This window comes from Actinomycetospora aeridis, assembly GCF_037400275.1.
GTDB classification, from domain to species: Bacteria; Actinomycetota; Actinomycetes; order Mycobacteriales; family Pseudonocardiaceae; genus Actinomycetospora; species Actinomycetospora aeridis.
Genome location: NZ_JBBEGL010000005.1, coordinates 568,006 through 625,328 on the forward strand (window position 1 = coordinate 568,006; position 57,323 = coordinate 625,328).

A 57,323-nucleotide genomic window follows, 5' to 3' on the forward strand; every position below is an offset into this window, starting at 1 on the left:
CGGCGCGGTGCGCACGCTGCGCCGCGCCGGCCTGCGCGTGCCCGAGGACCTGTCCGTGATCGGCGTCGACGACCACCCCCTGGCCGCGCTCGCCGACCTGACCACCGTCGCGCAGCCCGTGCGCGAGCAGGGCCGCCGCGCGGGCGAGCTGGTGGCGGCGGGCCTGCGCGGCGAGCTGCGGGAGCGGGTGCCGCCCGCCGAGCTCCTGCCCACCCGGCTCGTCCTGCGCCGCACCACCTCACCCCCCGGAGCACCGCGATGACCGCACCGGACCTGCGCCTGCGCGTCCCCTCACCCGGCCTGCTCGCCCTGCCGTGGGAGCGCCCGCTCGGCGAGTGGGACCCGGCGACGGTGCCGCTGCGCGAGCTGCCCGTCGGCCCGAGCCGTCACCTCGTGCGGTTCGTCGAGGTCGACGGCACGCTGTGGGCGCTCAAGGAGCTGCCGCCGCGCGTCGCCGGCAAGGAGTTCGACAACCTGCGCCACCTCGAGTCCGCCGGCCTGCCCGCCGTCCGCCCGGCGGGGCTGGTCACCCAGCCCGACCACGCCTGCTCGATCCTGCTGACCCGCTACCTCACCGGCTCGTGGCAGTACCGCCGGCTGATCGCCCGGCTGCCCCCGAACCGGCCGGCCCAGCGGGCGCGGCTCTTCGACGCGATGGTCGGGCTGCTCGTCGAGCTGCACCGCCACGGCGTCTACTGGGGCGACTGCTCGCTGGCCAACACGCTGTTCTCCCGCGACGGGCAGCTCTTCCAGGCGTGGCTGGTCGACGCCGAGACCAGCGAGGTGCACCCGTCGCTGTCCGACGGCCAGCGCACCCAGGACCTCGAGATCCTCGTCGAGAACGTCGCCGCGGGGATGACCGACCTCGCCGCGAGCCTCGGGCGCCCGCCCGAGATCGAGCCGCAGCTCATCGCCGAGGCCATGGAGCTCCCCGAGCGCTACGAGGCGCTGTGGAGCGTGCTGCACGGGCAGGCCCAGTTCGCGTTCGGCGACCGGTACCGCGTCGAGGGCACCGTGCGCGAGCTCAACGACCTCGGCTACGTCGTCGACGAGGTGAGCCTGGCGCCCGCGGAGGACGGCGGGGGCGGGGTGGTCCGGCTGCGCGTGGCCGTCGGCGAGCGCAACCACCACGCCCGCCACCTGCGCGAGCTCACCGGCCTGGAGGTCGGCGAGGGCCAGGCCCGCATCCTGCTCGGCGACCTGCGCGCCCACCAGCGCGCGATCGCCCACGAGCACCCGGGGCGTCGGGTCACCGAGGAACAGGCCATCGCGAGCTGGCGCCACGACGTCCTCACCCCGGGCATGCGCCGCGCGCACGCCGCGGTGCGCCACGTCGGGACGGCCGTCCAGGCCTACTGCGACCTGCTGGAGGTGCGCTGGCTGCTCTCCGAGGCCGAGGGCGCCGACGTCGGCACCGCCCGCGCGCTGGAGGCGCTCGCCGAGCGCGCCCCGACCGACTCCGCGGCGCGCTCGGTCGTCGTCGACACGGCCTCCGACATCCCCGTCGTCGAGGCCGACCCGGCGGTGCCGGACGTGCCGCCCGAATGGTGACGGGCGTCAGCTCACGGCGAGCCAGACCGCGGCGTCGGGACCCAGCCGCCCGTCCTCGAGCGGCACGCTGACCTCCAGCACCTCGTCGTGCGGCGGCAGGTCGACGGGCTCGGCGCCGAGGTTGACCAGGCACGCGAAGCCGGGCTCGCGGCGCAGGTGCAGCACCTCCTCGCCCGGGGCGGACACCCAGGTCAGGTCGCCGTCGCCGAGCGCCGGGTGGGCGCGCCGGCGGCGCAGCACCGAGCGGTAGAGCTCCAGCACCGCCTCGGGGTCACCCTGCTGGCGGTCCGCGGCGTAGGACGGCCACCACGTCGGCTGCGGGAGCCACGGCGCCGCCGCGCCCTCCGGGCTGAAGCCCGCCGCCGCGCCGTCCGTCGCCGACCACGGCAGCGGCACGCGGCACCCGTCCCGCCCGCGCACGGTGTGCCCCGAGCGCTCCCACGTCGGGTCCTGCCGCGCGTCGTCGGGGATGTCCTCCACCTCGGGCAGCCCCAGCTCCTCGCCCTGGTAGACGTACATGCCACCGGGCAGGGCGGCCTCGAGCAGCAGGGCCGCCCGCGCCCGGCGGGTGCCGAGGACCAGGTCCGGGGCCTCGTCGGCCCGCGGCACCGTGGACGTCGGCACCTCCTCACGGGCCGGCGCCGGGCGGCCGTAGCGGCTCGGGTGGCGCACGACGTCGTGGTTCGACAGCACCCAGGTCGCGGGCGCGCCGGCCGCGCGGAGCTGCGCGGTGGTGACGTCGATCGCCTCGCGCAGGGCCGTCGGGTCCCAGGGCGCGACGAGGTAGTCGAAGTTGAACGCCGTGTGCAGACGCCCGGCCGCGACGTAGCGGGCGAGGCGTTCGGGGGCGGGCGTCCAGGCCTCGGCGACGAACATCCGCTCGCCCGGGTACTCGTCGGCGACCCGCCGCCAGGCCTCGTAGATCTCGAGCACGCCGTCGCGGTCGACGAACGGGTGCGTGCCCGCCTCGTACGTGCGGCCGATGAGGTCGCGCGCGTCGCCGAGGTCGGGGAGCTCCGGGTCCTTGACGAGCCCGTGCGCGACGTCGATGCGGAACCCGTCGACGCCGCGGTCGAACCAGAAACGCAGCACCGCCTCGAACTCGGCGGCGACCTCCGGGTTCGCCCAGTTCAGGTCGGGCTGGCCGGGGTCGAACAGGTGGAGGTACCACTGTGCTGGTTCTCCTGGCCTGTCCGGGACCCGCGTCCAGGCCGGCCCGCCGAAGTGCGACTGCCAGTTGGTGGGCGGCTCGGCGCCGTCGGGGCCGCGGCCGACCCGGAAGACGTAGCGGTCGCGCGCCCCGGGCTCGTCGGCGAGGGCCGCGACGAACCAGGCGTGCCGGTCGGACGTGTGGTTGGGCACGATGTCCGGGATCAGCCGCAGCCCGTGCTCGTGGGCGTCGACGATCAGCTTCTCGGCGTCGGTGACCGTGCCGTAGGCGGGCTCGATGGTCCGGTAGTCGGCGACGTCGTAGCCCGCGTCGGCCTGGGGGGACGCGTACCAGGGGTTGATCCACAGCGCGTCGACGCCGAGGTCGGCGAGGTAGGGGAGCTTCTCGCGGATCCCGGCGATGTCCCCGATGCCGTCACCGTCGGCGTCGGCGAAGCTGCGGATGTAGACCTGGTAGATGACGGCCTCGCGCCACCAGGCGACGGCGTCCTCGGGCGAATCGGTCACGCCCTCCACGATGCCCGATGGGCCCCGGCTCAGGCGCGGGCCGTGATGCGCCCCTCGAACTCGTCGGGCTCGGGGATCTCCTCGAGGTCCGGCGCCTCGTCGATGCCCTCCGGCGCGCGGCGCTCGCGCAGGCGCTCGGTGGCCCGGTGCAGCATGGCCAGGGCCGCCTGGGCGAGCCGGATCACGAAGGCGAGGAACAGGCGCGCCTGCTCGGCGAGGAACGCGAACGCCGCGCCGGTCCGGCTCTCGCCCTCGGCGGGGGCCGGCGTGCGCCGCGGGGCGTCCCCACCGGCGCTGCGCTCGTAGAGCGTGTCGGCGAGCTGGTCGACCTTCTCGACCGCGCGGTCGGTGACGGCCGCGAGCACGCGGCCGGCGAGGACGGGGAGCATGCGGCGGGCGGCCTCGCCGAGGATCTGGCCGCTCATCTGACTGGACCGGGGTGCGGTGCCGTTGATGGTCATCACGCCCGACGCTAGGCGTGGATCACCGTCGCGACACTCCCCCGTCGGCACCCACCCCGGCGGCACATGCGAGCCCCCGGGCGGACATCCGGTGGCATCCTGGAGGGGATGCGGCAGCCGGGGCGACGGGAGCGGCTCGACGCCGCGCGCGAGCGCGACGGCGACACCTGTCTGTGGTGCTCCCGCTCCCTGGTCGGCACCGTCGCGGCGACCACCGACCACGTCGTGCCCAAGGTCAAGGGCGGCCCGTCGTGGCTGGAGAACGAGGTGGCCGCCTGCCGCCGCTGCAACGGCGAGCGGGGGCACCGCGGAGCCGTCGAGTGGCTCGATGAGTGCGAACGCCGCGGGTGGGCGCCGGACGCCGAGCGGCTCGAGCGCGTGCTGGTGTCGCTGGTGACGGCCATCGCCGAGCGCGGCGGCCAGCGCCGGGCGCGCCCGCACCTCGACGCCCAGTTGCGCCGGCTGCGCAAGCGCCGCCCGGCCGCGGCCTAGCTGGTGCAGTCTGCTCGGCGCGTTCCGCCCTCGGCCGCTCCGGAGTACGCCGCATCGAGCTGGGTGATTTCCTGACGTCTGACGTCAGCGTGGCCGCCAGGCTGGAACACCCCCCGCACATGGCGCGGCCCGGGCATCGGCGGGCGGGGGCTTCCGCCGATGACCGGGCCGCGGGGGCGTCCCGACGCGCGGGGTGGTGTGCGCCGGGAGACGTTCTCTAGCGGGCGAAGGTGTCGGGGTCCGGCCCGAGCCGCTCCGCCTTCTCCATGCCGTCGATCTTCTGCATGTCCTCGTGGGTCAGCTCGAAGTCGAAGATGTCCTTGTTCTCCCGGATGCGGTCGGGCGTGACCGACTTCGGGAAGATGATGTTGCCGAGCTGGACGTGCCAGCGCAGCACCACCTGCGCGGCGCTCTTGCCGTGCGCCTGCGCGATCTCGACCAGCTCGGGGGCGTCGAGCAGGCCCTTGCCCTGGCCGATCGGGCTCCACGCCTCGGTGCGGATGCCGTGGCGCTCGTGGTACGAGCGCAGGCCGGCCTGCTGCATGTGCGGGTGCAGCTCGATCTGGTTGATCGCCGGCACCGTCTCGGTCTCCTCGAGGAGCTTGTCGAGGTGGTGCGGCTGGAAGTTGGAGACGCCGATGGTGCGCGTCTTGCCGTCCTGGTGCGCCTTCTCGAAGCCCTTCCACGTGTCGACGTAGAGGTCCTTGCCGGGCAGCGGCCAGTGGATGAGGTACAGGTCGACGGCGTCGAGGCCGAGCTTCTGCAGGCTCTCGTCGAGGGCGCGCTGCGCGTCGTCGTAGCCGTGGTTGGAGTTGTTGCACTTCGTGGTGATCCACAGCTCGTCGCGCCCGAGGCCCGACTTCGCGATCGCCTCGCCGACCTCGGCCTCGTTGCCGTACATCTGCGCGGTGTCGATGTGACGGTAGCCGGCCTCGAAGGCCGTCAGGACCGTCTCCGCCGTGTCCGACGGGTCGATCTGGAACACACCGAATCCCAGCTGCGGGATGACCGTGCCGTTGTTCAGCTCGATACCGGGGACATCACTCATGTCCGGCGGTTACCCCGGGTGGTCCGGAACTCAACCACCCGGGGACACCCCTCTGTCTGGGCTGTCAGGTCCGTCAGGCCTCCGCGAACGCACCCAGCGTGCGGTCGGGGCGCACCCCGGCGAACGACCGGTGCCACGTCCGGTAGTACGCGATCTCCTCGTCGCTGCGCAGCGCCCAGCCGTGCTCGACCGTCGGGGGCTCCGCGTCCTGCGCGCCCTCCTTGGCCTTCTCCTTCTCGACGAGCGCGGAGAGCACGTCCTTCGCGCCGGAGCCGTCGCCGAACTGCTCCTTGCCGCGCCAGATGATGTCGTAGGGCACCATCCCGTCGAAGGCCTCGCGCAGGAGCTGCTTCTCCACGCGGTCGTGGATCTTCAGCTTCCACTCGGCGGGCAGGGCGAGCAGCTCGCGCATCACGGTGGCGTCGAGGAACGGCACGCGGGCCTCGAGGCCGTAGTTCATCGTGGTGCGGTCGCAGCGCTGCAGGTTGAGCTCGTGCAGGCTCTCGATCGACCGGACGAGCTCGGCCTGCAGGGCGTCCGGGGTGGAGAACTCGTCGGCGTGGACGTACTCGTAGCCGGCGAACAGCTCGTCGGCGCCCTCGCCGGTGAGCACCACCTTGACGTGCTTGACCGCCTCGCGGGCGAGCAGCAGGTTCGGCACCGCCGAGCGCACCAGCGCCGGGTCGAAGTGCTCGATGACCGTGACGGCCTCGTCCAGCGCCTCCTCGAGGTCGTCCGCGGTCGGGACGATCTCGTGGTGGTCGGTGCCGAGGAAGTCGGCGACGGCGCGGGCCGCGAGCAGGTCGGCCGAGCCCTCGGTGCCGACCGCGAACGTCGGCAGGCGCTCGCCCTTCTCGTCGGCCACCTTGGCGGCGACGGCCGCGACGATCGCGGAGTCGAGGCCGCCGGAGAGGAACACGCCGACGGGCACGTCGCTCATCATGTGGCGACGGATCGAGTCCGACAGGACGTCGCGGATGTGGCCGAGGTCCTCCTCGGTCCACTGCTTGTCGGGGGCGTTGCGCGCGGGGCGCACCTCCACGGGCACGGCGTCGGCGAAGCGCACCATGGCGCCCTCGGCGACGTCGTCGCCGGCGATGCCCGGGGTCCACACGTGCCCGGGCGGGAAGGCCTCGACGTACGGCTGGTCCTCGGGGTCGAAGGCACGCAGCTCGCTCGCGAAGATCGTCACCCCGTCGAGGCGGGCCCAGTAGAGCGGCTTGATGCCGATCGGGTCGCGGGCGACGGCGCCGCGCCCGTCGGTGTGGGCCATCGCGAGGGCGAACATGCCGCGCACCTCGTGGAGCGCCGCGGAGCCGTCGCGGAGCACCAGGCGGAAGGCCGACTCCGTGTCGGAGTCCGTCGCGAAGCGGACCTCGGAGAGGACGTCGCGGATGTCCTCGTGGTTGTAGATCTCACCGTTGCCGACCACGTAGGCCGAGTCGGTGTCGTCGGCGATCGGCTGCTTGCCGCCGCTGACGTCCATGATCGACAGACGCTGGTGGCCGAGCCAGGCGTTCTCCAGCTGCACCCGGCCGGTGTCGTCCGGACCACGGTGGTGGATCCGGGCGAGCATCCGCTCACACTTCTCGGGGTCGATGACGCCGTAGGCGGCGACGATTCCACACACGTGTGTTCACGTTCCTCGTATCGGGGTCTGCTCCCAGACAACCACGATCAAGGCAAGCCACGCACCGTTACGGGGCCTGCGTCACGTCGCCGGAACGGTCAAGCACGTGGATCTCCACGCGGAGTGTTTGATCCGTCACCGCCAGGCGAACACCGGCTGTTCGAGCTCGTCCACCCGCGTCGTGCGTCCGCGCAGCGCGACCTCGCGGAACTGGAGCAGCACCGCGCCGGTCGGGGCGTGGATGAAGTGGCCGACGAGCGGCATCTGCACGACGGGTCGCGGCGACTCCTCGATCGTCAGGAACCGCGGGTCCACGTCGAGCTCGTCGAACGGGATGTGGAAGAGCTCCGAGACCTCGTCGGGCGAGGGCACGAGGTCGGCCACCGCGCCGGTCGCCGCCATCACCACGGGTGTGATCACGAAGCCCGAGCGCGTCGCGTAGTCGTCGAGCAGGCCGAGCACGGTGTCCTCGCCGAGGCGCAGGCCGAGCTCCTCGTCGAGCTCGCGACGGGCGGCCGTGACGGTGTCCTCGCCGGGGTCGACCGACCCGCCCGGCAGGGCGAACTGGCCGGGGTGGTCGCGCAGCCGCGACGTCCGCCGCGTGAGCAGCACCCCGGGGCCGCGCTCGGGGTCGTCCAGCACGACGACGGCGACGGCGGCCGCGCGCAGGTCGGGACGCTCGGCGACCCTGCGCTCGCTCCGGTCGTGCTCGCGGATGCGGGCGGCCACGTCGGCGGTGGTGGCGGCCGTCATCCCCAGAAGATGCCGGTCGGGTCGGCGTCGACGATGTCGAGCAGCGGCGCGGGGGAGCTCGCCTTGGTCTCGTCGGGGTAGCGGTGCCACCGTCCGCTCGAGTCCGGCCAGAGCAGGATCCAGCGCTCCTCGTCGGGCACGAGGCGCAGCTGGGCGATCGGCTCCGTGGTCCAGCCCGTGCCGAGCTCCGGGAACACCGGCGCGCGGCGCGCCGAGATCGTGATCCGCCCGGCCCGCTCCGTGTAGGAGATACGGACCTGGTCGCGCTGCCCTTCGGGCACGCGGCGCGCGCACCACTGGCGCACGAGCGCGCGGTGTTCGTCGGCGACCTCCACGGGACTCACTGTGACACGAGCCCCCCGACGCCCGGGAGTGGGCCGGACCACGGAAGTCCGATCGCGTCCGACCACGACCCGGTCCGGGCCCCGCCGACCGGTCCTGCCAGCATGCTCGTCGCTGGAGCGTCGAGAGGGGCCGTCGGTGATCGCTGGGACAGCGGGGCGCGCGCTCGCGGGGGTCGGGCTCGTCCTGTGCCTCGCGGGATGCGGCAGCGGCGCCTCCGACGCGCCGCCCGCCCCGGCGTCGGCCCCCGCCGCGCCCGCGACCCCGGACCCGGCCGTCAAGCCCTACTGCGACGCGATCACGCGGGTGCAGGCCGAGCAGTCGGCGCCCGGGTCGGGCGGGAACGGCGTCCTGCCGTCGTCGGACGAGGCGCGCCGCCAGGTCGCCGACCTCGTCGCCACGGCCCCGCCCGAGATCGCCGCCGAGTGGCGCACGGTGCAGGGCCTCACCGACCAGGCGCTGACCTCGCTCGCCGAGACCGGGGGCGACCCGACCCGGATCGACCGCGCCGAGCTCGAGCGCCTGCAGCGCGAGGCCACGCCCGCGGTGACCCGCATCCAGGAGGTCACCCAGCAGCGCTGCGGCATCACCTTCCGCCCGCCCGGCTGAGCGTTACCGTCCGGGGCGTGACCGACTCCGTGAGCCGCTTCCCCCTCGTCGAGCCCGAGGACCTCCCCGACGACCTGCGGGAGCGGGTCGGCGCGATCGCCGAACGCTCCGGGTTCGTGCCCAACATCTTCCGGGCGCTCGGGCATCGCCCCGCGGAGCTGCGGGCGTTCCTCGACTACCACGACGCCCTCATGGAGCGGGAGTCGCCGCTGTCGAAGGCCGAGCGCGAGCTGGTGATCGTCGCGACCTCCGGGGCGAACCACTGCACGTACTGCGTCGTCGCCCACGGCGCGATCCTGCGCATCCGCAGCAAGGAGCCCGAGCTCGCCGACCACGTGGGCATCAACCCCTACGGCGCCCCGCTCGACCCGCGCCGGCGCGCGATCGTCGACCTCGCTCTGGCCCTCGCGCTGGACTCGGCGTCGCTGTCCGACGACGACCTCGCCGCCGCGCAGGACGCCGGCCTCTCCGACGAGGAGATCTGGGACATCGGCGCGATCACGGCGTTGTTCGCCATGTCGAACCGCCTCGCCCACCTCACCGCGCTGAAGCCGAACGCCGAGTTCTTCGGCATGGGGCGCGAGCCCCGGGGGTAGGCCGCGCCCATGACGGTCGCAATCCTCGGTACCGGGATCATGGGCGCGGGCATGGCGCGCAGCCTGCTGCGCGAGGGCCACGACGTGACGGTGTGGAACCGCAGCACGGAGAAGGCGAAACCCCTCGCCGACGACGGCGCCCGGGTGGCCGACACGGCCGCCGACGCGGTCGCCGGCGCCGACGTCGTGATCACCATGCTCTTCGACACCGACGCGGTGGCGCAGACGATCGAGCCCGCGCTCGCGGCCTTCGGCGAGGACGCGGTGTGGGTGCAGGCCAGTACGGTCGGCATCGAGGGCACCGCCCGCCTGACCTCGCTGGCCGACGACGCCGGCGTCGCGTTCCTCGACACCCCGATGCTGGGCACGAAGGCGCCCGCGGAGAACGGGCAGCTCGTGGTGCTCGCGTCCGGCGCCTCCTCGCTGCGCGACCGCGTCCAGCCGGTGTTCGACGCGATCGGCTCGCGCACGCAGTGGGTGAGCGAGACCGTCGGCGACGCCAGCCGGCTCAAGCTCGCCATCAACGCGTGGATCGGCGTGATGGTCAACGGCATCGCCCAGTCGATCGCGCTCGCCCGCGGGCTCGGGATCGACCCGCAGCAGTTCCTCGACGCCGTCGACGGCGGGGCGGTCAACGCGCCCTACGTGCAGCTCAAGGGCAAGGCCATGATCGACGGCGACTACACGCCGTCGTTCGAGCTCGACGGCGTCATCAAGGACACCGACCTGATCACGGCGGCGCTGCGCGAGGCCGGCGTGGACACGACGCTCGCGACCGCGGTGCGCGACCGCCTCGCCACCGCCTCGTCGGGCGGCCACGGCAGCGAGGACATGGCCGCCGTCGTCCACGCCTACTGACCGGGTATGTGAGCGAACTTCGGTGCTATAGGCCCGAAGTTCGCTCACATGGGGTCAGGCGCCGGGCGTGTTGTTCGCGAGGTCCAGGGCGTACTGCGGCCAGAAGTCACCGGCCGCCGGGGCGCCGCGGCAGTCGCCGTCCGAGTCGCCCGGCTCCTTCACCCACAGGTAGGCGGCGACGCGCTGCGAGCCGGTGTCGCGGGTGGGCGGGGTGCCGAGCGCGCGGCCCGGCGGGTTGCACCACGTCGGCTGGTCCGGACCCTCGTAGTTGCCGTTGCCGTTGCGGCTGGTGTCGATGACGAAGCGGGCGCCACCGAGCTGGTTGGACACCCGGTCGCCGTAGGCCTGCACCTGCTCGGTGTTCATGAAGTTCGAGACGTTGAGCGCGAAGCCCGCGGCCTGCTCGACGCCGGACTTGCGGAGCCCGTCGACGAGCTTGCCGGTGTCGGTGACGAACCCGGGGTTGCCGGCGTCGATGTAGACCTCGCCGCCCGCGCGGGTCAGGGTCTGCACCGCGTCGGAGAGCAGCTCCTCGCGGCCCTCCTGCTCGCCCTCGCCCTCGCAGTTGGTGAGCGTCTGCGGGAGCGCGTCGGGCTCGAGGACGACGATCGAACGGGTGCCGCCCATGCCGCGGGCGAAGGCGTCGAGCCACTCGCGGTAGGCGCCCTCGTCCTCGGCGCCGCCGCTGGAGTACAGCCCGCAGTCGCGGTTGGGGATGTTGTAGGCGGTGAGCACCGGGGTGCGGCCGGCCGCGCGGGCCTGCGACACGACGCCGGCCACCTCGCCCTCCACGCCGCCGGTCTCGCCGGTCGGCCAGATCGCGACGGGCTGGCGCGCGATCTTCTCGAGCGCGGTCGCGTCCTCCGTGCGTCCCTCGGAGCGCCACTGCTCGACCTGGCGGGCCGCCGAGGACGAGGGGTCGACCCAGAACTCCGAGGGCGCGGGCGCGACCGCCGGGCCGCCCTCGCCGCCGCCCTCGCCGGACCCGCCGCCGGAGCACGCCGACAGGCCGAGCGCGGCGATCGCGATCAGTGCGCCCGCCGCGAGCCGTGTCCTCGTCAACCGTCCGGCCTCGCGGTGCGTGTCCTGCGTCATCGATCCCGTCCTGCTCCGGTGTCTCGTGCAGCCGTGTCTGATCCGGCCCTGGTCTCGGCCCTGGTCTCCGGCACTCGTCCGTCCGGAGTCAGGCTCCCAGGCCACCCCGTGGCGCCCGTGTGGGGGTCGCGACCGCCCGTCGCCCCCCGGCGTCCGCTCGGCGGCTCGTCCTCCGATCCGGCCCGTCCGGCGGTCCCGTGAGGGGGCCACCACGCGACCGAGGTCACGGAGGAGGTCACGCGGCCTCCGCGCGGCCCGGCTCGGGCACCTCGATCCAGCGGCCCACCGACGGCACGCCGCGGTCGTCGAGGAGGAAGAGCATGTAGCGCCCGGGCGGCGCGATCGCGCGGTCCCGGGGCAGCGTCACCGAGACACCCGCGCCGCTCTTCGTCATGTCGAGGGCGATCGAGCGCTGGTGGGTGTCGGTGACGTGCGTGGACGCCATCGGCGCCATGAGCCGCGCGCTCTGGATGCGCGCCGCGTCGGGCGTGGCGACCGCGACCGTGTCGCCGAGCTCGGCCCGCGGGGGCGCGTCGGCGATGGTCGGTTGCGGGCCACGGAAGAGGTACGGCGGCGTGTAGATCTCGATGCGCTGCTCGAACGTGCCCGGGATGGTGTTCGCCTGGTCGTTGAACAGCGGGTCGGAGCCCACCACCATCACGCGGCCGTCGGGCAGCAGCATGCTCGCCGAGTGGTAGTTGCGACCGACCGCGGGATCGGCGGCGTAGTCGAGCGTGTTGGTCTGCGGCCGGTAGATGCGGGCGTTGTGGTTGTTGGTGTCGCCCTTGCCGCGGTAGTCCCGTGACCCGTTGCTGATCAGCATCGAGTCGTCCGGCAGCGTCGTGAGGTTCGGGTAGCGCGTGCCCTCGGGCAGCATCGGGCCCGGCTGCCAGGTGGGGTTCGGGCTGTCGAGGTCGATCGTGTCGATCCGCGCGGTCGAGCGCGGGCTCTCGCCGACCCCGCCGCCGCCGACGACGGCGATGCGCTGGTCCTGCACCGGCCCCGCCCACGCCGAACCCGCCGTCTCCAGCAGGTCCGGATCGCGCATGCCGGGGATCGGGGTGATGACGTTGGTGCGCAGGTTCCAGAAGCCGGGGACGCGGCCCGCCTCGGCCGGCCCGTAGCCCGAGTTGGCCCCGGAGTAGAAGAGGAAGTCGTCGCGCGCGGTCTGGAACAGCGCCGGGTACGTCGGGAAGTACTGGGTGAGGTCCTTGCGCTCGTTCCAGGTGCGCGTCACCGGGTCGTAGACCTCGTTCTGCCCGTTGAGGACCTCGCCGGTGCCGTCGAGCCCGGAGACCGCGATGACGCCGCCGTCGGCGAGCCCGGTCAGCGTCGGGTACCAGCGCTTGAAGACCATGTCGCCGACGCGCTCGTAGGCCTCGGTGTACGGGTTGAACTCGTAGGTCTGCTCGATGCCCTGGTAGTTCTGCTTCTTGAGCGTCATCGCCTGGCCCAGGGCGTAGATGTTCTGGGCGTCGGCCGCGGGGACACCGCCCACGGCGTACTGGCGCGGGCCCTCGAAGACGTACCCCGGGCCGGGCTCGACGGCCTCGGCGAACACCGTGGTCTCGCTGGCGGTCACCGTCGCGCCCCGCCGGGTCGCGACCTTGGTGGCCGGCTCGACGACGAACGGGTGCGTCGCGCGGTAGACCAGCCCCTCGGGCGTGCGGAACTCCGTGCCCGCCGGCAGCGACAGCGGCGCGGCGTCCGGGTCCTCGTTCTTCACGATCACGCCGCCGCCGGCGTTGGTGACCGCGCCGTCGAGGCGCTCGTAGCGCTGGGTGCCGCCGGCCACGAGCAGGTTGCCCGAGGCGAGGAACGTGTGGCCCGAGCAGAACATGTCGTCGGGCGTCGGGACGACGCGGCTACGCCCGGTCGCGGGGTCGTACACGAGGCTCTTGAAGGTCCCCGCGTTGAACATGTCCTCCTTGTTGCCGGAGCCGGCGATGAGGAGGATGCGCCCGGTCGGCAGCACCGCGGCGTGGATCGCGTTGACCTTCTGCTCGTCCGGCAGCTCGACGACGTCCCACTTGCCGAACTGCTCCTTGTACTCCTGGCTGTTGATCAGCCGCTGGTGGCGCAGCTCGGAGATCCAGGCCCAGGCGGGCGGCACGTTCACGCCGAGCATCACGGCCGGGACGATGACGAGGAGCAGGAAGCGCTTGACCCGTCGAGTCAGTCCCTGCCCGATCAACTCGCCTCCGTCCGTCGCCCTTCGATGTCCGGCGGCAACCCGGCACCGGAGTGCTGGGCGGGCCCGGCCACCGCGGCCAGCGCCACCACGCGCACCGCGACCGTCGGGGCGTTCACCGAGACGGCGTCGGACGCGTGGGTCCCACCGTCTCGTCCGTCGTGTCGCTTTGCTGTTTCGTTACCGATGCTAGACCCGGCCGAGACCGGGATCACCGGGCGCCCGCCGTCGGCCTCGAGCTCGGCTGCGCTCGACAGCAGCATCGGCGGCCGCTCACGCCGCGGACCGGGGCGCGGGACGCGGGTCCCCGACCCGTCGGGGCGCGGCGAGGGCGAGGGGGTCGGGCGACCGCCCGCGACGCCGTCGCCCGCCGCGGCGGGACGGGCCTCGGGGCGCGCGTCCGGCCGCGGACCGCCGGGCGCCACCGGGCCCTGGGGATCGCCGGGCGGCACGTACCGGCCGCCCTGCTCGGCCGCCGCGGGCCGCTCGGGGCGATCGCCCGGCCGCTCGCCCGGGCGCTGTCCCGGCGCCGCGAACGGGCTGGGCCCGGGACGCGGGGTGGGGGTCGGCCGGGGGCGCGACCCCGGCGGGGTCGACGCCGGACGCGGGGACGGCGAGGGCGACGAGCTCGGCGACGGGGTCGGCGTGGGGGACGGCGGGGGCACCGCGCCCGGGCCGGGCACCGGAGGGCGCCCGGTGGGGCGCTGACCGGGCTGACCGGGCTGGGCGGGCTGCTGGCCGGGCTGGCCCGGGTGCGCGGCCGGCCGGGGCGCGGGCGCCGGGCCGGGCTGATGAGCGGGCTGACCGGGCTGCTGCGGTGCGGGCTGGCCGGGCTGCTGGCCCGGCTGCTGGCCCGCCGCCGGCACGGCGGGGCGCCGCCGGTCGCGCGGCACCGGCGACGGCGCCGGGTCGATCCCGCGACCGTCCTCGGGGGCCCGCCGGCGCCCCGGGGTCGGGCGGACGTCCGGGCGCTGCTCGTCGGGACGGGCGGGCCGGGGCGCGGGCGTGGGTGCGGGCACGGGGGCCCCGTCGCGCTGCCGGCCGGCCAGCGAGGACGTCCGGACCCAGCCCGGGGGCAGGTCGCCCCCGGCGGCGTGGTCCGGGAAGCCCTCCCGGGCCGGCTCGCCGTCGCGACGCGGCGAGCGGCGGGTCGTGCTCCCGGCGGCGAGCAGCGCGTCGAGCGCCGCGCGCTCGAGCGACTCGGTGGTGACCCCGGACCGGCCGTCGGCGAGCACGGGCGCGGAGGCGATCGCCGGCTGCCGACCGACGATGCGCTCGACAAGGCACAGGATCGGGGGCGCGAGGCAGGACGCGAGCGCCACGGCGGGCCACAGGAGCACGGCCGGGGTCGCGTAGCCCTGGAAGATCGCCAGCACGATCGCGCCGATGAGCAGCGCCGCCCACTGCAGGTGGCGCCGGAACGTCAAGATGTGGTCGGCGCTCGACGACAGGCCCTTGGGCGTGACGACGAAGCGCGCGGGCAGCCGCAGGAGCGTGGCGATCAGCGACGCCGCGAAGATCGGCGCCGCGAAGATCGACATCAGCATGCCCTTGACGCCGGAGCTGCCCTCGGCCTCGTAGGGGCTGACGTTGTAACGGCGGTTGCGCAGGTAGACCCAGAGCTGGAACGCCGTCGCGTCGATGTAGAGCGCCAGCCACAGCTGGACCGGGACGACGACGCCCTGGACGCCCAGGGCGAGGAAGAGGCAGGCGTTCACCGCCCCGAGGACCCACCCGATCGCCATCGACGGGTAGAAGGTCGTGATCAGGATGTAGTGCAGCGCGCGGCCCGGCGACAGGCGCGGCAGGCGCAGCAGCATCTCCTTGAGCAGCACCTCGAACGTGCCGCGCGACCAGCGCATCTGCTGGCTGAAGAAGTCGCCCCAGGAGGACGGGCCCTCGCCGACCGCGAGCACGTCGGGCGTGTAGACCGACTTCCACCGCCGCCCCGACGCCGGGTTGCGGCGCGTGTGGAACTTCAACCCGGTGGCCATGTCCTCGGTGATCGAGTCGGACAGGCCGCCGATGCCCTGCAGGGCACTGATGCGGATCGCGTTGTTGGTGCCGACCAGCATCGCGGCGTTGTAGCGGTTCGCGGCGCGCTGGATCAGCGAGTGGAACGGGAACTGCTGCGACTCCGCGGCCCGGGTCACGAACGTCTCGTCGTTCGCGTAGCACTGCGGGCCGACGACGTAGGCGACGTCGGGGTCGCGGAAGTAGCCGAGGATGCGCTCGGCGTAGTTCGGCAGCGGCACGTGGTCGGGGTCGACCGAGAGGAAGACCTCGTAGGAGTCGCCGTGCTCGGACACCCAGGCGTTGTAGTTGCCGTGCTTGGTCTTGGCCTTGAAGGCGCCCTTGCGCTGGTTGTACTGCGCGATGCCCTTGCGGGTGAAGTGGTTGACGCCGAGCTCGCGGCACATCGCCTTGACGTCGTCGTCGTCGCCCTCGTCGAGGATCCAGACGTCGAGGATGCCGTCGTACTGGATCCGCAGCGCGGCCTGCAGCGTGCCGCGCACGACGTCGATCGGTTCCTTGCTGGGGACGATCGTGGTGAGGAAGGCGATCCGCTGGTCGGGGCGGGGCGGCACGGGGACGGGGTCGCGGCTGATCACCGACGCCAGCGACAGCGAGAAGACGTTGATCAGGCGGAGGAGCTCCATGAGCCCGATCGAGCCGATGACGATCCAGTTCGCGTAGATCGCGAAGTCCGACCCGATCACCGGCGGCCGGTGCGATGGGTGGAGCAGCCAGAGGAAGAACAGCGCCTCGAACGCGAAGTTCAGGCCGGCGACGAGCAGGGACCGCGCCACCCGGCCGCGTCCGTGCACCGCGTCGACACCTCGGTAGGCGACGCGGTAGAGACCGTCGGCAGGGTCCGGCTCACGGATCGGGCCCGCGAGCTGGGAGAACTCCTGGATGCGACGGCCGACGACGAGTTCCGACTCGTCGACCTCGTCCGGGGGTCGCTCGGCAAGAAGGGTCATCGGCCGTTTCGTCTCGATCCTCGCGACGGCACCGACCGCACTGCACCGGTGATCGTCACGAGCCTCCCGTCGTCGTCCTGCCCCACGCGGGCCCGCGAGGGGGCGGTACCGCCGACGTGCCGTCCTCCTGCTCGGTCATCGGTCGTCCCGGGCGCCTGGCGGTGTTCCACCGGCCCCGGAAACGGTAAGGGCATCACCCACCGTGCTCACGGAGGGGGACGGTTGTTCGTCCGACCCGTTGGCCACGACCAGCAGCATCGCCCAATATTCGCCCGACCGGGGGACGCGGAGCGGACGTCACACCCACAACCGCCCATTCGGGGAGGATGACGCAGAGTAGTACGTCAGGGACGCCGTGACGTCGGAGCGGGAGCGAGATCGTGGCGCTCCACCGCGACCAGCGCGCCGTCGCGGACCGCGGCGGTCATGTAGGTGCACGCCGGCTGCCGGCGCCGCTCGGTGGGCGAGCCCGGGTTGAGCAGACGGACGCCGCCCGGGGTCGTGCTGTCCCACGGGATGTGGCTGTGGCCGAAGACGAGGACGTCGACCGGCGTGGTGCCCCCGGGACCGAACCGGGCGTCGCAGCGCCGCTCGCGCCCGTCCGTCGCCCCGGTCTCGTGCGTCACGGCCAGGCGCAGGCCGTCGACGTCCGCGACGGCGGTCTCGGGGAGCCGGGCCCGCAGCTCCTCGCCGTCGTTGTTGCCCCAGCACGCGACCAGCCGCGTCGCCCGGCGCTCGAGCGCGTCGAGCAACGTGGGGTCCATCCAGTCGCCCGCGTGCACGACGGCGTCGGCCGCGTCGACCTGCTCCCAGAGCTCGGCCGGCAGTTCGCGCCGCGGATAGCGCGGGGTGAGGTGCGTGTCGGCGGTGAGCAGCAGTCGGGTGGTCATGCTCAGCGCTCCAGCAGCAGGGAGTGCAGCGCGATCAGCGCGAGCGGGGCGTAGGGAACCACGACGACGGCGGGGCCCGTGGTGCGCAGCCAGGTCCGCGCGCCCACACCCGGGGCGTCGTCGGCCCGCGGGTCCTCGACGCCGTGGTCGAGGTGCAGCGTGATCGGCCCGACGCGCACGCGCCACGACCAGGTGCGTGCGACCTCGTCGACCGCGAGGACCTCGAACGGGACGTGGACCACCCCCGCCGCCCGGACCGCTCCCTGCAGACCCGCGTGCAGCCGGCGGCCCTGCCCGGCGGCCACCGTCACCCCGGAGATCTGCGGTGCCCAATGGCTCCAGCGGTCGAGGTCGGCGTAGCGCTCCCACGCCGCGTCGGCGGGCAGCGGGCCGGTGGCGCGGAGGGTCGTCTGCACGGTCGGGGCGTACCCGCGACGGACCTGGACGACGAACACATACTCCGAGTATGGTTTCGCTCCGACGCCGGTACGGAGTCGTACCAACCGACCGCGGGAGGCCGCCGTGTCCCTTGTCTCCGGACTGTCCTCGACCCCGCTCGGCACCACCCTGCGCTGGGGCGCCACCCACGGCCTGATGCGCGCCGCGATCCGCCGCCAGGTGCGCGCGGGCAACCCCGACGCGCGGCTGCTGCTCGACCCGGTGATGCAGGCCGACCCGTTCCCGCACTACGAGACGCTGCGGGCGTCGTACCCCTTCGCCCCCGGCGCGTTCGCCCGGCTGACCGTTCACCACGACGTCGCCACGGCCGTGCTGCGCAGCGACGACTTCGGCGTGACCCACCCGACCGAGGTCGTCCCCGCGCCCGCCAAGGCGGCGCTCGCGCTGGCCGGCCCGCCGCGCAACCCCGGCCCGATCGAGCCCCCGTCGATGCTCGCCGTCGACGCCCCCGACCACGCGCGCTACCGCAAGCTCGTCAGCCGCGCCTTCACCGCGAAGCGGGTGGCCGCCCTGCGCGAGCGCACCGCCGAGGTGGCCCAGGAGCTCCTCGACGAGATGGACTCCGCCGCCCGGGCGTCGGGCGACCTCACCGTCGACCTGGTCGAGCGCTACGCGAGCCTGCTGCCCGTCACCGTGATCAGCGAGATGCTCGGTGTGCCGACCTCGATGCGCGACCAGTTCCTCGCCTGGGGCGACGGCGCCGCCACCTCGCTGGACATGGGGCTCACGCGCCGGGCGCACGCCTCCATGGAGCGCAACCTCGCCGCCCTCAACGACTGGATGCGCGTGCACCTGCGCCGGCTGCGCCGCGAGCCCGGCGACGACCTGCTGTCCAGCATCGTCGGCCAGGTCGACGACGACGGCGCCGGCCTCACCGAGCAGGAGCTGGTGTCCACCGCGCTGCTGGTGCTCGCCGCCGGCTTCGAGACCACCGTCAACCTCATCGGCAACGGCACCAGCCAGCTCTTCGCCCACCCGGAGCAGCGCGAGCGCCTGGCCGCCGAGCCGGAGCTGTGGCCGACCGCCGTCGACGAGATCCTCCGGTTCGACCCGCCGGTCGAGCGCACGGCGCGCCGGGCGAAGGTCGACACCGAGGTCGCCGGCAAGGCCGTGGCGGCGGGCGACCTCGTCGTCACCGTGCTGGCGGGCGCCAACCGCGACCCGCAGGTGTTCACCGACCCCGGGACGTTCGACGTCGGGCGGGCCAACGCGAAGGACCACCTCGCGTTCTCCAGCGGGGCGCACTTCTGCCTCGGCGCCCAGCTCGCCCGCATGGAGGGCGAGGTCGCGCTGCGGGCGCTCTTCGAGCGCCACCCGCGGCTCGCCCCCGCCGGGGAGGCCCGACGGCGGCCCACCCGCATCCTGCGGGGCTACGCCGCGCTGCCGGTGGTGTGCGCTTCGCGCATGTGAGCACTTTCGCGTGCTGGAGCACGCGAAAGTGCTCACGAGCGCCGGAGGCGCACCTCAGGTGAAGGCGCTGTAGCCGGTGATCTCGCGCCCCACGATGAGGGTCTGGATGGTCTCGGTGCCCTCGAAGGTGTGGATCGACTCGATGTCGGCCATGTGCCGCACGACGTGGTTGTCGAGCAGGATCCCGTTGCCGCCGAGCAGGTCGCGGGCGTGGTGGAGCACCCAGCGCGCCTTGCGGGTGTTGTTCATCTTGGCGAGCCCGGCGATGGTCGGCGCGAGGTCGTCGTCCTCCGCGAGCTGCGCGATCTGCATGCAGTAGAGCTGCATGCCCGTGAGCTCGGCGAGCATCTGCACCAGCCGCTCCTGGACGATCTGCATCCCGGCCAGCGGCTTGCCGAACTGCTTCCGTTCGAGCGCGTAGCGCAGCGCCGCGTCGTAGCCCGCGGTCGCGTGGCCGAGCGCCATCCAGGCGCAGGTGCCGCGCGTGGTCGCGAGCACCCGACCGGTGTCCTTGAAGCTCTCCGCGCCCGGCAGCCGGTCGCGCTCGGGCACGCGCACGCCGTCGAGGCGGATGTCGGCCTGCCACACCGACCGCATCGAGCCCTTGCGCGGGATGATCTCGGCCTCGTAGCCGGGCGAGGACGTGTCGACGAGGAAGCCGAGCACGGTGTTGGTCTCGGTGTCGCGGGCCCAGATCACGGTGCGCCCGGCGATGCTGCCGTTGCCGATCCAGCGCTTGCGCCCGTCGATCACCCAGTCGTCACCGTCGCGGCGGGCGGACGTCTCCAGCGACACCGAGTCCGACCCGTGCTCCGGCTCGGTGAGACCGAAGGCGCCGACGAGGTCGAGCCGGGCCATCGCCGGCAGGAACTCCTGCTTCTGCTCCTCCGAGCCGAGCATCGCGATCGACTTCATCGCGAGGCCCGACTGCACGGCGTGGAACGTCGCGAGACTCCCGTCGCCGCGCGCGAGCTCCATGGCGACCAGGCCGCACGTCAGGGGGTCGTTCCCCGGGCAGCCGTAGCCGGTGATGTCGTCGCCGACGATGCCCAGCTCGGGCAGCCCGTTGATGACCTCCCACGGCATCTCGGCGGCGTCCCAGGCGGCGGGCGCGGCCGGGGTCACCACGCGGTCGACGTAGCGCCGCACGGCCATGAACGTGTCCCACTGCGCGGGGGTGAAGCGGCGGCGCACCGAGAAGAAGTCGGTGCCGAGCGCCTCGGTGAGCGGACCCTCGCTGTCGACCGTCATGGCGTCTCCGTTCCCCGTGACCGTCCTCACCACTCCACCGTCCGGACTCCCGCGCGGCGCGCGTCGGCCGGTTGCGCCCACCCTGCGTCTCTTCGTACTAGCGTCCGGCCCTGTCCAGCACGTCAGCCCAGGTACGTTCAACACCGAGCGGAGGAAGCCGCATGGCGGGCAAGTTCGAGGTGTACGAGGACAAGGCCGGCAAGTTCCGGTTCCGGCTGAAGGCCAGCAACGGCCAGATCGTCGCGTCCGGCGAGGCCTACGAGACGAAGGCCGCCGCCCGCAAGGGCTGCGAGTCGGTCCAGAAGGCGGCCAGCGGCGCGCCCATCGAGGAGACCGCCTGAGCGGTCCGCGATCCGATCGGCCCCGGCCGGTCCACCGACCGGCCGGGGTCGTCACGCCACCCCAGCGGGTGGCACATTCGTCCGTTGGCACCAGCGTGCCTGGCCGAACAGCGACGTTGCTGACACCGCAGCGCAATCATCTTCGCGAAACCTGTTCCGTTCACCGCACTGCCGGGGTATATCCAGGGTCTTCGTCACCCGAGTGGCCGCACACGACAGCGCGGCCGCCCGGTTCACGGTGGGCATCGTCTGGACGCCCGTCCAACACCGCCGTGAGCGTTCCTCCGGGGGGAGTGGATGGACGGACAGGCACACCCGATGTTCGGGAACCGCTACGACGGTGCCGGCGAGTACCTGGTGGTCGTCGTCGACACGGTGGGGCGGTTCCGCGACGCCTACGGGCCCTACGCGCTCGGCGCGGCGCACCAGGAGGCCGAGCGGCGGCGACGTGCGCTCACCGAGGCGGGTGAGCACGCCGCCGACGTCCGCATCGCCCGGCACCACCCGGTGACGGTCCCGCGGCCCCGCGGCCCTGGCGCCCGGCGCCGTGAGCCCTACTGGATGTGGCGTCCGCTGATCGCACGGGCGATGACGAGCTGCTGGATCTGCTCGGTGCCCTCGAAGATGTCGTAGATCTGTCGCGGGTCGTCTGCGACTTGCGCCGCCTCCGGGTGGACCTGCTGCGACCTGGGCCGGAGCTGCTCGACAGTTCTCAGCTCAGCTCGGCCTTCCCTGACCTCCGACGGCCTGGCGACGGCCTGGATGTCGAGCCACGACTGCCCCCCGGAGCGCCCGATGACGAGCTGCACGAGGAGGTCGCCTACCCTTAACGGCTCGACGAGAGGGAGCCGTCATGACGAACGGGTCGACGCGACTGGTCGAGGGTACGGCCATCGACCGGGCGGAGATCGTGATCGGTTTGGTCGGGGCCCTCGGAACTGATCTCTCGACAGTCGAGACCGCGCTGAGCAACGCGCTGCTGTCAGTCGGGTACCGGTCGGGCTCGGTGCGGATCAGTGACCTGATCAAGGACGCGTACGCTCGAGCTGGTAAGCCTGCCGCTGAGCCGTTGACCAAGCTTGATGCGCTCATGGATCAGGGCGATGCGCTCCGCGAGGCGATCAACCATGGCGGCGCAGCCGCGGGCCTCGCCGTCACTGCGATCTCAACCCAGAGATTCGAAAAGTCCGGGGACTCGAATCACGAGCGCGAGTCCTTTGCGACTATCATTCGTCAGCTCAAGCACCCCGAAGAAGTACGTGTGCTGCGCTCGACGTACGGGCCGCGCTTTGTCCTTGTGGGAGCATGGTCGCCGAGGGAGGACCGGTCGAAGGCGGTCGAGAAGCGCCTCCGCCAAACCCTTCATCCGGGCAAGGAGCAGAGTTGGTACGTCCAACAAGTTAGCCGACTTCTTGCGCGGGACGAGAAGGATGGAGCGAATCGCCGGCTCGGTCAGCGAGTCAGAGACACCTTCGAGCTGGCTGATGCTTACCTGGCAGTGCGGTCCGGAGTTGACATCAGTGGCGCGGCGACGCGTCTGGTTCATCTCCTCTTCGGAAAGCACTACGAGACTCCAACGGCAACTGAACAAGCCATGTTTCAGGCCTGGGGAGCCCGTCTAAGGTCGTCCGACGCGGGACGTCAAGTTGGCGCAGTCGTTATCGACGATCAAGGTGAGCTCGTCCTCTCCGGCTCCAACGAGGTACCGAAACCTGGGGGCGGGCAGTACTGGACCGGGGACGAACCTGATCATCGAGACTTCACAGAAGGCTCGGACGTCAACGAGCAACAGAAGATCGCCATCGTCACTGATGTTCTACAGGCGTTGCAACGCGAACCAGGTTGGTTGGCGCCGGACCGTCAAGCGAAGGACGTCGAGGAGCTAGCCGCGGAGGCTATCAACGGCGGTCCCTTGGCAGACACCCGAATCGGAGACCTTCTTGAATTCGGACGCGTGACCCATGCCGAGATGGCAGCAATCTGTACGGCCGCCCGCCGAGGCGTTTCGATCCGCAACATGACTATGATGTCGACGACGTACCCCTGCCACGAGTGCGCGCGCGTCATTATCGCCTCAGGTATCTCGAGAGTCGTCTACATCGACCCTTACCCAAAGTCTCAGGTACCTGAGATGTATCGCCACGAGATCGTCGACGGCCCGACGCAGTCTCGCGAGGCGGTAGTGTTTGAGCCCTTCGAGGGTGTCGCGCCACGGCTCTACTCGCGAGTCTTCGCGAAGGCTGATCGTAGCCGCGACGCTATGGGGGAGTACGGCACCTGGAGCCCGACGGCGGCACCGCCGCGCCTCGTGGCCGAGGCAGAAGCGACATACCCGATGTCTTACATGGAAGACGGCGTGATGAGCCGGCTAGACGACGCGCTCAAGCAGGCCGGTTGGGCTGAGGCCGACATCCCCTCAGTCGACGGTATCGCCGAGGCAGTCGTCCGGGCGGTGGACGGGGCCGATCCCACGGCCGAGTGACGTTGTCGGACCCTCGTGCTCCACTGGACACGCTCATCCAACAGTGCTACCGGGACGCGGAGGCTGTCTCGATGCTGCACAATGCGCCCAAGCGCCTAGACCTCGGGGAGACGACATGAGCAAGGGTAGCTGGATCACCGACGCGTTCGCACGGGCATCGGCCCGGTCGAAGAACCTTCCCCCTCACGCTCGGCCGGTCGTCACCCGCCCTGAGGTCTCTGCCTCGTCTCGTCGTAGCAAGCCTGAGGGACCGAGCGACGGCGAGGCCGCACGGCGCCGCAAGACCTCGTGACTGACGATCAGAGTCTGAGGTCCACCCACGTCGCATGGCAGAGGTGGGCCTTACCAATCTTGATCTCATCGACTTCGATGGCTCGAACTGATGGATCGCACCACTTCGACAGAATCAGGATGCAGAAAGCCATATTCTTGTTGGTGCAGCGCGGAAGCCCGACCTGGAAGCCCTTGTATAATTACGAGCCTTACCACTGGGGCCCTTACTGCGTAGAGCTCAACGACGATCTCCAGCAGCTTATCCAGTTGAAGTGGCTGCGCCTATCGTATGCGTCCGGTTCTCGCTATGGTGAGTACGAGTTGACGGAGGCTGGCGAGGCTGTCGCAACTTCACTACTGGGCCAATTATCGGAGGGGGAGGCTGCATTCATCGCCCGCGTGCGTTCGTACGTCACCAATAAGGGGTTCAGCAGTCTGCTGCGTGAGGTCTACGACGCGTACCCATCTTTTGCGGAAAACTCGATCTGGAACGGCCGCAGTTGACAGTCGCCGTAGGAATCGTTTACTCCCGAGGTGTTGTCATCGCGAGCGACAGCATGGGGTCTTCGGGCACCGTTGCTAGCCGAGTCGACAAAGCCAAAGCAATGTCGAATCACCCGATAGTTTGGGCTATGTCCGGCTCGCGTTACGTCATCCAAGAGGCGAGCCGGTTCGTAGAGAAGTACGACTCCGACGGCCGGAGCAGGGCTACACCTGAAAAGCTGGCGCACAAATTGCGTCCTGTCATCTCCGATGCGTACCAGCTTCCATCTCTGGAGCCAGGCGGATCAGCGTCGGACCTGCACCACCACTCATCTGAAGCTCTCTTGGCCGGATGGACTAGAAAAGGGCCTTCGCTCGTCCACCTTCCGAGCGATCTTGCGCCGGTTGAATGCTCGAGCAGGACATTCGTGGCGATCGGAGCTGGTCACGAATTTGCCGCCGCCAGTCAAGCAACACTAGCGCACTACTTTTATGAACACTTGTCTGCGGAGCAAGCGTTTCTTCTGGCATACCGTGTGGTGGCAGCCGTATGCTCCGTATCGTCCTGGGGTGTTGCACCTCCAATCCAGATGGCGTCCGCTGACGAGCATGGCGCGCGCGTGATATCGGCAAGGGATGTCGAGCACGTCGAGTTCGGCGTTCAGCGCTGGCTCCAGGCTGAGACTGATGGCTTCTCCAACGTGGGTCCACGCGATGTCGCGCATGACCTTCCGTCGCTCTACGCGGCCGGAGGCGAAGAAGGAACTGGAACGGGCTCACCGAACTAGAGTGGGCCTTTCACCGTCTAGGCTCGACTCTTGCTGAGCCGGCTAGGCCCCGGGCCCGCCGGAACGGAGTGGGAGGCCAGGGCCCGAAGGGCCGTGGCCGGCGCGGCGCCGGAGGCGCCGCCTTGACTGATGAGAGGTCTATTCGGCAACTCGAGTGCACCCAGGACACTAGGACGCTTGGCTATTCGGGCTCTTCTGTCGGGTCAACCCAGGTGTGAATGGCGTCGCTCCCGAGACTCCCGGACGGGATACACACGGCATCAGGTTGCGGTCCCGTCGGCGAGCGAGCGGCACCTGTCGGACCCCCGTAGCGACTAGCACTCTTAGTTATAGGCGTTGCGCCTAACGGGTCGCAGCCCTTGCCACAGGCGTTGCGTGATACTACGTTGCGTAGCTGAGTCGGGTGCTCGGTAATCAGTGGAGATCGCCATGGGGCTCCGTGTGCTTGGCTCTACAGCGGCCAAAGTAGCTGGTGTCGCCGCTCTTGCGCTCGCTGTAGTCGGCGGCGTCGCACTCGCGCGAGTGAGCAACACGGGCTCGATGCCACCTCCACCAGCCTCCGCGTCACCACAGTCACCTTGTCCTGCGTTCTCGGTACAGATCGTACGCGGGACTAACGACGGTCAATACGGGAGTGCCGGTGAGCCCGGCGCCGCCTTCGAGCAAGAACTCTTACGCTCAGGCGGCGTGAATCAAGGGGACATTAACACCAGTCGCTATCCTGCAACTTACAGGCCATTGAATAGTATGGTGCCCGATATTGCCGAGGGCATCCCAGTCGACACTAGAGGCTACATGGGGAGTGTGAATCTTGGAGTAGCAGGACTGCTCGAAGGGATTCGGAGTGCCGTTCCCGAGCGCTGCCGGCAGTCGACGAGGATCATCCTCGTTGGGTATTCGCAAGGTGCCCACGTCATCCGGAACTCGTTTGGCAGCCTTGGCGGTTACAAGGTTACCGATATCGTCTTCTTTGGCGACCCATGCTGGGAAGCTACTTCGTCTAGACGACTCGACGTCGCCGATAACGCCCGTGTCAGGCCCGGCGGCACGTATAATCCGACCCAGAAAGGTCTCTTTAGGAACCCAGCAGCTCCATGGATGGCGGGCGTAGCCTGCGATCCATCGCCGCCACCTGGATCGGCGCAGCTATGGACGTACTGCAACTCACGGGACATCATATGCCAGGGACCGGGGGCAGGCAATTGGGTGGATACCCACAAAGAGTACACCGATATTGCCAGGCAAGCGGCGCGACGTGTCGCCGAGAGTCGGCTGAATCATCCAGGTTCAACTGCGTACTTGGATTGTGAACCAGGGCGGCTTGTCGTAAGAGTATTCACGGCGAACTACGGCTCAACGTTCGTGGAGGCAGTTGTAGACGGCAGGCCTACTGCGATTGCGGGACTCGCTGGACCGCGTCCTGACGGTGACTATCGCCAAATTCCTCGAGGAGCGACCACGGCGCGTGCCTATGGCGATACCGGCACGCTGGACGAGATCGACCTACGGGGTCACGGGTGCTCGAGAGGGAATCCTGAGCGCCCGAGCCGGCCTTCGCCCGAAGAGCCCCGAGCGGACACGCAGGATGAACGAAGAGAGCGAACGCCAGCACAACCTCAGGAACAGAGACAAGAGCAAGAGCGGCCGCCCGAACAGGAGCAAGAAGAAGAGCAGCCCGTGTACCCGGGTGTGCCGGACGAGTGCCAGCCAACTCCTGAGGATTCAGCTCCTTGCGTTTCCTAGCCCACCGCTATTCGGCATGGCGGATGATTCAGCCATCGCTGCATGATCGGCCTCCAAGCGCACAGCCCGCAGGGCTGTCGGCCCCGGTCGGGGTGGCGGGGCGCTGCCCCCGGCCACGCTTGGAGCGCATAGACAAGGGCGTGGAGGCTCGCGGTCAAGAGCGGACGGAGTCCGTCGCGGAGCGATGCGCAGCACTCTTGATCGGGAGTCAGCCCGTGTGACGCTCCGGGGCCGACAGACCTCCCGACGAAGTCGGGTCCGTCGTCGTCGTGGCCGCGCGGCCTTGAGCGCAGGTCCCATGTGCCGCAACGGCTAGCGGCTTCGGCTGCTAGTGCTGCGGCGGGTTCAGCGCCGCGGCAAGGAGCGCTGACGCGGTTCCGCTGGTCCCGCCGCTCGCGACACCGGCAGTCATAGGGTGCGTCAGCAGCACCGTGTTGATTTTCTCGGCTAGACCTCTCAGACGAGACTGTTCCGGCTCGTCTTCGCTGGCCTCGCTGACGACGTTCTGGGCCGCTGCCCGCACCTCTTCGACCGAGTCGGGAGTGAAGCCCTCGGTCTCAAGGTCCTCCAGGTTCGCCAACAGGAAGCGAGCGGCACTGCGAAGAGCGTGGATGTCCACATTGAAGATCGACTGGTGTTGCTCCTGATGGGCGCCAGGTGAGTGGGCCGCGACCTGACCGCTGGCGCCCTGCGCGTAGACACGCTGGTCGCGGTTGTCGTTGTAGATGCTGCCTCCTCGGCGATAGCGGCTGGCCCAGGCGACGGTGTCTCCGCCGAAGTCCTGCACACAAAGACGTCCTTCGGCCGTGAGTTTGAGGAGTACGGGCCAACGCTGCTGACGACTGCCCGGTCCGCCCAGCAACTCGTCGTCCAACAGCCGTTGGACGGCTTCGTCGCGCTCGCTATCGCTGACGGCGACCCCGTCCACCTCAGGACATTCGTCGAGGAATTTCTGCCAGCCGGGGTGCTCCTCGTCGTGACCCGCGAACCAGAGGAGGAAAGCTCGCCGAATGCGGGCTATGCGGCTGCCGGGGTCAGGTTCGTCGGATCGAGGCACACCGGGTCCAGAAGCCCATACGGGTTCGTCGCCCTCGATGGGAAGGGCCGGTCCGTAGCGTTGCCACTGCTTCTCGTACTCCTTCCCGATCGCGCGCACGTGTCGACGAATCCCCTGCTTGTTGACCTTGAAATCGCGGCCCACCTGTACCCCAGTCGCTCATCGCTAGCAGCTCGGTTAAGCGTGATCGAACCGTAGCGGCGCGCACCGACACCTCAGGTCCGGTGCTGCTCGAAGCGGGCTCGCCATGCGCGACAACGCTGGAGGTAGGCGTCGAGGCCGTCTCGGTCGAGACTGGTCGTGGTCCACGTGCTGGGCAGCGAGCCGTTGGGCCAGACGTACGCGAGGGCCGTTCGCCCGTGGCTCACCGCGAGTGGGGCCACGACGTAGGTTGGGTCCTCGAAGGCGTCGAGCACGCCCCATTCGGCGTCGCTGAGGTCGGTGTAGACCCGGCCTGGTGCGTCGGCCGACTTGTCGGCGACGAGGCCGGGGTAGGGGAGTTCGGGGAGTCGTGCGGCGCGCCAGCCGGGAGCGCTGGTCTCGACGTGAACCGGGACGCGATCGATCAAGGTCCGGACGACGTCGTCGAGGGCGAGGGTGCCGTACACGAACAGTTCAGGCGTTCCCGCCGACCCGTGGTCCGGTGGGCCATCGCCGTTCGAGCTCGCCCGGGCCAAGCGGTCGCTGATAGCCGTCACGCAACACCTCCGCGAGCAGGCTACCGCCGGCTTCGTGGAGGTTCATGAACCAATCGATCCCGGCCGGGTAGGCCCACAGGTAGGAGCGGAGCTGCGGATCGAGTGTGCGGTCCCGCAGGAGGCTGGCGACGTCGCCACCGGTCCAGAACGGCACCTGCGAGCGGGCGACATCCCAGCAGGCTCGGGCGCTGTCGCCGGCGTTGATGCCGCGGTGGAGGTCGGCGCTGACGAGTTGGGTGTAGTGGTCCAGCCGGGTCCGCGCGATCACGGCCGGGTCGATCGGCGCGGCCGCGAGGGGGAGGACCTGGGCGAGTCCTTCGAACAGGACCTGGTGCGGGGCGTGGACGGCGAGCAGACGCGGCCAGTCTACGTCGCTGGTCTCGGCGACCCCGGCGAGGTTGGAGTACTGCAGCGCGTGTCCGAGGACCTCGTGGAGCGCGAATCGGTAAGCGTCGAGCTGGGTGAACGCGGCCCGGCGGGTGTTGATCCGCAGACGGGCGTCGTGGCCGGCGCCGTCGAGCCAGTAGGACCAGTAGGCGTCGATGTCGACGCTCTCGACCGTCAGGGTGAACTCGGCGGTGGCGCCGGTGAGGTCGCGGATCGTGGCTTCGTGCTTGTCGGCGTAGCCGCGGATGACGTCGCCGGCCTCGTCGGCGGGTACGTCCTCGCTGAGGGCGTTGAGGTCGTCGCGGGTGTTGGGCCCCCACGTGACACCCAGGTCGGCGAGGGCCTCCCGGGCAAGGTCGCCGCGATGCTCGACGTACTCGCGGGTCCAGCCGCGGGGGGCGCAGCCCTGGGTGGCAGCGATGTAGGTGTTCAGGTCGGGGTGCTCACCGAGCAGGCAGCTCAGGTAGGCGCGGTGCGCCTCGATCGCGTCGGCGACCGGCCCGGGCGAGGCGTCCGCGCGGAGGTCCTCGAGCTGGTCGAGGACAGCGAAGCGATCCGAGGCCGGCGCCACAGGCTCAGCGGGCGGGGCGCAGTCGTAGTCGACGATCGCGCCCCCGCCGGTGCGGGACTCGTGCGTGTCCCATGCGCGGACAACGTGTTCGAGGGCGTCACGCATCGCCACGGGCGACCTCCCACCGGACGGTGACGGCCTCGCCGGGCTGGAGATAGTCCCGGGTGACGGTCATGAACGCGCTGCCGTCCTCGTCGTCGCAGACCAGGTCGTCGATCGCGGAGACCTGCGAGCCGTCGACCTTGTCCTCCACCGCGCTGCACCCGACGAGCATGTCCACCCCGTGGTGGCGAATGTTGAGCGTGAAGTGCCGCGAATGGCGCGGACTGGCCTGACGCCAGAAGTGGTCATGGGTGAACCGGCCGCCGCGCACCGAATAGGCCAGCGTCCCGATCTCGCCGGGTTCGATGGCCGGCGAACACACGAGCGCGAACTTGCTCATGTTCGCGGTGTCGTGAATCCGCTGGATCGACATCTTGCGGTCGGCGCTGGGGTCAGGCTCGATACGCAGCGGCCCGTCGGTGGTCTCGAACCACTGCTCCCGGTGCATCCGCTTGATCGGGTTCGCCGTGAGGTTGAGCAGCTCGAACCGGTAGGTGATCGTCGACCAGCCCTCGGCGTCGATGTCGACGGTGCACTCCAACTCGAGATCGACCGGCATCCCGGCAAGCTGCGCCAGCTGGGAGACCTCCTCGTCCGACAGGCGCAGACGCCGCCCCAGCAGGCGCAGCGAGCGCGCCAGGGACGCCGGAGACCCCTCGGGTTCCTTGTGGTCGCTGACCGGTCGCGGGAACCCGACGCTCGGGGTTGGTCGCTGGGTCGGGACCGGCGCTGACCAGCCCGTCGTCTCCGACGACGCATCCAGGCTGCGTTCCACGACCTCGGACAGACGCACCGCTCCGCCGTCGTCGTCACTGCGGGCAGCTGGCTCGAACATCGCGGTGGCCGGAACACCCGGGAACATCACTTCCAGCACCTGGCAGTGATGCGGATAGGGCATGCCCTTGAGGTCGCCGGCCTGCCAGCGATGGAGCTGGGCGCGGCTCGGGCCGGTCCCGACGAGCTTGTCGTCAATGGTCTTCGCGGCGCGGTCGTACTCGCGGTTGAAGCTGCTGTAGCTCTGCCAGTGCCGCGAGCGGAGCAGGTCTTTCAACATCACCGGCTGCCCCATGCCGCCCCTTGCTCTCGCCGCCGAAGATCTCACAGTAGGCGCAGACGAGACACAGACGCAACAACATTGGACAGAGAAGTTCGGGACGCGACAGCCACGCCGTCGTGACGAAACGGTCCTCCCGCGAAGTGTCGGACCTGCCCCACCACGGGGCGAACGACACGACGAAGGAGAGCCAGAACCGTGGCTATCAAGAGGCGAATCAAGGTCTCGATGGGGGACGTCTTCCCCCACGGCGCGTTCCTGACCACCGACGGCGCCGAGCCCGTCCCCGACTACGACCGATCCACCCGCGACAAGTTCGTCCAGGCCGTCGACAAGGACAACGGCCTGCTCGTGTGGGAGGTCGGGGTCCACGACCCGGACCCCGAGGCCCGCAAGAACGAGCGCTCGGTCAACGTCAAGATCGCCGCCGAGGTCCAGCCCGTGCCGCCCGAGGCACTGCCCGGGCTGCCGTTCCGCCCGGTCGAGTTCGAGGGCCTGGAGGTCACGCCCTACCTCGACACCAACGGCGTGCGACCGAAGCTCGCGTTCAGCCTGCGCGCCCGCGGCATGCACGCCCCCGGCGGCGACAGCCGACGCAAGAGCGGCGGCCAGCACGGCTCCACCGGCACCGAGGCGGCGGCCTGATGCCCGGGGTGTCGGTCCGGCTCACCCCGGTCGGGCGCGCCGAGGTCTACCTCCCCGACGACATGCCCCCGATCCTCGACGTGACCAGCGAGCACCGGGTGGTGCTCACCCTGACCGCGCGGCGCCTCGACGAGGTCACCACCGAGGAGCTGGAAGCGGCCCGCTCGCTGCACGCGGCCCTCGGGGTGTTCGTCGAGCACGCCGCCCGCTGGGTTCCGCCCGTCGCGCAGCAGGCGATCGGCGGTGCGGCATGAGCACCACCAGCCACGGCCGCAAGACGATCACCGCGGCGACATCGACCCGCACCGCGCGCCGGCTGACCCGGGAACGGCTCCGCCTGCTGGTCCGGGACCTCGTGCTCGACGGCGACCCCATCCCCGACTGGCACGAGCACGCCGCCTGCGCCGGCATGAGCGAGGACCTGTTCTTCCCGGTCGCCGAGACCGGCGGCGACGGAACGGAACTGGTCGAGCAGGCCAAGGCGGTATGCGCCGGCTGCCCGGTGCGCACCACCTGTCTCGCCGACGCGATGAGCCGCGAGTCCCCCTCCGCGCGCTACGGCATCTACGGCGGCCTCTCCGCCGGCGACCGCAACCGGCTCTACACCGACCTCCGGGCCCACGCGTTCGCCACCGACGACGACCACACCGACACGTCAGGAGCGGTCGCATGAACTGCACCGCTGCTGGGCCGCGCTGTGAGGTCTGCGCGGCCCGGCTCGACGCCGCCCCTGCCAATCGACCTCCGCGCTGCAGGGAGCACGCCGCGCAGCAGGCCCTGTTCCCCCTCGCGGCACTGCCCGGGCGCCGACGCCGCCCCACCGGCGACGACCTCTCGCCCGATCACGACCGCCACCACACCACCACCGGCCGCCCCGTGACGCGGGCTCGCCGGACCCGGAAGGACTGAACACCATGCCCATCGGACGCAGCGTCGGGCGCGGCGCCACCATCCGCCGCCGCGCCAACGTCCAGCCCACCCTCATCGAACCTTCGCGCACCTTCGCCGGCCGCCTGCGCCACCGCGGCCTGGTCGCCGCCGGACGCTTCGTCGTCGTCGCCGTCTGGGGCGCGATCATGGCCGGCTGGCTGCTGCTCTACGTCCCGGTCCTGCTGGCCGCCGCCGCGCTCGTCGCGCTGGTCTGGACCACGCAGGGCCGTGGCGGCGGCCTCGCCCTCATCGCCCTCGTCACGGTCGCGCTCGTCGTCTGGTCGCCTGCGCACCCGGACTCCTGGGAGCGCTGCGTCGCCTCCCGCTGCCACCGCTTCGCCCGCCGCATCCGCTACCGGTGGAACTGGGCCGACCTCATGGCCGCCGCCGAGGTCCAGTCCCGCGACGCCCACCACATCGTCCGCGTCCCACGCCTGCTCTACTGCCGCCTCGGGCGCTACGCCGACCTGCTCACCGTGCAGCTCTGCCCCGGCATCACCCCCGAGGACCTCGAAGCCGCCACCGAAGCGATCCGCTCCGAGTTCCGCGCCCTGGAGGTTCGGGTCCTCCCGCACGAGCGGTTCCGGGGCTGCGTGTGGCTGCGCGTCATCTGCTCGGACACCCTGCTCGACCCCACCGCCCCACCGAAGGGGCCCGACGCCGACCGACCACCCGACCTCACCAAGCTGCACCTCGGCCGTCGCGAGGACGGCGAGCCGTGGCTGCTGCGACTGCTCGGCCGCCACCTGCTCGTCGCGGGCGCCACCGGCGCGGGCAAGTCCTCGGTGGTCGCCTCGCTGCTCGTGCAGCTCGCCCCCGCGATCCACGCCGGCACCGTGCGGCTCATCGGGATCGACCCCAAGGGCGGCATGGAGTTCGGCCTCTACCGCGACCTGTTCCACCTGCTCGCCTGCGAGACCGAGGAGGACATGGTCCGCGCCCTGGAAGCCGCCGCCGAGCTCGTCGCCGACCGCGCCCGCTCCATGGCCGGCGTGACCCGCCAGCACGAACCCACCGTCGAGGAGCCGTTCTACGTGGTCCTGGTCGACGAAATCGCCTCCCTGACCGCCTACATCGGCGACCGCGGGCTCAAGGAACGCGCCAAGCAGGCCCTCGGGCGGCTGCTGACCAAGGGCCGCGCCCCCGGGGTCTCGGTCGTCGGGTGCGTCCAGGACCCCCGTAAGGACGTGCTGGAGGTCCGCAACCTGTTCACCACCCGCATCGGGCTCCGACTGGCCGAGAAAACCGAAGTGCCAATGGTGCTCGGCGAGGGCGCCCGCGAGCGCGGGGCGCTGTGCGACCGCATCCCCATGAGCGCGCCGGGTGTCGGCTACCTCGTCGAGGACGGCTCCACTGTGGTCACCAAGGTTCGCGCCGCCTACGTCGACGACGACCAATTGCGCTGGCTCGCCCAGACCTTCCCCTGCCCGACCCTCGAAGTCCTGCCCGAGGTCGTCGACCTGCCCGACCAGCAGCGGCGCCCCCGCAAGTCCAAGAGCGAGCGGGAGGCGTCCTGATGACCGCCGAGCAGGACGAGCAAGAGGCCGGGCCGGTGCCGGTAGGGAAGCTCACCGGCCCGGTGATGCGGGAGGTCGCCAAGACATCAGCCGAACAGGTCGGAGCCTGTATCCGCCCGCTCGCGGTCCGCCGGATCGACCGGGAGACCGGCGCCACGACGGTGGTCCCGATCCCGTGCGGCGCTACCCGCGCCTCGGTGTGTGGGCCGTGCGCCGACCGGGCCCGGCGGCTGCGGATGTGGCAGGCCCAGCAGGGCTGGCACCTCGACACCGAACCCGAGACACCCACCGAGGAGCCCACGGTGCGGCAGCGGGCGCTGCTCGGGGAGCGCGCCGACCTCGAGCAGGACCACGCCGACGCCCTCGAGGCCGGCGAGATGGCCCGCGTCCTCGACGTTGAGGCGGCCATCGAGCAGACCGACGAGATGCTCCGCGCCGAGGGCGTCCGCGGTGCCGACTCCCGCGCCCGCGGGGAGGACAAGCCGAAACGTCGTGCCCGCTCGACGAAGCGCCGTCAGGACGTCCCGGACCTGCCCCGGTTCCCGGTGCGGGCCACGACCACGGGTCGGGTGTTCGAGGCCCCCAACGGGCGCACCTACCGGCCCTCGACGTTCGTCACCCTGACCCTGCCCTCCTACGGGCCGGTCCGCGCTCAGGACGGCGCCCCCAAGGACCCGACCCGCTACGACTATCGGCGCGCTGCCCGGGACGCGATCCACCTCGGGGAGTTGTTCGACCGCTTCGTTCAGAACCTGCGCCGCGCGGTCGGGTGGAACGTCCAGTACTTCGCCGCTGTCGAACCCCAGCGCCGCGGCGCACCGCACCTGCACGCCGCGATCCGCGGCACCATCCCTCGCAAGCTCATCCGCCAGGTCGTCGCGGCGACCTACCACCAGGTGTGGTGGCCGAACCACGATCAGCCGCTCTACACCGAGGACCACGCCCCGCTGTGGGACGAGACCCGCGGCCCGGCCTGCTACGTCGACCCCGACACCGGCACCCCGTTACCCAGCTGGGAGGCAGCGCTCGACGCGGTCGACGACGACCCGGACGCCGCTCCGGCGCACGTCATCGAGTTCGGCACCCAGGTCGACATCCAGGGCGTCCTGTCCGGCACGGAGAAGTCCGACAAGGCCATCCGGTACCTGACGAAGTACCTGACCAAGAGCCTCGGCGAGACCGCCGAGCCGGAGACTCCCGCGGCCGCGGCGCACATGAACCGCCTGGTCGAGGCCCTGCGCTGGGAGCCGTGCTCGGAGTCCTGCCCGAACTGGCTCCTGCACGGCGTCACCCCGGAGAACCCGAAGCCGGGGATGGTGCCTGGCCAGTGCCGCGCCAAGGCCCACAAGCGCGAGCACCTCGGCTACGGCGGCCGGCGCTGCCTCGTCTCCCGCAAGTGGTCCGGCAAGACGTTGACCGAGCACCGCGGCGAACGCCGCGACCACGTCCTCAAGGTCCTCGGCGCCGTCGGCGCTACCACCGAGCACGTCACCGACGACGGCGACCTCGCCCGCTACGACTGGCAACTCATCGGCCCCCGTGACCGCGACCAGCCCGACCGGCTCCAACTCCTCCTCCGGTCCATCGCCCAACGACGGCGATGGCGAGACCAGTACGACCAGGCCAAGACCGACATCAGCTCGGCAACTCGTGATCAAGGAGAAGCGGCGTGACGGCCAACGTGACCGAGGGCCTCTGGTCGGTCGACGACGTCTCGGCGTACCTGGGCATCCCCGTGAAGACGCTCTACCAGTGGAAGTGGCGCGGCGAGGGTCCGCCGGTACGCAAGATCGGTCGCCACCTGCGGTACGCACCTGAACAGGTCCGGGCCTGGGCGACCCAGCCGGAAGCGGCGTGATCGCTCGTGGGCCACGTACAAGACCGTTGGTTCCGCACCGTGCGGGACGAGCTCACCGGCAAGCCCCAGCGAGAACGCACTGACCTGCACGGCACCGGGCTCCGCTACAAGGTCCGCTACGTCGACCCCGAGGGCCGGGAGCGGTCCAAGTCGTTCCCCGACCGACGCAAGAAGGCGGCGGAGGACTTCCTCGGGGAGATGGAGTCCGGCGTCCGTGCGGGGACCTACCTCGACCCCGACGCCGGCAAAGTGCCCTTCCGCGAGTACGCGGAGAGCTGGGTCAAGGGGCAGTCCAGCGACGCGTCCTCACGGCAGTCGATCGAGAGCCGGCTGCGCAGCCAGCTCTACCCGTTCTTCGACCGCCGCCCGGTCGACGCCATCGGGCCGGCTCGCGTGCGCGACTGGCTAGCGTGGCTGGAGGAGCGGCGGCTCGACGGGACGTATCGAGCGGTCCTCTTCGACACGCTCTCTTCGATCATGAACGCCGCGGTCGAGGACAAGCTCATTCGTGACAACCCCTGTCAGGCACGAAGCATCAAGAGGCCGCGACGGTCGACTCACCGCGTCGTTCCGTGGCCGGTGGAACGAGTCCGAGCGGTGCAGGAGGGTTTGGCCGAGCGGTGGCGTCTAGCGGCTGACGTCGGGGCCGGGCTCGGCCTGCGTCAGGGCGAGGTGCTCGGGCTGTCGGCCGGCGACCTCGACACCGCCGAGGCTGTCCTCCACGTCGTTCGGCAACTGCGGATCATCCGCGGTCAGCTGGTCTTCGCCCCGCCCAAGGGAGGCAAGTCCCGCACCGTCCCGCTGCCCGACGAGGTCCGCGCCGCCGTGGCGATGCACCGCCGGTCCTTCCCGCCGACGCGGGTCCGGCTGCCGTGGCTGGAGCCTGGAGGGCGCACCGTCGAGGTCGAGCTGCTGCTCTCGAACGAGCGGGGCGAGCCGCACTCGGGCGATCACTTCAACAAGGTGATGTGGCGCGGAGCGTTCCGGGCGACCGGACTTGTCTACGCACCGCGGACCGACGGCATGCACGCCCTGCGCCACTTCTACGCCTCGACGCTCCTGGCCGGCGGCGTCTCCATCAAGGAGGTCGCCGAGTACCTCGGCCACGCCGACCCCGGCTTCACGCTCCGGACGTACACCCACCTGGTGCCGTCGAGCCACGCCCGGGCTCGCCAGGCCGTGGACGCGGTGCTCGGGGGAGGCGCCAACTCCTCCGACGGCCTGAGGACGGCCTGATCATGAAGACGCCGACGACGACCGGACATCGAGGGCCACGCCTGGCCTCGACGCACATCGGCGCCGGTCACGAGAACAGCCCTCCTGACCAGCGCCGATGCCGCCGAACCGGGTCAGGCGATGTGCCGGCCGCTGATGGCGCGGGCGATGACGAGCTGCTGGATCTGCTCGGTGCCCTCGAAGATGTCGTAGATCTTCGAGTCGCGGTGCATCCGCTCCACGGGGTGCTCGCGGGAGTAGCCGGCGCCGCCGAGAATCTGGATCGCGCGCTCGGTGGCCCAGACCGCGACGCGGCCGGCCTTGAGCTTCGACATCGAGCCCTCGCCGGCCTCGAACGCCACGCCGTTGCGACCCATCCACGCCGCGCGCCACACGAGCATGCGGGCGGCGTCGATCTCGGTCTTCATGTCCGCGAGCGTGAACGCGATCGACTGGTTGTCGATGATCGGGCGCCCGAAGGTGACCCGCTCCTTCGCGTAGTCCAGGGCGTACTCGTAGGCCGCGCGGGCGATACCGATGGCCTGCGAGCCCACCGTCGGGCGGGAGAGCTCGAAGGTCTGCATCGCTGACGAGCCCTTCGACTTCTGCCCCTCGCGAGCCCGGGCGAGGCGTTCGTCGAGCTTCTCCTTGCCGCCGAGCAGGCAGGAGCCCGGGACCTTCACGTCGTCGAGGAAGACGTCCGCGGTGTGCGAGGCGCGCAGCCCCATCTTCTTGATCTTCTTGGCCGTCTCGAGCCCCGGCGTGCTCGGGGGCACCACGAAGGCGGCCTGGCCGCGCGAGCCCAGCGACGGGTTGACGACGGCCTGCACGACGTGGATGTTCGCGATGCCGCCGTTGGTCGCCCAGGCCTTGGCGCCCGAGAGCGTCCACTCGTCCTTCGCCTCGTCGTAGACGGCCTTGGTGCGCATGGCCGAGACGTCCGACCCGGACTCGGGCTCCGACGAGCAGAAGGCCGCCACCTTCACGTCGTCGACGTCGCCGTAGCACTGCGGGATCCACTCGACCATCTGTTCGGGCGTGCCCGAGGAGAAGATGCCGGCGACGGCGAGCGTGGTCCCGAAGATCGCCATCCCGATGCCGCCGTCACCCCAGAACAGCTCCTCGTTGACGATCGGCAGGCTCAGGCCCGTCTCGTCGCCCCAGAAGCTGGCGAGGGTCTCGAAGTTGTACAGCTCGATCTTCGCGGCCTCCTGCAGGACCGGCCACGGCGTCTCCTCGCGCTCGTCCCACTCGGCCGCGGCCGGGCGGATGACGTCGGCGGCGAACCCGTGGGCCCAGTCGCGGAGGTCGGTGTGGTCCTCGGAGAGCTCCATGGAGAAGGTCATCGCGGGTGCTCCCGTCACGCCGAGGGGATGGTGAACATCTTCTGCAGGGCCGTGGCGAACCCGACGTCGCCGGCGACCTTGAGCTTGCGGGTCATGAACAGCGTGACCGGAGAGGCGTTGTTCGTGACGACCTTGAGGAACTGCACGCCGTCCATCGTGAGCTCGGTGCGGGGTTCCTCGGAGAGCTCCTCGGAGACCTCGCAGGCGCCGTGCTGCATGACGGTCTGGAAGTCGTCGCTCCCGCCGGACGGCGCGCCGGTGACGTGCCAGTGCACGACCTGGCGCTTCGCACTGGAACCCTTCGAGGAGTAGAACTCCGCCATCCGCCCGAAGATGGCGTCGAGCACGGGGCGGCGGACGTCGGAGGACATGACGGCCTCGAGCTGGCCCTTGCCGGTGCTCTTGACCAGACGCGCGAAGAGGGAGGGATCGATGTCCTTGCCCCCGCCGTCGGCCAGGCCGGCGCGCAGGGCGCCGACCAGCTGGTCCTCGGACAACGACTTCGGGTCGACGGTGCGCCCCAGCTCGTTGACGTCGATCTTCTCGGGCACGGGCTCACTCCGTCGTGGTGTCCGGTACTGGCGGTCCCGCCAACGCGGCGTACTTTACGCGTCGGTAGATAGGGCGCAAGCGTGACCGCGGAGACGTCGCGCACGGGCCGGCAGCGGCTCTCGCCCGAGGTCCGGCGCCGCCAGGTGCTCGACGCCGCGGTCGCCGTGTTCTCCGAGGAAGGCTTCCACGGCGCCTCGATGGACGCCGTCGCCGCGCGGGCCGGGGTCAGCAAGCCCCTGGTCTACGCGCACGGGGGCAGCAAGGACGAGCTCTTCGCGGCCTGCCTGCGCCGCGAGGCCGAGCGGCTCCTGCGCTCGGTGGAGACCGCGGCGGGCGAGCCCGACGAGATCCCGCTCGTGCGCGTCCGCCGGGCCCTGCGCGCGTTCTTCCACGCCCTGACCACCCAGCGCGCGGGGTGGACGGTGCTCTACCGGCAGGCGTCGACGGGGCCCTTCGCCGGCGAGGTCGACAGCCTGCGCCGGCGGATCGTCGAGCAGGCCGCCGACCTCATGGCGGGCGGGCTCGCCGTCCCGCGCCGTGTCGCGCTGCCATACGCGCACACGCTCGTCGGCGCGGCCGAGGGCCTCGCCGACTGGTGGCTGACCGACCCCGAGGCCGCCCGCGCCGGCGCCCCCCACGCCGAGCCGGCCGACGTGCTCGCCGACCTCCTCGTCGCCGTCGTCGGCCCGGGGCTCGAGGCGCTCACGGACGGGACGATCGCGGAGTCTTCGGGGATCTCGGAGAAACGCTAGACGGGCCGATAGGGCCCAATCGCGCACCGGTCGGGGTAGCGCGCTCGCCCGGTCGCCACCGGCGTGGAGAAACGAACGGCGCTCTCGCTGCTTCCGTAGCAGCGAGAGCGCCGTTCGTTCGTCCCCGCGATCACCGCACCGGCGCACCGGCGGGGACCGGGGTTGCCGGCGTCGTGGTCCGCAGACCCGTCGCGCCGACCAGGAGCGCCACGACGACCAGGACCGCGATCCCGCCCTCCCCGCCCGCCACCGTGCCCTCGCCGAAGATCGCCGAGGAGACGATCGACAGGCCCGGCACGAGGAGCACCGCCAGCACCGCGCCACCGATCGCCGCCGCCGTCGTCACGCCGCGCGACCGCCCACGGGTCAGGCGCAGGGTCAGCGAGACCGACCCGACCGCGACCAGGACGAGCCCGACGAAGAACGCCGCGATGTCGACGGGGCTGCCGCTGGCGCCCTGCGCCATGATCGCCGCCCACTTGATCATCCACGCCAGCGCCCCGAGCAGCGCCGCGCCCGCCGTGACCCGAATCCATGCCTGCCGGTCCATGTCAGCCTCTTTCGTCGTCCGCCGCACCGTCGGCGGCGTGCTGGCGACGAGCACACCGGCCGCGGCGACCGCGGCGGCAGGGCCGCGATGTCCCGAGATGCCCGGGACGTCCTGACCGTGGCGGCCCGGGACACCCGTCGGGAAAGCTCGGCGCCATGCCGCCCCTGCCCCCGTCCGCCCGTCGATGGCCGTGGGCGGTGGCCGGGCTCGCGGCGGCGCTCGTCGTCGCCGGCATCCCCCCGGCCGTCGCGAACGCCGTCGAGCACGGGGTCGCCGGCGTCTACGTGGTGGACGCCGTCATCGGCGGGCTCGTCCCGCTCGCCGGCGCGCTCGTCCTGGCGCGCGCGCCCCGCCACCGGGTCGGCCTGGTCCTGCTCTCGACCGCCGGGCTCGCCGTGAGCTTCGCGCTCGCCGAGTGGGCGGGTCACGTCGGGCCGACACCTGCGGCGGGCTGGGCGCGGTGGATCAGCGAGATCACGTGGGTGCCGTTCCTCGCGATCCCGACCCTGCTGCCGCTGTGGTTCCCGACCGGGCGGGTGCCCTCGCGGCGCTGGCTCCCCCTCCAGGCCGTGGTGCTGGCGCTGCTCGGCGCGCTCGTCGCCGTCGGGATCGTGCAGCCGCGCCTCGAGGACGGGTCCGCGAGCCCGCTGGGTCTCGGGCTGCCGGACGTCGTCGACGGGGCGACCGGTCCGCTCACCCTCGCCGCGTTCGCCTGTGCCCTCGCCTGCCTCGCCTCGGCGGTGGTCCGCTACCGGGCCGCCCCGCCGTCGGACCGGCGGGCGCTGCGCCGCTTCCTGGTCGCCGTGGTGCTCCTCCTGGTGCTGGTCTTCCTGCCCGGGGTCCCGGTCGTGGTCGGTGACCTGCTCATGGGGGTCGGCGTCGTCGTGGTCGCGGGGGCGGTCGCGGCCGCCGTGCTCGACGGGCTCCCCGGCCTGGACGTCGCGGTGGACCGCACCGTCGTCGCGGGTCTCGCGGCCGCGGCGTGCTCGGTGATCTACGTGCTCGTGGTCGTCGCCGCCGGGGCCTGGGTGCCGGACGCCGCGGGGTTCCTCGGGGTGGCCGCCGTGGCCGTCGCCTTCGCGCCGCTGCGCGAGCTCGCCGCCCGCGGGGTGCGGCGCTTCGTGTACGGACCGGCCGCCGAACCGCTGTCGGCGCTCGCTGCGGTCACCGCCCATCTCGACGGCCCGGCACCGCTCGCGGGGGCCGTCGACGCGATCCGGAACGCGGCAGCGCTCGACGGGGTCGTCGTGCTCGACCGCGCCGGCGTCGAACTGGCCCGCGCCGGCACGCCACCCCTGCCGGGAGCCGGCACCGAGGTGCCGATGGTCGTCGGCGGGCTGCGCGTCGGGACCCTCCGCGTCACCGGGGAGACCGACGCCCTGCTCACCGCGTTCGCCCACGCGCTCGGCGCCGCGCTGCACGCGTCGTCGCTGGTCACCGAGCTCCAGACCGCCCGCGAGGCGCTCGTCCTCGCCGCCGAGGAAGAGCGACGCCGGCTGCACCACGACCTCCACGACGGCCTCGGCCCGGTCCTCGCCCACGCGGTGCTCGGGCTCGACGGCGCCCGGCTCGCCGCGCCCCCCGCCGTCGCGGGCGAGCTCGACGCGGTGAAGGCGAACCTGCAGGCCGCGATCACCGACCTCCGTCACGTCGTGCACGGCCTGCGGCCCCCGGCGCTCGACGAGCTCGGGCTCGCAGGGGCCCTCGCGGAGCACGCCCGCCGCGCGGCCGGGCCGGCCGTCCTGCTCGACCTCGACGAGCTGCCGGACGACCTGCCCGCCGCGGTGGAGGTCGCGATCTACCGCATCGTCTGCGAGGCCCTCGCCAACGCCGCCCGGCACGCCGCGGCGTCCCGCTGCGAGGTCCGGATCACCCGCGTGGTCGGCGAGCTCGCCGTCGAGGTGCGCGACGACGGCGTGGGCCTCGAGGCGAGCGCGGGCGAGGGCGTGGGGCTCGGGTCGATGCGACGGCGCGCCGCGGAGCTGGGCGGCACGACCACTGTGCGCGCCGTGGACGGCGGGGGCACGCGGGTGGCGGTGCGCGTCCCGTTGCGTGACCCGGCGCCGGAGCACGCATCGAAGGTCGCCCCGTGAGCGACGTCCGCGTCTTCCTCGTCGACGACCACCCCCTCTACCGGTCAGGACTCCGCGCGATGACCGAGCGCACGGCGGGCCTGTGCTGCGTCGGCGAGGCGTCGTCGGGCGAGGACGCCCTGACGCTGCTCGCGACCACGTCGTGCGACGTCGTCCTCATGGACCTGCGGATGCCGGGCATGGGCGGCGTCGAGGCGACCCGGCGGATCGCGGCGGGGGCCGGCGCGCCGGCCGTCCTGGTGCTGACGATGGTGGAGGACGACGAGGCCGTGCTCGCCGCCCTGCGTGCGGGCGCCCGCGGCTACGTCCTCAAGGGCGCCGACACCGCGGAGCTCTCGGCGGCGGTGTCCGTCGTCGCCCACGGCGGGCTCGCCGTCGGGACCGCGGCCGCGGCGGGGCTCGTCGCCCGTCTCGACGGCGAGCGCGGGGCCGCGGAGCCGTTCCCCGAGCTGACCGACCAGGAGCGGCGTGTCCTCGGGCTCCTCGCCGCCGGGCGCTCCACCGCCGGCATCGCCACGGAGCTCTCGCTGAGCAGCAAGACCGTCCGCAACTACCTCTCGAGCACCTACGCCAAGCTCGCCGTCACCGACCGGTTCGCGGCGATCGCCCGCGCGCGGGAGCACGGTCTGGGGAGGTGACGGCTCAGCGCGCGATGCGCGGCGCCAGCTCGTCGCAGGTGCGCAGGGCGGCCTCGGCGGCGATCCGCAGGCCACGGGTGGACGCGGGGTGGGCGAGGCGGACCTGCCAGTGCCGCCGCTCGCCCGCGAGGGCGTCGCGCACGCTCAGCGGGTCGGCGTCCGGAGCGACCCCGAGTCGCTGGTGGGGCGCGTCCCCGTCGCCACCCCAGAGGCGCTCGGCGCGCTCCTGGTCGGCGGGCACGAGCTGCGGCGGGCGGGCGAGCAGCTCGATCTCCGCGAGCGCGTGGGTCCCGACCCGCAGGCCCTCGAGCCGGTAGCGCAGCCGGTCGGTGCGCGCGTCGCGGGGCGCGGCGCGCAGCAGCAGTTCCAGGGCCTCCACCGCCGTGCGGGCCCGCAGCACGTCGGAGCGCAGCACGAGCCGGCGCTCGACGGCCGCCGCCGACCACTGCGGCTGCCCCACGGCCACCAGCGCGTGGGGCAGTGGCGGGCGCGGGCAGGGTCCGGCGTCGGTGAGCACGACGACCCCGTCCGGTCGCGCGTCGTCGACGACCACCGTGCCGCGGGCCAGGTACTCGCCGACCATCGCGCGCAGCGTCGGGGCGACCGCCAGCCCGGCTCCGGAACGCACCGTCAGGCGCAGCGGTCCCTCGAGGCGGGTGCGGATCTCGGCGAGCCGGGCGGCCTGGGGTCCCGACGGCCACGCCGCGCGGGCCTCGTCGAGGATCTCGCGGACGCGGTCGAGCAGCACACGGCCGGCCGACGGCGGGCCGACCGGACCCACGGGGCGCACCGGCTCCCGGGGTCCCGGGACGGCGGCGAGGGGCGTGAGCGCGGTGACCGGCTCCCGACGCGGCTCGGGGGCCGCCGGCGGCACGTCCGGACGCTCCGGCGCCCGCCCCGGCGTCGTGCCGTTCGTGGGGGGAGCGGGGTGGGGCGGGGCGATGTCGCCCCCGCCGTCGCCCTCGCTGTCGTCGGCCCGGTCGTCGCCGCTGTCGTCGGCTCTGCCGTCGGCGTCCTGGGCCGGCTCCTCGCCCGAGCCCCTCTCCGCCTCGGTGCCGGCGGTGTCGTCGGCGTCCATCTCGGTCTCGCTGCCGGCCGTCGAGTCGTCCGGCGCGGCGCTCTCGGCGTCGTCGGCGACCTCGCCCTCGGTCCGCGCGGCCTCGCCGGTCGCGGCGTCGCTCATCGCGGCATCGGCGGGCGCGTCGGCCGGCCCACCCTCTGTGGGCGGAGCCTCGTCGGCGTGTCGCGCCGGCGAGGGTGTGGCGATCCTGGCGTCAGACGCCAGGAAAGCCGCATCGCTCGCACCGGGATCCGGCATTGCTCCCGTCACCGCCGACGCGGGCGCCGCGGTCAGGGCCGCGAGGGTGAGGGTCCGGGAGTCGAGCATCGACGGGCCGAGAGCCGTGTCCGCCTCGTCCGGCGGCTCGGGCGGCTCGGGGGGCCGGGCGGTGGCCGGCGGCGCGTCGACCGCGGGGGTGACGGGGACGGAGCCCTCGACGGTCGTGCCACGCCCCGGCGCGGAGTCGAGCGCGATGCCCCCGCCGGCGCGGACGATGCGGGCGCTGAGGTTGCGCATCCCCTTGCCCGCGGCACCACCGAGGATCGCGGGGTCGAAGCCGGGCCCGTCGTCGCGGACCCGGAAGCGCAGCCGCGGGCCGGCCTCCTCGCTGAACTGCACGGTGACGGTCGCGCCGGGGGCGTGCTTGCGGGCGTTGTTCACCGCCTCGAGGCAGCAGAAGTACACGGCGGCCTCGATGTCCGGATCGAAGCGCCGCCCCTCGGCGAGCTCGGAGGCGAGGACGACGGGCGGGTGCACGCCGTGGAAGTCCGCGGTCAGCGCCGGGACGATGCCGCGCTCGGATAGGACCAGCGAGGACACGCCGGTCGCGGTCTCCGCCAGCTTCGACTCGGCGGTCGCGATCCGCTCGAGCGCGTCGGCGAGACGCTCGCGGGCCTTCTCGACGCGCCCGGCCCGCACGTGGTGCTCGACGAGGCCGAGACCCAGCCGCAGCGACACGAGGTGGTGCTGGGCGCCGTCGTGGAGGTCGCGCTCGATGGTGCGCCGCTCGTGGTCCATCTCCGCGACGACCTGGCGCCGCGACGCCGCGATGTGCTCGGCGTGGGCGCGGGCGGCGCGCAGCTGGCGCTCCAGGTCGATCCCGAGCCGGCTCGCCTCGAGCACCGGGGTGAGGCTGTCGGCGATGTCCCCGAGCAGCGTGCGCCGCTCGGCGTCGAGGCCGGCCCCGGCGCCGCGATCGACGGCGAGGGTGCCGATGCGTTCGTCGCCGTGGCGCACGATCACCTCGAGGCCGTCGTCGTCGGACGTGTCCGCGCCCCCGGCCGCCCAGCGGTAGGTCCGGTCCCGCAGCCCGGGGCGGGTGACGGTGAGGCGGCACCACCGCGCCCCGAGCCCGACGCCGACCGCCTCGGCGATCGCCGCGACATCGGGCCCCTCCTCCTCGTCCGGCCCGGCGAGCGCGACGATCCCGGCCAGCGCGCTGTACGGGGTGGGCCGGCGGCCGTAGAGCAACTGGTCGACCGTGCGCTCGATCCGCTCCGAGAGCACCGGGAACAGCGCCGCCCCGACGAGCACGGCGATGACCACGGCGGCCGTCCCGCCCAGGAACCCCGCGAGCGCGGCCTCGACGACGGCGACGGTCCCGCCCGCGAGGACGACGAGCACCGCCAGCGCGAGGCCCCGCCCGAAGCGCCGTTCGGCGGACCACAGGCGCGGGCGGTCGGCGGCGATGAGCACCGCGACCGGGACCGCAACCGAGGCGAGCCGCGAGCTCCAGAACAGCGGGCCGGTCGGCGCGTTCGTGCCGTGGGCCGTCGGGTCGACGAGCTCGAGACCGGGGCGGCCGAACACCAGCAGCACCGCGGTCATCACCCCGAGGACCGCGGTCGTCACGATCGCCGCGATCAGCACGCTGACGACGAGCCGGACCTGGGTGCGCTGCTCGGCGCCGAGCCGCCCCGACCGCTGGCGGTGGGTGAGGGCGAGCAGCCCGGCCGCCGGGACGACGGCGCCGAAGAAGAGGACGCAGCTCACCGTGTGGGGCAGCAGCGCCGTCCCGAAGCCGACCACGAGCAGCCCGGCCGTGCCGCCGGCCACGACGAGGCGTCCCGTCGGGGTCCGCGCGTCCACCCCGGGCCGTCCGGTGGGGTGCAGGAGCAGCGCGACGACGAAGGCGAGGCAGGCGACGGCGTGCAGGACGACCTGGTGCACGCCGCCGATCTCGATCCCGACGGCATCGCGGGCGGCGGCCGCCGCGGCGTGGGCCTGCAGGTTGAACGCGCCCGCCGACCCGACGAGCGCGACCACCATCCACCGCGCGACCCACCATCGCGGCGCCCGGCGCATCAGGGCGACGGCCAGCACGATCGCCGCGACGGACAGGGCGTAGTCGACGACGGCCTGGCCCGCCGGCTCGCTGCGCGACGCGGCGTCGGTGATCGCGCGGGCCCACGTCCCCTCGGCGGCCGTGGGAGCGGCGAGGCCCGGGACGGAGGCGGTGACGGCCACCAGGGCCCCGAGCCCGAGCCAGGCGAGCGAGAACAGCGACGTGAGCGCCAGCAGGAGCGCCCACCCGAGCGTGGCGGGGTGCGGGCCGCGGGACCGCGCCACGGCGGCGGCCGGCTCGACCGGTGCGGCGGTGGCCGACTCGACGGCGGTCACAGGGACTCCCCGGACGCCGCCCCGGCCGGCTCGACCACCGGTTCGAGGTCGTCGGGCACCGAGGCGACGAGCCGCAGGCGGCCGTGGTCGCGTCCGACGTCGAGGACGCCCCCGAGCGCCGCGAGCCGGTCGGCGTCCTCGGAGACCGCGGCACGCAGGGCGTCGACACCCGACTCGACACCGTCGTCGGCCGCCCCCACCTGCACGGCCAGCCGCCCGTCGGCGTGGGTCAGCACCGCCTCCACCGGACCCTCGCCGCTGCTACCGAGAGGGGCGCCCGCGAGATGGGTCAGGGCCGCGGCGGCCACGTAGTAGAGGCCGGACTCCACCTCCCAGGCCAGGCGGCGGGGCAGCTTCCCGGCGATCGTGGTGGGGCGGGGGAGGTCGGCGGCCATCTCCTCGAGGGCACCGATCGGCCCCTGCGCGGTGAGCACCGTCGGGTAGACGCCCCGGACGAGCACTCGGAACCGGTCGATCAGCTCCTCGAGCCCCTCCAGCGCGCGGGCCAGGGCCGGGCCGGCGGGCGCCGGGTCGTCGGCGTCCAGGGCGGCGCCGGCCTCGTCGAGCGCGGCCCGCAGCGCCTCGAGCCGGTCGGTCGTCACGTGGGCCAGCTCGGTGACGAGGCGGCGGCGCTCGGCGTCACGGGCCCGGGTCAGGCGGCGCCGCGACTCGGTGAGCTCGCGACCCAGGTCGTCGGCGCGGCGCACCCGGGCGACGAGGCGCGCGTTGAGCCGGGCGCCCCGCACGAGCAGCCCGGCGCCGGCGGCGACGTCGCGTACGAGCCTGCGGTCCGCCGGGGTGATCGCCTGCCCCGGCTTCTCGAGCACGAGCACCGCCCGCAGCTCGTCGCCGCTGCGCACCGGCACGGCGTGGTCGACCTCGGGCCGGGCGAGCAGCGCCGCGAGGTCGGGCACGGACTCGACCCGGCTCCCGGGCTCGAGGTGGGCCTCGGCCGGCACGAGCCCGGTGTCGAGCACCAGCCAGATCGACGCCCGCCGGGCGCGGGTGCCGTCGGCGAGCACCTGGGCCAGACCGGCGAGGGCCGCCTCCAGCGACTCCGCGCCGGTGCGGGCGCCGGCCGCGGCGAGTGCGGCGTACGGCGAGGCCGGGCGGGGATCGAGGCGGGTGGCGACGCGCTCGAGCGCGGGCCCCGCGAGGCGCAGCACGACCACGGCGAGGCCCGCCCCGAGGAACGGGGCCGCGACCCCGAGCGTGCCGGGTGGCGCGAGCACCCCGGCCGCGGCCATGACCACCCCGACCACCACGACGACCACGCCCGCGGTGATCAGCGGGCGCACGAGGTGGACGCGCAGGGGTGCGGCACCCACGCTCCCCGCCGTCTCGACCGTGCTGTCCATCAGCTGCTCCCGGCCTCCCCTCGGGCGCGAGGCTAGGGCGCCCGCGGGTCGGGAACCAGGTGCGCGACGGGGGGTGACCGCCCCGGTCCGGACCGTGACCGGGTCAGGCGTCGTCGCGCTGCGAGCGCAGGTAGGTCAGCACGGCGAGCACGCGGCGGTGGTGCGCCGCCGTGTCGGCCTGCAGCCCGAGCTTGTCGAAGATGCTCGCGATGTGCTTCTCGACCGCCTTCGGCGTCACGAAGAGCTGGCCCGCGATGCCGTTGTTCGACCGGCCCTCGGCCATCAACCGCAGGGTGTCGACCTCCCGCTCCGACAGTGCCGAGATCAGCCCCTTCTTGTCGCCCTGGGGCTTCTCGACGAGGCGCTTCGCGAGCACCGGCTCGATGACGATCTCGCCGGCGTCGATGCGCTCGAGCGTGTCGGACAGGACGTCGACGCTGCCGACCTTCTCCTTGAGGCGGTAGCCGACGCGCTCGGTGCCGATGCCGAGGATGCGCATCAGGTAGTGCGACTCGGCGTAGTGGGAGAGGAAGAGCAGCCCCATGTCGGGGTGCAGGGCCCGCAGGCGTTCCGCGGCGGTGAGGCCGCCGTCGGGCTCGGGGGGCATGCGGATGTCGAGGATCGCGACGTCCACGGGCTCGGTGGCGAGCAGGCGCACGATCGCGTCGCCGTCGGCCACCGACCCGACGATCTCGTGGCCCGCGGCCTCGAGCAGCATCTGCAGGCCCTCGCGGAACAGGGCGCCGTCCTCGGCGAGAGCTACGCGCACGGGATCCTCACCGTCACCTCCGAGCTGGGCCCGACGGTGGTGACCCCGCCGAGCGAGCGTGCCGTCTCCTGGAGCCGTCCGGTGGCGCCGGGCTCGAGCCCGGTCACCGCGAGCACGAGCTCGTCGCCCTCACGGCTGATGGCCACCTCGACCGCGGGCGCGCCGACCGGCAGCGCCGCGAGGCACTCGGCCAGCGCGAAGTAGGTCGCCCCCTCGAGCGCGGGGCCGAAGCGCTCCTCGCTGTCGACGATCGCGATCGGGGCGTCGGTGTGCTCCGCGACCTGGCGCAGCGCCGGGCCGAGACCGGCCTCGTCGAGCAGCGGCGGGTAGAGCTTGCCGGCGAGGTCGCGCAGCTCCTGCAGGACGGCGTGCAGCTCGTCCTGGACGCCGCTGATGCCCTCGGCGATCTCGGGGTCCTGACTGCGGTGGCTCAGCAGACCCAGGCGCAGGGCGAGCGCGGAGAGCCGCAGCGCCGGCCCGTCGTGCAGCTCGCGCTCCAGGCGCATGCGCTGGTGCCAGGCCTCGTCGGGGCCGCCGGGGAGGACCGCGGGGAGCGGGTCCGGTGCCATGACGCCATGGTGCGGCCGGCGCGCCGAGGGCGGGAAGGGTGCCCACCCGACCGCGAGGTGGGGTTTGCCCCCCTTGCGGATCTCGCGTGACGACCGTCCGCAACTGACGCGGCGTCGGTGTTGATCTTTCAGGGCGATCCCCTCGGCTTTCTCGGCCTCAGTGGTTACGATGCGTAGCAATAGCGGGGAAGGGGGCCTGATGTACAGCCTCGGCGTCGACATCGGGACGACCTTCGTCGCGGCCGCGATCGCGCGGGACGACCAGATCGAGATGGTCAGCCTCGGCGACCGGTCGGTCGCGACGCCCTCGCTGGTGTACCTGCGCGAGGACGGGTCCCTGCTCACCGGCGACGCCGCGGCACGCCGGGCCGTCAGCAACCCCGACCGGCTGGCCCGCGAGTTCAAGCGCCGCCTCGGCGACCCCACGCCGCTCAAGCTCGGTGGCACCTCCCAGCCGGTGACCGCCCTGCTCGCGGCGCTCCTGCGCGACGTCCTCACCTCCGTCACCGAGACCGAGGGCAGCAAGCCCGACCGCGTCGTCCTGACCCACCCGGCCAACTGGGGCCCGTTCCGGCGCGGCCTGTTCGAGGAGGTGCCGAGCCTCGCCGGGCTGGACAACCCGCCGACCGTCACCGAGCCCGTCGCGGCCGCGGCGCACTACGCCTCCAGCCACGAGCTGCGCGACGGCGAGGTCATCGCCGTCTACGACCTCGGCGGCGGCACGTTCGACGCCACCGTCCTGCGCGCCCGCGACGGCGGCGTCGAGATCCTCGGGTCGCCGGAGGGCATCGAGCGCCTCGGCGGCGTCGACTTCGACGAGGCGATCCTCGCCCACGTCAACCACACCTCCGGGGGCGCCCTCGACGAGCTCGACCTGCGCGACGCGCAGACCACCGTCGCCCTCGCGCGGCTGCGGCAGGACTGCGTGCTGGCGAAGGAGGCGCTCTCGGTCGACAGCGAGACCGTCGTGCCGGTGTTCCTGCCCGGGAAGCACTTCGACGTGACGGTGACCCGCGCCGAGTTCGAGGACATGGTGCGGGCCCCGCTCGAGTCGACCGTCGGGGCACTGAGCCGCACCCTGCGCTCGGCCCACGTCGAGCCCTCCGAGCTCAGCGCGGTCCTGCTCGTCGGCGGCTCGTCGCGGATCCCGCTGGTCGCGGAGATGGTGTCCGCGGAGATCGGGCGCCCGACGCTCGTCGACACCCACCCCAAGTACGCGGTGGCCCTGGGGGCCGCGACCCTGGCCGCCGGGCTGTCCGGGTCGACCGCGGTCTCGACCTCGGCCGCCGGCACCACCGTCGCCGAGCCACCTGCCCCGGTGCGTCCGGCGCCGCGGACCGACCCGGAACCGCCGGTCGCGGCGACCGCCGCGCCGCCGGCACCCGTCGCCGAGCCCACCCGGACCGACACGGGCGAGGGCGCCACCACGACGATCGACCGTCCCGCGAACCCGTCCGGTGACACCACCACGACGATCGGGCCGCGCACGGGTGGGTTCCCGGGTGGTCCGGGTGGTCCGGGTGGTCCGGGTGGTCCGGGTGGTCCCGGACGCCCCGGCCCTTCGGTCGGTCCGCGTGGTCCCGGACGCCCGGGCGGACCCGGTCGTCCCGGCGGACCCGGTCCCCGCGGGCCCGCGGTGGACGATGCCCCGACCGGCCCGGTGGCGGTCGGGCCGGGGTCGCGGCGCTCCGCCGGCCCGCCCCCGTTGGGCGACGCCACGCCGGCCTCGACGGGCCGCGGTGGGTCGCGGCGCAGGGTCCTGGCCGTGGTGGTCGGCGTGCTCGTCCTGGCGCTGCTGGCCGCGATCGCCCTGCTCGGCTACGGGTACCTCAGCGCGAGCACGCCGCAGCAGGAGGCGGCCGAGGCCCCGCCGCCGGCGGAGGTCGCCGCGAGCGTCCCGATCCCCACCCTCGGCACCCCGATCCCGGTGGGGCAGACCCCCGGCTTCGCCGCGGTCTCGCCGAACGGCCGGCTGGTGTACGTCGCCAACCGGGCGGCCGGGGTCGTCACGGTCGTCGACACCTCGGTGAACGCCGTGACCGCCACGATCCCCGTGACGTCGGGCCCGCCCCAGTACGTCACGTTCGCCCCGGACGGGCGGCGCGTCTACGTCAGCGTCTTCGACGACGCGCGCACCATCGCCGCCGTCGCGGTCCTCGACACCACGACCAACCAGGTCGTCGCGACCATCCCCGTCCGCACCCGGCCGTTCGCCGCCGCGGTCTCGCCGGACGGCACGCGGCTCTGGGTGCCCAACCACGACTCCGGCTCGATCTCGGTGATCGACACCGCGACGAACACGCTGGTCCGGGATGTGCAGGTGGCCCCGAACCCGCACTGGGTCGAGTTCTCCCGGGACGGCACGCGGGCCTACACCCCCAACCACGAGTCCAACCTCATCTCCGTGATCGACACGTCCACGTTCGCGGTGCTGGCCGAGGTCCCGGTGGGCACGAGCCCGCACAGCGTGGCGGTGCACCCGAACCGCCCGCTCGTGGCCAACGTCGACTTCGACAGCAACGACGTCACGATGATCGACACCGACACGAACGCCGTGGTGGCGACGATCCCGGTCGGCGAGAACCCCCAGGAGATCACCTGGGCGCCCGACGGGCGGTTCGCCTACGTCGCGAACAACGCGAGCAACACGGTGTCGGTGATCGACGCGCAGACGATGGCGGTCACCGCGACCCTGCCGACGCCGGCGAGCCCGAGCAGCATCGCCGTCACCCCGGACGGGCGCACCGGCTACGTCACCACGATCGAGGGTGGCGTGCTGGCGGTGCTCGCCCTGTCCTGAGCTCATCCCCCGAGGGGGTCACGCGGCCGTGAGCACGGCACTGCCGGCCGGGGTCAGCTCGGGAGCACCGGGCCTGGCGAGGCGGATGAGGCCGGCTGATCGCAGCCGCGCCCCGGCGAACTGGTCGGCGCAGCAGCAGCCGTCCACCAGCAGGGCGGAGCCGGCACCGGGGGCGACGGCGACGCGGCCGGCGGCGATCGCGGCGAGGATCGCGCGGTCGCGGCCGGTGATCGCGGCCTTCATCGAGGAGGTGGTGGCGATGGTGGCGGTGGCGTTCATGGCGGGCTCCCGGCGTCGTCGGCGGTCTGTGGCTACCGGGAACTCTGCTCCGCGGCGCGCCGCGTCAGGAGGACGTGCGCCCTACGGCCGGCGGGGTGGACCCGCGAGCTGAGGTGGGGTTCTCCCCCAACGGTGGCCGGACGCCGACGCCGCAGGGCACCACCGCGCGTGGCGGTGGTGCCCTGTCGTGCGTTCGGGGTCGGGGGATCAGGCCGCGGCCGGCACCTCCGTCGCGAGCGCGCCGCGGACGGCGTCGACGAGGATCGAGCAGGCGATCCGGATCTGCTCGGCGGTGACGTTCAGCGGCGGGAGCATCCGCACCACGCAGTCGTCGCGGCCGCCCAGCTCGACGATGAGGCCGGCGCGCAGGGCCCGGGCCTGGACGTCCTGGGCGAGCGCGGTGACGCTGCGGCCGTCGGTCGGCGGGGCCAGCTCGATGCCGAGCATGAGCCCGAGGCCGCGCACCTCGACGACGCCGGGGTCGCCGGCCAGCTCGGCGAGGTGGTCGAACACCTGGGCGCTGCGCTCGCGGACGTTCGCGAGGACGTCGTCGCGCTCGACGATGCGCAGCGTCTCGACGCCGGTGGCGAAGGCGAGCTGGTTGCCGCGGAACGTGCCGCTGTGGGCGCCGGGCGCCCAGACGTCCAGGGCCTCGTCGTACATGATGATCGCGACGGGCTGGCCCATGCCCGAGAGCGCCTTCGACGCCACGACGACGTCCGGCTCGATGCCGTACTGCTCGAACGCCCACCAGGTGCCGGTGCGGCCGCAGCCGGTCTGCACCTCGTCGACGATGAGCGGGACGCCGAGCTCACGGGTCAGGGCGCGGACGCGCTGCACGAACTCCTTGCGGGCCGGGATGACGCCACCCTCGCCCTGCACCAGCTCCATGATCACCGCGGCCGGGAGCGCCACGCCGCCGTTGGCGTCGTTCAGCGCCCGCTCGAGCAGGGACACGCAGTTGGTCTGGCAGGTCTCGGGGTTCAGCGCCAGCGGGCAGCGGCTGCACGAGGAGAAGGGGAAGAACTGCACGCCGGGCATGAGGTTCTGCACGGGGCGCTTCTGCGCGACGAGGCCGGTCATCGCCATGGCAGCGTGCGTGCTGCCGTGGAAGCCGCCCTGGAAGGACACGACGTCGCCGCGCCCGGTGGCCGTCTTGCACAGCTTGATCGCGGCGTCGACGGCGTTCGCGCCGGTGGGCCCGCAGAACTGGATGCGCATCCGCTCGCGCATGCCCTCGGGCAGCATCGCGAGCTGGGCCTCGGTGAACGCGTCCTTCGTCGGGGTCGCCATGTCGAGGCCGTGGGTGAAGGTGCCCATCTGCTCGACGGCGGCGGCGACGAGCTCGGGGTGGTTGTGGCCGAGCGAGAGGACGCCGGCGCCGGAGAGGAAGTCGAGGAAGACGTTGCCGTCGACGTCGCGCACCCAGCTGCCGGAGCCCTCCGCGATCGCGAAGGGGAAGTGGCGAGGGTAGGCGCGGGCGTTGGACTCCCGCTCGCGTTGCCGGGCGAGCAGCTCCTCGGAGCGGGGCCCGGGCAACGGGCCGGCGACGGCCGGGGCGGCGGTGTCGCGCAGGGCGGGGGCGATGGGGGTGACGTTCATGGTCGGTGTCTCCTCGAGCGGGATGCGGTTCTTCCGCGGTGTCCCGCGGTGCTGCTGAGAAGCCTCGTCCGGGAAGGGGTCGCGGGACATCGCGCCCGCCCCCGTGCCGTCGGGGCCGACCCGCCGGCTCGGGTAGGGACGCCCCCCGGGCCCGCCCGCCCGCCCCTGTTCCGAGCGAAGGGCACCTTCGGTCGGGTAGACGGGCGAGGGACGCCCCTCGCCGGAACGGCGGCGGGCACGCGTCGGCCCCGGCCGCGCGAGGGGCGCGCGACCGGGGCCGGTGGGCGGCGGCCGTCAGGCGACGACGCGCAGGTCGGGGCGGGTGCCGGTCTCGAGCAGCGCCGTCGCGTCCGCGGCCGGGGCGACCTCCTGCGGGGCGACCTTCTCCGGGGTCGGCGCCACGTCGGTGACGAGCGCGGCGTGGAGCACCCGCAGGGCGTCGTCGACGCGGGCACCGGCGACGTGCACGGTGACCCGGCCGGGGGTGGTGGTGACGATCCGCGGCGCGATGCCCGCCGCGACGAGGACGTCGAGCACCGAGGCCGTCACCTCCGGTCGCCGGGTCAGGCCGGGGCACACGACGCCGACGGAACCGAGCTCCTCGGCGATGGTCACCTCGATCCCGGCGACCTCGAGCGCCGCGGTCACGGCCGCGGGCGCGGCGTCCTGCACGGTGAACCGCACCTCGCCGTCGGCGACCAGCGTCGCGCCGATCGCGAGCCCGCGGCGGGCGAGGGCGGCGGCGACGTCCCCCGGCGCGGCACCGGGCGCGGCGTAGAGCGGCTCGGCGCGGCGGTGACCGACACCCGAGACGGCGGTGCGCTCCAGCTCGGCGCCCGGGTCCGGGCGGAAGCCGACGACCGTGCCGTTCCCGGAGTCGAAGCTCGACCTCAGGTGGATCTCGACGCCGTGGACGGCGGCGAGCTCGACGGCCCGCGGCTGGAGCACTCCCGCGCCGGCCTCGGCCATCTCGAGCATCTCGTCGGTCCGCACGCTCGCGAGCGGGCGGGCGTCGGGGACGACCCGCGGATCGGCGGTGAAGACGGCCGGGACGTCGGTGAAGATGTCGCAGCGCGAGGTCCCGAGCGCCGCGGCCAGCGCGACCGCGGACGCGTCCGAGCCGCCCCGTCCCAGCGTGGTGACGTCGCCCGACGCGGCGATCCCCTGGAAGCCGGTTACGAGCACGATCGCGCCGCGGTCGAGCTCGGCGTGGATGCGGCCGGGGTGGATATCGGCGAGGCGCGCGTGGCCGTGGCCGTCGTCGGTCGACACGCCGGCCTGGGCGCCGTCGAGGGAGATCGCGGGGACGCCGAGCTCGGTGATCGCCATGGCGGTGAGCGCGCAGGAGATGCGCTCTCCGACGGCGACGAGGGCGTCGAGCTCCCGGGGGGCGGGGGCCGACGAGAGCTCGTGGGCCTGGGCGATCAGGTGGTCGGTCGACTTGCCCATCGCCGAGAGCACGGCGACGACGCGGTGGCCGGCGCGGTGCGCCTCGACCATGCGCCGGGCGACCGCGCGGATGCGGTCGTGGTCGCCGACGGACGTGCCGCCGAACTTCCACACGAGCGGCGGGCTGGGCTGCTGGGCGGTCATGACGTCCTCCTCCTCGTCGAGGCCGCTGGGTGGCGCAAGCCCCGTGTCGTTGCTGGTCAAGAGCCTGCTCGGAGATCGACGTCGGTGGCAGCGTGCCGACCCCCGGGCCGGCGGAGCCCACCCCCGGGTCAGCGGGGGACAACCCTCGGGGCACCCGCCCCGCCCCGGGAGCGAGGGACGCCCCAGCTGCGTCGCAGGCAGCGAAGGAGTCCCTCGCCCGGGAACGAGCGGAGCCTCGCGCAGAACGAGGGACGCCCTCGCTGCGTGGCAGGCAGCGAGGGCGTCCCTCGGTCGGTGCGGCGAGCGCGATCAGCGACGACGCGGATGCGGGTGGAGCGCCACCGGCGCCGGTGGGGCGGTGTGCCGGGCCACCGGAGGCACGGAAGGCACGGCCTGCGGGCGGGGCGGCGGCGGGACCGGACGACCACCGCGGGGCGCGGGGATCCGCTGCGGAGTCGGCGTCGGCGCCGGTCCCGGGCGAGGCGCCGGCCCCGGCCGCGGCCCGCGCGGCGGGACGGGCGCGGCGACGGGGCGAGGCGCGACACCCGGACGCGCGGGCCCGCCAGGACCGGTCGGACGCGGCATCGGTGCGCCGGGGCGGGGCGCGCGTCCGTCCATGATCGGCGTGGCATTACGGACACTCAACGTCTGCGGCGCCACGCCGCTGACACGAGGTAGTGGCATCCGGCGGCCGGCGCGGTCGGCCGTCGGGGCCAGGGGGCGGGGCCGGACGGCGGGCACCACCGTGGTGCCGGCTGCGAGGGCCGCGACGGGGAAGACGTGGCGCGCCTCGGTGGCCGGGTTGCCCCGCCAGACCGAGCGCGGACCCATCTCCTCGCCCTTCATGAGGAACGCGTCGGCCTCGAGCACCGCGCCGTCGCCGATCGTCGTCCCGTAGTGCACGAACGACTTGGTCCCCAGCGTCACGCCGTGGCCGACGTGGATGCGGTCGGACTTGAAGATGCCGTCCTCCAGCGAGTGGCCCTGCAGCACCGCGAGAGCGCCGAGCACCGCGTCGTCGCCGACGGTGGTGAGGGTCTTCTCCGGCATGATCGCGCCGTCGTCGAGGACCCGGCGGCCCATGCGGACGCCGGCGAGGCGCCAGAGCATCGGGTTGAACGGGGTGCCGGTGAACGGCGGCGTCACGAAGAGCTTCCACAGGCGCTCGTGGCGCCAGAAGTCGACGTCGTAGATGCCGGACTCGCGCGGCTGCAGCGGGCGGAAGCGGAGCACGGCGCGCTCGGCGAGCACCGAGGACAGCACGAGCAGCAGGCCCACGACGGCCATGCCCGCGGCGATCACGGGGGTGCCGAGGTCGCCGTAGAGGTCGGCGGCGACGGCGAGCGCCACGAGCGACGCCGCGAACTGCGCCCAGCGGAAGGCGAGGACGCCGAGGATGCCGCGCAGGTTGTGCCGGTTCTTGGCCCGCAGCAGGCGTCGGAACTCGGCGGGGTCGGACGGTACCGACGACGACGCCCCCGCCGGGCCGGAGCGCGGGATCTCGATGGCCGGCGAGCCCAGCAGGCCCACGTCGGAGCGGACCGGGCCGTCGATCGGCACCAGGGTCTTCGTGGCGAGCAGGACGTTGTCGCCGACGCGGGCGCGGCTCGGGAAGATCACGTCGTTGCCGACGAAGTTGCGCTCGCCGACGACGACGGGGGAGACCCGGAACGAGGAGCTCGAGAAGTCGGCGTTGGCCAGCGACAGGCCGTCGGAGATCATCGTGCCGGTCCCGATCGTGACCAGGTGCGGCGCGTCGTGCTTCATCTCGGTACCGAAGTTGGAGCCGGTCTGCTCGACGCGGCCGAGGTCGTAGCCCAGGGCGCGGACGAACGTGACGGCGAACGAGCTGTCGCCGAAGAGCAGCATGAAGAACTTCGAGTTGCTCAGCGCCGCGATCACGCCCTGCACGACGTGATGGAAGCCGTAGAGCGGGTAGATGCGGCCCGGCGTCACGAGCCTCTTCAGCAGGCGCGGCACCGTCACCATCACCACCAGCGACCCCACGACCATGCCCGCGAAGAGCACGACCGACGCACCGAGCAGCACGAGGTAGAAGCCGGCCGACGTGATGAAGGGGTGGCCCGGGCCGAGGAGCTGGTCGACCTCTCCGAGGGTGGTCAGCGCGACGACGGCGACCCCGAAGGCGACCGGCGGCACGAGCATGACGAGCAGCTGCAGGACGCTGTAGACGACACGGCGCAGGCGCCCGCCGCGGGCCGGGCCGACGGCGCGGTAGTCGGTGGACGTGGGCCGCGCGGGCGAGCCGTGCCAGCGCTGGCCGCCCGGGATCGCCTCGCCG

The 57,323-nt window shown here is 72.8% G+C and carries 50 protein-coding genes (2 of these 50 only partly in view); 23 read left to right on the forward strand and 27 right to left on the reverse strand.

What is annotated here, in order from left to right; translation table 11 throughout:
- Both WCD41_RS20865 and WCD41_RS20870 read left to right on the forward strand, forming a co-directional pair.
- On the forward strand, window positions 1–262 hold the end of the coding sequence (locus tag WCD41_RS20865; protein WP_337715931.1) for a LacI family DNA-binding transcriptional regulator. It extends 797 nt beyond the left edge of the window; only the last 262 of its 1,059 coding nucleotides appear in the window; the start codon falls outside the window, past its left edge; its stop codon occupies window positions 260–262.
- A complete protein-coding gene (locus WCD41_RS20870) occupies window positions 259–1,551 on the forward strand; it encodes a DUF4032 domain-containing protein (RefSeq protein WP_337715932.1) in 1,293 nt (430 codons plus the stop codon). Before WCD41_RS20865 ends, WCD41_RS20870 begins: the two co-directional genes overlap by 4 nt.
- A gap of 6 nt (window positions 1,552–1,557) precedes the next feature.
- Here WCD41_RS20870 and WCD41_RS20875 read toward each other — a convergent pair whose 3' ends face one another.
- Complete coding sequence (locus tag WCD41_RS20875) at window positions 1,558–3,228, reverse strand: glycoside hydrolase family 13 protein (RefSeq protein WP_337715934.1); 1,671 nt, start codon at window positions 3,226–3,228, stop codon at window positions 1,558–1,560.
- Between the two features lie 29 nt (window positions 3,229–3,257).
- Complete coding sequence (locus WCD41_RS20880; protein WP_337715936.1) at window positions 3,258–3,689, reverse strand: hypothetical protein; 432 nt, start codon at window positions 3,687–3,689, stop codon at window positions 3,258–3,260.
- 108 nt (window positions 3,690–3,797) lie between these two features.
- Between WCD41_RS20880 and WCD41_RS20885 the strand changes: the two genes are divergently transcribed.
- The gene (locus WCD41_RS20885) at window positions 3,798–4,181 is read left to right on the forward strand and encodes an HNH endonuclease (RefSeq protein WP_337715938.1); all 384 of its coding nucleotides are present in this window, start codon (window positions 3,798–3,800) and stop codon (window positions 4,179–4,181) included.
- Between the two features lie 217 nt (window positions 4,182–4,398).
- Here the strand turns inward: WCD41_RS20885 and WCD41_RS20890 are convergent, their stop codons facing one another.
- From WCD41_RS20890 to WCD41_RS20905, 4 genes are all read right to left on the reverse strand, one after another.
- Window positions 4,399–5,229: an aldo/keto reductase gene (locus WCD41_RS20890; protein WP_337715940.1), complete on the reverse strand. Its 831-nt coding sequence runs from the start codon at window positions 5,227–5,229 to the stop codon at window positions 4,399–4,401.
- Window positions 5,230–5,302: 73 nt separating this feature from the next.
- Window positions 5,303–6,859, reverse strand: coding sequence for an asparagine synthase (glutamine-hydrolyzing) (asnB, locus tag WCD41_RS20895; RefSeq protein WP_337715942.1), 1,557 nt, complete (start codon window positions 6,857–6,859; stop codon window positions 5,303–5,305).
- A gap of 135 nt (window positions 6,860–6,994) precedes the next feature.
- Complete coding sequence (locus WCD41_RS20900) at window positions 6,995–7,612, reverse strand: NUDIX hydrolase (protein ID WP_337715944.1); 618 nt, start codon at window positions 7,610–7,612, stop codon at window positions 6,995–6,997.
- A complete protein-coding gene (locus WCD41_RS20905; protein ID WP_274281467.1) occupies window positions 7,609–7,947 on the reverse strand; it encodes a DUF3024 domain-containing protein in 339 nt (112 codons plus the stop codon). The genes WCD41_RS20900 and WCD41_RS20905 overlap by 4 nt, the downstream gene beginning before the upstream one ends.
- Before the next feature lie 145 nt (window positions 7,948–8,092).
- Here WCD41_RS20905 and WCD41_RS20910 point away from each other — a divergent pair, with 145 nt between their 5' ends.
- From WCD41_RS20910 to WCD41_RS20920, 3 genes are read left to right on the forward strand one after another with little or no spacing between them, the layout of a single operon-like run.
- On the forward strand, window positions 8,093–8,563 hold the full coding sequence (locus WCD41_RS20910; RefSeq protein WP_337715948.1) for a hypothetical protein: 471 nt from the start codon (window positions 8,093–8,095) through the stop codon (window positions 8,561–8,563).
- A gap of 17 nt (window positions 8,564–8,580) precedes the next feature.
- Complete coding sequence (locus WCD41_RS20915; RefSeq protein ID WP_337715952.1) at window positions 8,581–9,159, forward strand: peroxidase-related enzyme; 579 nt, start codon at window positions 8,581–8,583, stop codon at window positions 9,157–9,159.
- A 9-nt stretch (window positions 9,160–9,168) separates the two neighbouring features.
- On the forward strand, window positions 9,169–10,017 hold the full coding sequence (locus WCD41_RS20920) for an NAD(P)-dependent oxidoreductase (RefSeq protein WP_337715954.1): 849 nt from the start codon (window positions 9,169–9,171) through the stop codon (window positions 10,015–10,017).
- A gap of 54 nt (window positions 10,018–10,071) precedes the next feature.
- On the opposite strand, the gene WCD41_RS20925 is transcribed toward WCD41_RS20920, so the two are convergent.
- The 5 genes from WCD41_RS20925 to WCD41_RS20945 all read right to left on the reverse strand — a co-directional run bounded on the left by WCD41_RS20925 (window position 10,072) and on the right by WCD41_RS20945 (window position 17,632).
- Window positions 10,072–11,112, reverse strand: coding sequence for a glycoside hydrolase family 6 protein (locus WCD41_RS20925; protein WP_337715956.1), 1,041 nt, complete (start codon window positions 11,110–11,112; stop codon window positions 10,072–10,074).
- A gap of 235 nt (window positions 11,113–11,347) precedes the next feature.
- Complete coding sequence (glxA, locus tag WCD41_RS20930; RefSeq protein ID WP_337715958.1) at window positions 11,348–13,306, reverse strand: radical copper oxidase GlxA; 1,959 nt, start codon at window positions 13,304–13,306, stop codon at window positions 11,348–11,350.
- A complete protein-coding gene (locus tag WCD41_RS20935; RefSeq protein WP_337715960.1) occupies window positions 13,303–16,287 on the reverse strand; it encodes a glycosyltransferase family 2 protein in 2,985 nt (994 codons plus the stop codon). The genes glxA and WCD41_RS20935 overlap by 4 nt, the downstream gene beginning before the upstream one ends.
- Window positions 16,288–16,631: 344 nt before the next feature.
- On the reverse strand, window positions 16,632–17,177 hold the full coding sequence (locus WCD41_RS20940; RefSeq protein ID WP_337715962.1) for a metallophosphoesterase family protein: 546 nt from the start codon (window positions 17,175–17,177) through the stop codon (window positions 16,632–16,634).
- A 2-nt stretch (window positions 17,178–17,179) separates the two neighbouring features.
- Entirely contained in the window at window positions 17,180–17,632 is a 453-nt protein-coding gene (locus tag WCD41_RS20945) for an SRPBCC family protein (protein WP_337715964.1), read from the reverse strand.
- A gap of 67 nt (window positions 17,633–17,699) precedes the next feature.
- Between WCD41_RS20945 and WCD41_RS20950 the strand changes: the two genes are divergently transcribed.
- Window positions 17,700–19,046, forward strand: coding sequence for a cytochrome P450 (locus WCD41_RS20950; protein WP_337715966.1), 1,347 nt, complete (start codon window positions 17,700–17,702; stop codon window positions 19,044–19,046).
- Window positions 19,047–19,100: 54 nt separating this feature from the next.
- Here the strand turns inward: WCD41_RS20950 and WCD41_RS20955 are convergent, their stop codons facing one another.
- Window positions 19,101–20,297: an acyl-CoA dehydrogenase family protein gene (locus tag WCD41_RS20955; protein WP_337715968.1), complete on the reverse strand. Its 1,197-nt coding sequence runs from the start codon at window positions 20,295–20,297 to the stop codon at window positions 19,101–19,103.
- A gap of 161 nt (window positions 20,298–20,458) precedes the next feature.
- Between WCD41_RS20955 and WCD41_RS20960 the strand changes: the two genes are divergently transcribed.
- From WCD41_RS20960 to WCD41_RS31165, 5 genes are all read left to right on the forward strand, one after another.
- On the forward strand, window positions 20,459–20,638 hold the full coding sequence (locus tag WCD41_RS20960; RefSeq protein ID WP_337715970.1) for a YegP family protein: 180 nt from the start codon (window positions 20,459–20,461) through the stop codon (window positions 20,636–20,638).
- Between the two features lie 297 nt (window positions 20,639–20,935).
- Window positions 20,936–21,271, forward strand: a complete 336-nt coding sequence (locus WCD41_RS20965; protein ID WP_337715972.1) for a hypothetical protein — start codon at window positions 20,936–20,938, stop codon at window positions 21,269–21,271.
- Between the two features lie 220 nt (window positions 21,272–21,491).
- Window positions 21,492–23,120: an anti-phage dCTP deaminase gene (locus WCD41_RS20970; protein ID WP_337715974.1), complete on the forward strand. Its 1,629-nt coding sequence runs from the start codon at window positions 21,492–21,494 to the stop codon at window positions 23,118–23,120.
- A 773-nt stretch (window positions 23,121–23,893) separates the two neighbouring features.
- On the forward strand, window positions 23,894–24,664 hold the full coding sequence (locus tag WCD41_RS31160; protein ID WP_373695166.1) for an Ntn hydrolase family protein: 771 nt from the start codon (window positions 23,894–23,896) through the stop codon (window positions 24,662–24,664).
- A 540-nt stretch (window positions 24,665–25,204) separates the two neighbouring features.
- Window positions 25,205–26,407 (forward strand): cutinase family protein, encoded by a 1,203-nt coding sequence (locus WCD41_RS31165; RefSeq protein WP_373695172.1) that lies wholly within the window; start codon window positions 25,205–25,207, stop codon window positions 26,405–26,407.
- Window positions 26,408–26,735: 328 nt separating this feature from the next.
- Here the strand turns inward: WCD41_RS31165 and WCD41_RS20975 are convergent, their stop codons facing one another.
- The 4 genes from WCD41_RS20975 to WCD41_RS20990 all read right to left on the reverse strand — a co-directional run bounded on the left by WCD41_RS20975 (window position 26,736) and on the right by WCD41_RS20990 (window position 30,291).
- Window positions 26,736–27,608 carry a hypothetical protein gene (locus WCD41_RS20975; RefSeq protein ID WP_337715976.1) on the reverse strand — a complete coding sequence of 291 codons (873 nt, stop codon included), beginning with the start codon at window positions 27,606–27,608 and terminating at the stop codon, window positions 26,736–26,738.
- Between the two features lie 71 nt (window positions 27,609–27,679).
- The gene (locus tag WCD41_RS20980) at window positions 27,680–28,072 is read right to left on the reverse strand and encodes a gamma-glutamylcyclotransferase family protein (protein WP_337715978.1); all 393 of its coding nucleotides are present in this window, start codon (window positions 28,070–28,072) and stop codon (window positions 27,680–27,682) included.
- A gap of 7 nt (window positions 28,073–28,079) precedes the next feature.
- Window positions 28,080–29,231 (reverse strand): hypothetical protein, encoded by a 1,152-nt coding sequence (locus WCD41_RS20985; RefSeq protein WP_337715980.1) that lies wholly within the window; start codon window positions 29,229–29,231, stop codon window positions 28,080–28,082.
- Window positions 29,218–30,291, reverse strand: a complete 1,074-nt coding sequence (locus WCD41_RS20990; RefSeq protein ID WP_337715982.1) for a hypothetical protein — start codon at window positions 30,289–30,291, stop codon at window positions 29,218–29,220. Before WCD41_RS20990 ends, WCD41_RS20985 begins: the two co-directional genes overlap by 14 nt.
- Window positions 30,292–30,504: 213 nt before the next feature.
- Between WCD41_RS20990 and WCD41_RS20995 the strand changes: the two genes are divergently transcribed.
- The 7 genes from WCD41_RS20995 to WCD41_RS21025 all read left to right on the forward strand — a co-directional run bounded on the left by WCD41_RS20995 (window position 30,505) and on the right by WCD41_RS21025 (window position 36,462).
- On the forward strand, window positions 30,505–30,921 hold the full coding sequence (locus WCD41_RS20995; RefSeq protein ID WP_337715984.1) for a plasmid replication, integration and excision activator: 417 nt from the start codon (window positions 30,505–30,507) through the stop codon (window positions 30,919–30,921).
- On the forward strand, window positions 30,921–31,175 hold the full coding sequence (locus WCD41_RS21000) for a hypothetical protein (RefSeq protein WP_337715986.1): 255 nt from the start codon (window positions 30,921–30,923) through the stop codon (window positions 31,173–31,175). Before WCD41_RS20995 ends, WCD41_RS21000 begins: the two co-directional genes overlap by 1 nt.
- Complete coding sequence (locus WCD41_RS21005; RefSeq protein WP_337715988.1) at window positions 31,172–31,594, forward strand: WhiB family transcriptional regulator; 423 nt, start codon at window positions 31,172–31,174, stop codon at window positions 31,592–31,594. The genes WCD41_RS21000 and WCD41_RS21005 overlap by 4 nt, the downstream gene beginning before the upstream one ends.
- Before the next feature lie 241 nt (window positions 31,595–31,835).
- Window positions 31,836–33,368: an FtsK/SpoIIIE domain-containing protein gene (locus tag WCD41_RS21010; protein WP_337715990.1), complete on the forward strand. Its 1,533-nt coding sequence runs from the start codon at window positions 31,836–31,838 to the stop codon at window positions 33,366–33,368.
- Window positions 33,368–35,041, forward strand: a complete 1,674-nt coding sequence (locus WCD41_RS21015) for a replication initiator (RefSeq protein ID WP_337715992.1) — start codon at window positions 33,368–33,370, stop codon at window positions 35,039–35,041. Before WCD41_RS21010 ends, WCD41_RS21015 begins: the two co-directional genes overlap by 1 nt.
- On the forward strand, window positions 35,038–35,226 hold the full coding sequence (locus tag WCD41_RS21020; RefSeq protein ID WP_337715994.1) for a helix-turn-helix domain-containing protein: 189 nt from the start codon (window positions 35,038–35,040) through the stop codon (window positions 35,224–35,226). Before WCD41_RS21015 ends, WCD41_RS21020 begins: the two co-directional genes overlap by 4 nt.
- 39 nt (window positions 35,227–35,265) lie before the next feature.
- Entirely contained in the window at window positions 35,266–36,462 is a 1,197-nt protein-coding gene (locus WCD41_RS21025; protein ID WP_337715996.1) for a tyrosine-type recombinase/integrase, read from the forward strand.
- A gap of 113 nt (window positions 36,463–36,575) precedes the next feature.
- Here the strand turns inward: WCD41_RS21025 and WCD41_RS21030 are convergent, their stop codons facing one another.
- Both WCD41_RS21030 and WCD41_RS21035 read right to left on the reverse strand, forming a co-directional pair.
- The gene (locus WCD41_RS21030) at window positions 36,576–37,805 is read right to left on the reverse strand and encodes an acyl-CoA dehydrogenase family protein (protein WP_337715998.1); all 1,230 of its coding nucleotides are present in this window, start codon (window positions 37,803–37,805) and stop codon (window positions 36,576–36,578) included.
- A complete protein-coding gene (locus WCD41_RS21035) occupies window positions 37,802–38,338 on the reverse strand; it encodes an SCP2 sterol-binding domain-containing protein (RefSeq protein WP_337716000.1) in 537 nt (178 codons plus the stop codon). Before WCD41_RS21035 ends, WCD41_RS21030 begins: the two co-directional genes overlap by 4 nt.
- Before the next feature lie 81 nt (window positions 38,339–38,419).
- Here WCD41_RS21035 and WCD41_RS21040 point away from each other — a divergent pair, with 81 nt between their 5' ends.
- Window positions 38,420–39,091, forward strand: coding sequence for a TetR/AcrR family transcriptional regulator (locus tag WCD41_RS21040; RefSeq protein WP_337716002.1), 672 nt, complete (start codon window positions 38,420–38,422; stop codon window positions 39,089–39,091).
- 130 nt (window positions 39,092–39,221) lie between these two features.
- Here the strand turns inward: WCD41_RS21040 and WCD41_RS21045 are convergent, their stop codons facing one another.
- Window positions 39,222–39,641, reverse strand: a complete 420-nt coding sequence (locus tag WCD41_RS21045) for a hypothetical protein (RefSeq protein WP_337716004.1) — start codon at window positions 39,639–39,641, stop codon at window positions 39,222–39,224.
- A gap of 155 nt (window positions 39,642–39,796) precedes the next feature.
- Here WCD41_RS21045 and WCD41_RS21050 point away from each other — a divergent pair, with 155 nt between their 5' ends.
- Window positions 39,797–41,734, forward strand: coding sequence for a sensor histidine kinase (locus WCD41_RS21050; protein ID WP_337716006.1), 1,938 nt, complete (start codon window positions 39,797–39,799; stop codon window positions 41,732–41,734).
- Window positions 41,731–42,372, forward strand: a complete 642-nt coding sequence (locus tag WCD41_RS21055; protein WP_337716008.1) for a response regulator transcription factor — start codon at window positions 41,731–41,733, stop codon at window positions 42,370–42,372. Before WCD41_RS21050 ends, WCD41_RS21055 begins: the two co-directional genes overlap by 4 nt.
- A gap of 4 nt (window positions 42,373–42,376) precedes the next feature.
- Here WCD41_RS21055 and WCD41_RS21060 read toward each other — a convergent pair whose 3' ends face one another.
- From WCD41_RS21060 to WCD41_RS21075, 4 genes are all read right to left on the reverse strand, one after another.
- A complete protein-coding gene (locus tag WCD41_RS21060; RefSeq protein ID WP_337716010.1) occupies window positions 42,377–46,051 on the reverse strand; it encodes an ATP-binding protein in 3,675 nt (1,224 codons plus the stop codon).
- A complete protein-coding gene (locus WCD41_RS21065; RefSeq protein ID WP_337716012.1) occupies window positions 46,048–47,409 on the reverse strand; it encodes a sensor histidine kinase in 1,362 nt (453 codons plus the stop codon). Before WCD41_RS21065 ends, WCD41_RS21060 begins: the two co-directional genes overlap by 4 nt.
- Window positions 47,410–47,512: 103 nt before the next feature.
- Window positions 47,513–48,178, reverse strand: a complete 666-nt coding sequence (locus tag WCD41_RS21070; protein WP_337716015.1) for a response regulator transcription factor — start codon at window positions 48,176–48,178, stop codon at window positions 47,513–47,515.
- On the reverse strand, window positions 48,169–48,747 hold the full coding sequence (locus tag WCD41_RS21075; protein ID WP_337716017.1) for a histidine kinase: 579 nt from the start codon (window positions 48,745–48,747) through the stop codon (window positions 48,169–48,171). The genes WCD41_RS21070 and WCD41_RS21075 overlap by 10 nt, the downstream gene beginning before the upstream one ends.
- A gap of 169 nt (window positions 48,748–48,916) precedes the next feature.
- Here WCD41_RS21075 and WCD41_RS21080 point away from each other — a divergent pair, with 169 nt between their 5' ends.
- Entirely contained in the window at window positions 48,917–51,547 is a 2,631-nt protein-coding gene (locus WCD41_RS21080) for an Hsp70 family protein (protein ID WP_337716019.1), read from the forward strand.
- 18 nt (window positions 51,548–51,565) lie between these two features.
- Here WCD41_RS21080 and WCD41_RS21085 read toward each other — a convergent pair whose 3' ends face one another.
- The 4 genes from WCD41_RS21085 to WCD41_RS21100 form a co-directional block, all read right to left on the reverse strand.
- Complete coding sequence (locus WCD41_RS21085) at window positions 51,566–51,826, reverse strand: hypothetical protein (protein WP_337716021.1); 261 nt, start codon at window positions 51,824–51,826, stop codon at window positions 51,566–51,568.
- Window positions 51,827–52,033: 207 nt separating this feature from the next.
- Window positions 52,034–53,428, reverse strand: coding sequence for an aspartate aminotransferase family protein (locus tag WCD41_RS21090; RefSeq protein WP_337716023.1), 1,395 nt, complete (start codon window positions 53,426–53,428; stop codon window positions 52,034–52,036).
- Between the two features lie 294 nt (window positions 53,429–53,722).
- A complete protein-coding gene (locus tag WCD41_RS21095) occupies window positions 53,723–55,021 on the reverse strand; it encodes an aspartate kinase (protein WP_337716025.1) in 1,299 nt (432 codons plus the stop codon).
- 309 nt (window positions 55,022–55,330) lie between these two features.
- A protein-coding gene (locus WCD41_RS21100; protein WP_337716027.1) for a Pls/PosA family non-ribosomal peptide synthetase crosses the window boundary here: on the reverse strand, window positions 55,331–57,323 show its 3' end. 2,570 nt of this gene lie beyond the right edge of the window; 1,993 of the gene's 4,563 nt are visible here — the last part of the coding sequence; its start codon lies off the right edge, out of view — the gene reads right to left on this strand; it ends in the stop codon at window positions 55,331–55,333.

What these genes read in the sequence shown, in the direction of transcription:
- WCD41_RS20870 (WP_337715932.1), top strand. Translation starts at nt 259, where the DNA reads ATGACCGCACCGGACCTGCGCCTGCGCGTCCCCTCACCCGGCCTGCTC.
- WCD41_RS20880 (WP_337715936.1), bottom strand. Translation starts at nt 3,689, where the DNA reads ATGACCATCAACGGCACCGCACCCCGGTCCAGTCAGATGAGCGGCCAG.
- WCD41_RS20885 (WP_337715938.1), top strand. Translation starts at nt 3,798, where the DNA reads ATGCGGCAGCCGGGGCGACGGGAGCGGCTCGACGCCGCGCGCGAGCGC.
- WCD41_RS20890 (WP_337715940.1), bottom strand. Translation starts at nt 5,229, where the DNA reads ATGAGTGATGTCCCCGGTATCGAGCTGAACAACGGCACGGTCATCCCG.
- WCD41_RS20900 (WP_337715944.1), bottom strand. Translation starts at nt 7,612, where the DNA reads ATGACGGCCGCCACCACCGCCGACGTGGCCGCCCGCATCCGCGAGCAC.
- WCD41_RS20920 (WP_337715954.1), top strand. Translation starts at nt 9,169, where the DNA reads ATGACGGTCGCAATCCTCGGTACCGGGATCATGGGCGCGGGCATGGCG.
- WCD41_RS20925 (WP_337715956.1), bottom strand. Translation starts at nt 11,112, where the DNA reads ATGACGCAGGACACGCACCGCGAGGCCGGACGGTTGACGAGGACACGG.
- WCD41_RS20935 (WP_337715960.1), bottom strand. Translation starts at nt 16,287, where the DNA reads ATGACCCTTCTTGCCGAGCGACCCCCGGACGAGGTCGACGAGTCGGAA.
- WCD41_RS20940 (WP_337715962.1), bottom strand. Translation starts at nt 17,177, where the DNA reads ATGACCACCCGACTGCTGCTCACCGCCGACACGCACCTCACCCCGCGC.
- WCD41_RS20955 (WP_337715968.1), bottom strand. Translation starts at nt 20,297, where the DNA reads ATGACGGTCGACAGCGAGGGTCCGCTCACCGAGGCGCTCGGCACCGAC.
- WCD41_RS20960 (WP_337715970.1), top strand. Translation starts at nt 20,459, where the DNA reads ATGGCGGGCAAGTTCGAGGTGTACGAGGACAAGGCCGGCAAGTTCCGG.
- WCD41_RS20965 (WP_337715972.1), top strand. Translation starts at nt 20,936, where the DNA reads ATGGACGGACAGGCACACCCGATGTTCGGGAACCGCTACGACGGTGCC.
- WCD41_RS20970 (WP_337715974.1), top strand. Translation starts at nt 21,492, where the DNA reads ATGACGAACGGGTCGACGCGACTGGTCGAGGGTACGGCCATCGACCGG.
- WCD41_RS31165 (WP_373695172.1), top strand. Translation starts at nt 25,205, where the DNA reads ATGCCACCTCCACCAGCCTCCGCGTCACCACAGTCACCTTGTCCTGCG.
- WCD41_RS20990 (WP_337715982.1), bottom strand. Translation starts at nt 30,291, where the DNA reads ATGGGGCAGCCGGTGATGTTGAAAGACCTGCTCCGCTCGCGGCACTGG.
- WCD41_RS20995 (WP_337715984.1), top strand. Translation starts at nt 30,505, where the DNA reads ATGGGGGACGTCTTCCCCCACGGCGCGTTCCTGACCACCGACGGCGCC.
- WCD41_RS21000 (WP_337715986.1), top strand. Translation starts at nt 30,921, where the DNA reads ATGCCCGGGGTGTCGGTCCGGCTCACCCCGGTCGGGCGCGCCGAGGTC.
- WCD41_RS21005 (WP_337715988.1), top strand. Translation starts at nt 31,172, where the DNA reads ATGAGCACCACCAGCCACGGCCGCAAGACGATCACCGCGGCGACATCG.
- WCD41_RS21010 (WP_337715990.1), top strand. Translation starts at nt 31,836, where the DNA reads ATGCCCATCGGACGCAGCGTCGGGCGCGGCGCCACCATCCGCCGCCGC.
- WCD41_RS21015 (WP_337715992.1), top strand. Translation starts at nt 33,368, where the DNA reads ATGACCGCCGAGCAGGACGAGCAAGAGGCCGGGCCGGTGCCGGTAGGG.
- WCD41_RS21045 (WP_337716004.1), bottom strand. Translation starts at nt 39,641, where the DNA reads ATGGACCGGCAGGCATGGATTCGGGTCACGGCGGGCGCGGCGCTGCTC.
- WCD41_RS21050 (WP_337716006.1), top strand. Translation starts at nt 39,797, where the DNA reads ATGCCGCCCCTGCCCCCGTCCGCCCGTCGATGGCCGTGGGCGGTGGCC.
- WCD41_RS21065 (WP_337716012.1), bottom strand. Translation starts at nt 47,409, where the DNA reads ATGGACAGCACGGTCGAGACGGCGGGGAGCGTGGGTGCCGCACCCCTG.
- WCD41_RS21075 (WP_337716017.1), bottom strand. Translation starts at nt 48,747, where the DNA reads ATGGCACCGGACCCGCTCCCCGCGGTCCTCCCCGGCGGCCCCGACGAG.
- WCD41_RS21080 (WP_337716019.1), top strand. Translation starts at nt 48,917, where the DNA reads ATGCGTAGCAATAGCGGGGAAGGGGGCCTGATGTACAGCCTCGGCGTC.
- WCD41_RS21085 (WP_337716021.1), bottom strand. Translation starts at nt 51,826, where the DNA reads ATGAACGCCACCGCCACCATCGCCACCACCTCCTCGATGAAGGCCGCG.
- WCD41_RS21090 (WP_337716023.1), bottom strand. Translation starts at nt 53,428, where the DNA reads ATGAACGTCACCCCCATCGCCCCCGCCCTGCGCGACACCGCCGCCCCG.
- WCD41_RS21095 (WP_337716025.1), bottom strand. Translation starts at nt 55,021, where the DNA reads ATGACCGCCCAGCAGCCCAGCCCGCCGCTCGTGTGGAAGTTCGGCGGC.